General features: G+C 53.3%; 51 protein-coding genes and 1 pseudogene (1 of these 52 running past the window's edge). 16 read left to right on the forward strand and 36 right to left on the reverse strand.

Annotated features, from left to right (window positions below):
• Nucleotides 1-316: 316 nt before the first annotated feature.
• The gene (gmhB, locus tag M2374_RS10025) at nt 317-883 is read right to left on the reverse strand and encodes a D-glycero-beta-D-manno-heptose 1,7-bisphosphate 7-phosphatase (RefSeq protein ID WP_181688453.1); all 567 of its coding nucleotides are present in this window, start codon (nt 881-883) and stop codon (nt 317-319) included.
• A 189-nt stretch (nt 884-1,072) separates the two neighbouring features.
• Here gmhB and metN point away from each other — a divergent pair, with 189 nt between their 5' ends.
• The 6 genes from metN to proS all read left to right on the forward strand — a co-directional run bounded on the left by metN (nt 1,073) and on the right by proS (nt 6,665).
• The gene (gene metN, locus M2374_RS10030) at nt 1,073-2,104 is read left to right on the forward strand and encodes a methionine ABC transporter ATP-binding protein MetN (protein WP_096758214.1); all 1,032 of its coding nucleotides are present in this window, start codon (nt 1,073-1,075) and stop codon (nt 2,102-2,104) included.
• Nucleotides 2,097-2,750, forward strand: coding sequence for a methionine ABC transporter permease MetI (locus M2374_RS10035; protein WP_003018471.1), 654 nt, complete (start codon nt 2,097-2,099; stop codon nt 2,748-2,750). Before metN ends, M2374_RS10035 begins: the two co-directional genes overlap by 8 nt.
• Before the next feature lie 45 nt (nt 2,751-2,795).
• Nucleotides 2,796-3,611, forward strand: coding sequence for a methionine ABC transporter substrate-binding lipoprotein MetQ (metQ, locus tag M2374_RS10040; protein WP_096758215.1), 816 nt, complete (start codon nt 2,796-2,798; stop codon nt 3,609-3,611).
• Between the two features lie 116 nt (nt 3,612-3,727).
• Complete coding sequence (gene rcsF, locus M2374_RS10045; RefSeq protein WP_096758216.1) at nt 3,728-4,132, forward strand: Rcs stress response system protein RcsF; 405 nt, start codon at nt 3,728-3,730, stop codon at nt 4,130-4,132.
• The gene (gene tsaA / locus M2374_RS10050; protein WP_181688454.1) at nt 4,129-4,836 is read left to right on the forward strand and encodes a tRNA (N6-threonylcarbamoyladenosine(37)-N6)-methyltransferase TrmO; all 708 of its coding nucleotides are present in this window, start codon (nt 4,129-4,131) and stop codon (nt 4,834-4,836) included. The genes rcsF and tsaA overlap by 4 nt, the downstream gene beginning before the upstream one ends.
• 110 nt (nt 4,837-4,946) lie before the next feature.
• Nucleotides 4,947-6,665 (forward strand): proline--tRNA ligase, encoded by a 1,719-nt coding sequence (gene proS / locus M2374_RS10055; protein ID WP_137399687.1) that lies wholly within the window; start codon nt 4,947-4,949, stop codon nt 6,663-6,665.
• A 42-nt stretch (nt 6,666-6,707) separates the two neighbouring features.
• Here proS and nlpE read toward each other — a convergent pair whose 3' ends face one another.
• From nlpE to M2374_RS10070, 3 genes are read right to left on the reverse strand one after another with little or no spacing between them, the layout of a single operon-like run.
• Nucleotides 6,708-7,406: an envelope stress response activation lipoprotein NlpE gene (nlpE, locus tag M2374_RS10060; RefSeq protein ID WP_181625358.1), complete on the reverse strand. Its 699-nt coding sequence runs from the start codon at nt 7,404-7,406 to the stop codon at nt 6,708-6,710.
• Between the two features lie 31 nt (nt 7,407-7,437).
• Nucleotides 7,438-7,860 (reverse strand): alternative ribosome rescue aminoacyl-tRNA hydrolase ArfB, encoded by a 423-nt coding sequence (arfB, locus tag M2374_RS10065; RefSeq protein ID WP_096758220.1) that lies wholly within the window; start codon nt 7,858-7,860, stop codon nt 7,438-7,440.
• Nucleotides 7,860-8,402: a YaeQ family protein gene (locus tag M2374_RS10070; RefSeq protein WP_181688455.1), complete on the reverse strand. Its 543-nt coding sequence runs from the start codon at nt 8,400-8,402 to the stop codon at nt 7,860-7,862. Before M2374_RS10070 ends, arfB begins: the two co-directional genes overlap by 1 nt.
• A gap of 188 nt (nt 8,403-8,590) precedes the next feature.
• On the opposite strand from M2374_RS10070, the gene M2374_RS10075 reads away from it, so the two are divergent.
• Both M2374_RS10075 and rof read left to right on the forward strand, forming a co-directional pair.
• A complete protein-coding gene (locus M2374_RS10075; protein WP_096758222.1) occupies nt 8,591-8,791 on the forward strand; it encodes a YaeP family protein in 201 nt (66 codons plus the stop codon).
• Complete coding sequence (rof, locus tag M2374_RS10080) at nt 8,778-9,038, forward strand: Rho-binding antiterminator (protein ID WP_096758223.1); 261 nt, start codon at nt 8,778-8,780, stop codon at nt 9,036-9,038. Before M2374_RS10075 ends, rof begins: the two co-directional genes overlap by 14 nt.
• An 83-nt stretch (nt 9,039-9,121) precedes the next feature.
• Here the strand turns inward: rof and tilS are convergent, their stop codons facing one another.
• The 20 genes from tilS to rpsB form a co-directional block, all read right to left on the reverse strand.
• Nucleotides 9,122-10,414 carry a tRNA lysidine(34) synthetase TilS gene (tilS, locus tag M2374_RS10085; protein WP_181688456.1) on the reverse strand — a complete coding sequence of 431 codons (1,293 nt, stop codon included), beginning with the start codon at nt 10,412-10,414 and terminating at the stop codon, nt 9,122-9,124.
• Nucleotides 10,415-10,475: 61 nt separating this feature from the next.
• Nucleotides 10,476-10,865, reverse strand: a complete 390-nt coding sequence (locus M2374_RS10090) for a VOC family protein (protein WP_259154687.1) — start codon at nt 10,863-10,865, stop codon at nt 10,476-10,478.
• A gap of 53 nt (nt 10,866-10,918) precedes the next feature.
• Nucleotides 10,919-13,069 carry a lysine decarboxylase LdcC gene (gene ldcC / locus M2374_RS10095; protein ID WP_181688458.1) on the reverse strand — a complete coding sequence of 717 codons (2,151 nt, stop codon included), beginning with the start codon at nt 13,067-13,069 and terminating at the stop codon, nt 10,919-10,921.
• Between the two features lie 99 nt (nt 13,070-13,168).
• Nucleotides 13,169-14,128, reverse strand: coding sequence for an acetyl-CoA carboxylase carboxyl transferase subunit alpha (gene accA / locus M2374_RS10100; protein WP_096758227.1), 960 nt, complete (start codon nt 14,126-14,128; stop codon nt 13,169-13,171).
• A 12-nt stretch (nt 14,129-14,140) separates the two neighbouring features.
• Nucleotides 14,141-17,623, reverse strand: coding sequence for a DNA polymerase III subunit alpha (gene dnaE / locus M2374_RS10105; protein WP_096758228.1), 3,483 nt, complete (start codon nt 17,621-17,623; stop codon nt 14,141-14,143).
• A 36-nt stretch (nt 17,624-17,659) separates the two neighbouring features.
• Entirely contained in the window at nt 17,660-18,256 is a 597-nt protein-coding gene (gene rnhB, locus M2374_RS10110; RefSeq protein ID WP_115259391.1) for a ribonuclease HII, read from the reverse strand.
• Entirely contained in the window at nt 18,253-19,401 is a 1,149-nt protein-coding gene (gene lpxB, locus M2374_RS10115) for a lipid-A-disaccharide synthase (RefSeq protein ID WP_096758230.1), read from the reverse strand. The genes rnhB and lpxB overlap by 4 nt, the downstream gene beginning before the upstream one ends.
• Entirely contained in the window at nt 19,401-20,189 is a 789-nt protein-coding gene (gene lpxA, locus M2374_RS10120) for an acyl-ACP--UDP-N-acetylglucosamine O-acyltransferase (protein ID WP_096758231.1), read from the reverse strand. Before lpxA ends, lpxB begins: the two co-directional genes overlap by 1 nt.
• A gap of 3 nt (nt 20,190-20,192) precedes the next feature.
• A complete protein-coding gene (gene fabZ, locus M2374_RS10125) occupies nt 20,193-20,648 on the reverse strand; it encodes a 3-hydroxyacyl-ACP dehydratase FabZ (protein WP_000210739.1) in 456 nt (151 codons plus the stop codon).
• Between the two features lie 103 nt (nt 20,649-20,751).
• A complete protein-coding gene (gene lpxD / locus M2374_RS10130; RefSeq protein WP_115259393.1) occupies nt 20,752-21,777 on the reverse strand; it encodes a UDP-3-O-(3-hydroxymyristoyl)glucosamine N-acyltransferase in 1,026 nt (341 codons plus the stop codon).
• 3 nt (nt 21,778-21,780) lie between these two features.
• On the reverse strand, nt 21,781-22,266 hold the full coding sequence (gene skp, locus M2374_RS10135) for a molecular chaperone Skp (protein WP_115259395.1): 486 nt from the start codon (nt 22,264-22,266) through the stop codon (nt 21,781-21,783).
• Between the two features lie 122 nt (nt 22,267-22,388).
• The gene (gene bamA / locus M2374_RS10140; RefSeq protein WP_135912563.1) at nt 22,389-24,803 is read right to left on the reverse strand and encodes an outer membrane protein assembly factor BamA; all 2,415 of its coding nucleotides are present in this window, start codon (nt 24,801-24,803) and stop codon (nt 22,389-22,391) included.
• A 29-nt stretch (nt 24,804-24,832) separates the two neighbouring features.
• Nucleotides 24,833-26,185, reverse strand: a complete 1,353-nt coding sequence (rseP, locus tag M2374_RS10145) for a sigma E protease regulator RseP (RefSeq protein ID WP_115259398.1) — start codon at nt 26,183-26,185, stop codon at nt 24,833-24,835.
• A gap of 11 nt (nt 26,186-26,196) precedes the next feature.
• Nucleotides 26,197-27,054 (reverse strand): phosphatidate cytidylyltransferase, encoded by an 858-nt coding sequence (gene cdsA / locus M2374_RS10150; RefSeq protein WP_115259400.1) that lies wholly within the window; start codon nt 27,052-27,054, stop codon nt 26,197-26,199.
• A gap of 12 nt (nt 27,055-27,066) precedes the next feature.
• Nucleotides 27,067-27,825 carry a (2E,6E)-farnesyl-diphosphate-specific ditrans,polycis-undecaprenyl-diphosphate synthase gene (gene ispU, locus M2374_RS10155; RefSeq protein WP_115259402.1) on the reverse strand — a complete coding sequence of 253 codons (759 nt, stop codon included), beginning with the start codon at nt 27,823-27,825 and terminating at the stop codon, nt 27,067-27,069.
• Nucleotides 27,826-28,013: 188 nt separating this feature from the next.
• A complete protein-coding gene (ispC, locus tag M2374_RS10160) occupies nt 28,014-29,210 on the reverse strand; it encodes a 1-deoxy-D-xylulose-5-phosphate reductoisomerase (RefSeq protein ID WP_146717527.1) in 1,197 nt (398 codons plus the stop codon).
• A 108-nt stretch (nt 29,211-29,318) separates the two neighbouring features.
• Complete coding sequence (gene frr / locus M2374_RS10165) at nt 29,319-29,876, reverse strand: ribosome recycling factor (protein WP_115259405.1); 558 nt, start codon at nt 29,874-29,876, stop codon at nt 29,319-29,321.
• Between the two features lie 139 nt (nt 29,877-30,015).
• A complete protein-coding gene (gene pyrH, locus M2374_RS10170; protein ID WP_096758240.1) occupies nt 30,016-30,741 on the reverse strand; it encodes a UMP kinase in 726 nt (241 codons plus the stop codon).
• A gap of 146 nt (nt 30,742-30,887) precedes the next feature.
• Nucleotides 30,888-31,739 (reverse strand): translation elongation factor Ts, encoded by an 852-nt coding sequence (tsf, locus tag M2374_RS10175; RefSeq protein WP_096758241.1) that lies wholly within the window; start codon nt 31,737-31,739, stop codon nt 30,888-30,890.
• A 134-nt stretch (nt 31,740-31,873) separates the two neighbouring features.
• Entirely contained in the window at nt 31,874-32,599 is a 726-nt protein-coding gene (gene rpsB, locus M2374_RS10180; RefSeq protein ID WP_016151758.1) for a 30S ribosomal protein S2, read from the reverse strand.
• Between the two features lie 324 nt (nt 32,600-32,923).
• Between rpsB and map the strand changes: the two genes are divergently transcribed.
• From map to M2374_RS10200, 4 genes are all read left to right on the forward strand, one after another.
• Nucleotides 32,924-33,718 (forward strand): type I methionyl aminopeptidase, encoded by a 795-nt coding sequence (gene map / locus M2374_RS10185; RefSeq protein WP_115259406.1) that lies wholly within the window; start codon nt 32,924-32,926, stop codon nt 33,716-33,718.
• Between the two features lie 103 nt (nt 33,719-33,821).
• Nucleotides 33,822-36,494, forward strand: coding sequence for a bifunctional uridylyltransferase/uridylyl-removing protein GlnD (glnD, locus tag M2374_RS10190; RefSeq protein WP_117342285.1), 2,673 nt, complete (start codon nt 33,822-33,824; stop codon nt 36,492-36,494).
• A gap of 31 nt (nt 36,495-36,525) precedes the next feature.
• Nucleotides 36,526-37,350 carry a 2,3,4,5-tetrahydropyridine-2,6-dicarboxylate N-succinyltransferase gene (gene dapD / locus M2374_RS10195; RefSeq protein ID WP_115259408.1) on the forward strand — a complete coding sequence of 275 codons (825 nt, stop codon included), beginning with the start codon at nt 36,526-36,528 and terminating at the stop codon, nt 37,348-37,350.
• A 109-nt stretch (nt 37,351-37,459) separates the two neighbouring features.
• A complete protein-coding gene (locus M2374_RS10200) occupies nt 37,460-37,846 on the forward strand; it encodes a DUF3461 family protein (protein WP_096758245.1) in 387 nt (128 codons plus the stop codon).
• Nucleotides 37,847-37,933: 87 nt separating this feature from the next.
• Here M2374_RS10200 and cdaR read toward each other — a convergent pair whose 3' ends face one another.
• From cdaR to dgt, 3 genes are all read right to left on the reverse strand, one after another.
• Complete coding sequence (cdaR, locus tag M2374_RS10205) at nt 37,934-39,091, reverse strand: DNA-binding transcriptional regulator CdaR (RefSeq protein WP_115259409.1); 1,158 nt, start codon at nt 39,089-39,091, stop codon at nt 37,934-37,936.
• Nucleotides 39,092-39,241: 150 nt separating this feature from the next.
• Entirely contained in the window at nt 39,242-40,675 is a 1,434-nt protein-coding gene (gene degP, locus M2374_RS10210; RefSeq protein WP_115259410.1) for a serine endoprotease DegP, read from the reverse strand.
• Between the two features lie 129 nt (nt 40,676-40,804).
• A complete protein-coding gene (gene dgt / locus M2374_RS10215; protein ID WP_181688459.1) occupies nt 40,805-42,322 on the reverse strand; it encodes a dGTPase in 1,518 nt (505 codons plus the stop codon).
• 83 nt (nt 42,323-42,405) lie between these two features.
• Here dgt and mtnN point away from each other — a divergent pair, with 83 nt between their 5' ends.
• The 3 genes from mtnN to M2374_RS10230 are packed head-to-tail and all read left to right on the forward strand — an operon-like array spanning nt 42,406 to nt 44,559.
• Nucleotides 42,406-43,104, forward strand: coding sequence for a 5'-methylthioadenosine/S-adenosylhomocysteine nucleosidase (mtnN, locus tag M2374_RS10220; protein ID WP_115259412.1), 699 nt, complete (start codon nt 42,406-42,408; stop codon nt 43,102-43,104).
• Nucleotides 43,097-43,897, forward strand: coding sequence for a vitamin B12 ABC transporter substrate-binding protein BtuF (btuF, locus tag M2374_RS10225; RefSeq protein WP_117342287.1), 801 nt, complete (start codon nt 43,097-43,099; stop codon nt 43,895-43,897). The genes mtnN and btuF overlap by 8 nt, the downstream gene beginning before the upstream one ends.
• A 38-nt stretch (nt 43,898-43,935) precedes the next feature.
• On the forward strand, nt 43,936-44,559 hold the full coding sequence (locus tag M2374_RS10230) for a TRIC cation channel family protein (RefSeq protein WP_135912565.1): 624 nt from the start codon (nt 43,936-43,938) through the stop codon (nt 44,557-44,559).
• Nucleotides 44,560-44,678: 119 nt separating this feature from the next.
• Here the strand turns inward: M2374_RS10230 and erpA are convergent, their stop codons facing one another.
• The 3 genes and pseudogenes from erpA to clcA all read right to left on the reverse strand — a co-directional run bounded on the left by erpA (nt 44,679) and on the right by clcA (nt 46,526).
• Nucleotides 44,679-45,023, reverse strand: coding sequence for an iron-sulfur cluster insertion protein ErpA (erpA, locus tag M2374_RS10235; protein WP_003018581.1), 345 nt, complete (start codon nt 45,021-45,023; stop codon nt 44,679-44,681).
• Nucleotides 45,016-45,081: pseudogene (yadW, locus tag M2374_RS10240) on the reverse strand (small protein YadW). The gene erpA and the pseudogene yadW overlap by 8 nt, the downstream one beginning before the upstream one ends.
• Before the next feature lie 23 nt (nt 45,082-45,104).
• Nucleotides 45,105-46,526, reverse strand: coding sequence for a H(+)/Cl(-) exchange transporter ClcA (clcA, locus tag M2374_RS10245; protein WP_115259415.1), 1,422 nt, complete (start codon nt 46,524-46,526; stop codon nt 45,105-45,107).
• Nucleotides 46,527-46,694: 168 nt separating this feature from the next.
• On the opposite strand from clcA, the gene hemL reads away from it, so the two are divergent.
• Nucleotides 46,695-47,975, forward strand: coding sequence for a glutamate-1-semialdehyde 2,1-aminomutase (hemL, locus tag M2374_RS10250; protein WP_181688460.1), 1,281 nt, complete (start codon nt 46,695-46,697; stop codon nt 47,973-47,975).
• Nucleotides 47,976-48,111: 136 nt separating this feature from the next.
• Here hemL and fhuB read toward each other — a convergent pair whose 3' ends face one another.
• The 6 genes from fhuB to hrpB all read right to left on the reverse strand — a co-directional run.
• Nucleotides 48,112-50,151, reverse strand: coding sequence for a Fe(3+)-hydroxamate ABC transporter permease FhuB (gene fhuB / locus M2374_RS10255; RefSeq protein WP_181689143.1), 2,040 nt, complete (start codon nt 50,149-50,151; stop codon nt 48,112-48,114).
• A 14-nt stretch (nt 50,152-50,165) separates the two neighbouring features.
• Nucleotides 50,166-51,056: a Fe(3+)-hydroxamate ABC transporter substrate-binding protein FhuD gene (gene fhuD, locus M2374_RS10260; protein WP_117342290.1), complete on the reverse strand. Its 891-nt coding sequence runs from the start codon at nt 51,054-51,056 to the stop codon at nt 50,166-50,168.
• A complete protein-coding gene (fhuC, locus tag M2374_RS10265; RefSeq protein ID WP_096758256.1) occupies nt 51,056-51,853 on the reverse strand; it encodes a Fe3+-hydroxamate ABC transporter ATP-binding protein FhuC in 798 nt (265 codons plus the stop codon). The genes fhuD and fhuC overlap by 1 nt, the downstream gene beginning before the upstream one ends.
• Before the next feature lie 47 nt (nt 51,854-51,900).
• Complete coding sequence (gene fhuA, locus M2374_RS10270; protein ID WP_115259418.1) at nt 51,901-54,114, reverse strand: ferrichrome porin FhuA; 2,214 nt, start codon at nt 54,112-54,114, stop codon at nt 51,901-51,903.
• Between the two features lie 232 nt (nt 54,115-54,346).
• A complete protein-coding gene (mrcB, locus tag M2374_RS10275) occupies nt 54,347-56,878 on the reverse strand; it encodes a bifunctional glycosyl transferase/transpeptidase (protein WP_135912568.1) in 2,532 nt (843 codons plus the stop codon).
• Nucleotides 56,879-57,003: 125 nt separating this feature from the next.
• A protein-coding gene (hrpB, locus tag M2374_RS10280) for an ATP-dependent helicase HrpB (RefSeq protein WP_181517522.1) crosses the window boundary here: on the reverse strand, nt 57,004-57,671 show its final stretch. Its footprint extends 1,762 nt past the window's final position; only the last 668 of its 2,430 coding nucleotides appear in the window; the start codon falls outside the window, past its right edge; the stop codon is at nt 57,004-57,006.

Here is a 57,671-nt window from a genome sequence, read left to right on the forward strand (position 1 = left end):
AGAGACTTGGTATTCATTTTTCGTCTTGCGACGTTAAGAATCCGTATCTTCGAGTGCCCACACAGATTGTCTGATAAATTGTTAAAGAGCAGTGCAACACGGCTTTCGCTCACTGTTGCGAGGTGGCGTATATTACGCTTTCCTCTTTCAGAGTCAACCGTTTATTTTCAGGTTTTTCTCTTCAACCGAACCGGCTGTTTGTGTGAAGTGATTCACATCCGCCGTATCGATGGAGGCGCATTATAGGGAGTCGACTCAGGAAGACAAGCGGAAAAATGCATTTTTGTTTCAACCGCTCACCTTTTATCCATAACGCTTACTTTTGCTGCTTTTTTATCGCCAATGGCAGGTCAGCCAGGCTATTTATCACTAAATCAGCCGCATTTTCTGCTTCTGGCGTGACAGGCTTACCCGTGCGCACCAATACTTTGGTCCCAACGTTAGCGGCGGCTGCTGCCTGCATATCTTCTATTTTGTCGCCCACCATATAGGAAACCGCCATATCTATGTGCAGGAACTCTTGCGCAGAGAGAAGCATTCCTGGATGCGGTTTACGACAGTCGCAAACCTGGCGGTACTCTTCTACCGTTCCCTGCGGGTGGTGAGGACAATAGTAGATGCCATCCAGATCAACATCACGATCGGCCAGCGACCAGTCCATCCACTCCGTCAGCGTTTCGAACTGCGCTTCAGTAAATTTACCGCGGGCAATACCCGACTGGTTAGTCACGACGATAAGTGCATAGCCCATCTGTTTAAGTTCACGCATGGCATCAATAACGCCGTCGATAAACTCGAACTCGTCGATCTCATGTACGTAACCGTGGTCCACATTAATGGTGCCGTCACGGTCGAGAAAAATTGCAGGTACAGACTTTGCCACCTTTTATAGCTCCTGAATAAGGCATGTTGCTCTAGTATCGCATGTTTCGGCAGGCAAGAAAGTGCTCATCGTGCAAAGCCAGATTGATTTAGACGTCTGGATGCCTTAACATCCATCTTATTAACGACGTCGACCGTACCAGACAGACGAAAATGCCACGGCTAACTTAATTACGATAATAAATAACCCATGATTAAACTTTCGAATATCACCAAAGTGTTCCAGCAGGGGACGCGCACCATTCAGGCACTGAACAATGTCAGCCTGCATGTTCCTGCCGGACAGATTTATGGCGTTATTGGCGCCTCAGGTGCCGGTAAAAGTACGCTCATCCGCTGCGTTAACTTACTTGAACGCCCAACGGAGGGCAGTGTACAGGTCGGCGGTCAGGAGCTCACTACGCTTTCTGAATCCGAGCTGACCAAAGCTCGCCGTCAAATCGGCATGATTTTCCAGCACTTTAACCTGCTTTCTTCCCGCACGGTATTTGGTAACGTCGCGCTTCCACTGGAGCTGGACAACACCCCAAAAGAAGAGATCAAACGTCGCGTTACCGAGCTACTGGATTTAGTGGGCCTTGGCGATAAGCACGACAGCTATGCCGCCAACCTTTCAGGCGGCCAGAAACAGCGTGTCGCCATTGCCCGTGCGCTGGCAAGCCAACCGAAGGTATTGCTGTGCGATGAGGCCACCAGCGCACTCGATCCGGCAACGACCCGTTCGATTCTGGAATTACTGAAAGACATTAACCGCCGTCTTGGGTTAACCATCCTGCTGATTACCCATGAGATGGACGTCGTAAAACGTATTTGTGACTGCGTGGCGGTTATCAGTAACGGTGAACTGATCGAGCAGGACACGGTGAGCGAAGTGTTTTCACATCCGAAAACGCCGCTGGCGCAGAAATTCATTCAATCCACGCTGCATCTGGATATTCCAGAAGATTATCAGGAACGCTTAAAAGCAGAACCAGAAGCCGATAGCGTCCCGATGCTGCGTATGGAGTTTACCGGCCACTCTGTCGATGCCCCACTGCTTTCCGAAATTGCTCGCCGCTTTAATGTGAACAACAACATTATCAGTGCGCAGATGGATTACGCCGGTGGCGTCAAGTTCGGCATCATGCTGACTGAAATGCACGGCGCACAAGAAGATACACAAGCGGCCATCAACTGGCTGCAGGAACACCATGTAAAAGTAGAGGTACTGGGTTATGTCTGAGCCAATGATGTGGCTGCTAGTTCGCGGCGTATGGGAAACGCTGGCAATGACCTTTGTGTCCGGTTTTTTTGGCTTTGTGATTGGCCTGCCCGTCGGCGTACTACTGTACGTCACGCGCCCGGGGCAAATCATCGAGAACGCGAAGCTCTATCGTACGCTGTCAGCGCTGGTCAATATTTTCCGCTCCATCCCATTCATTATACTGCTGGTATGGATGATTCCATTTACCCGCATGATTGTCGGCACCTCGATCGGTTTACAGGCCGCTATCGTCCCGCTGACCGTGGGTGCCGCACCGTTTATTGCCCGAATGGTAGAAAACGCGCTGCTGGAAATCCCGACCGGGCTGATTGAAGCCTCAAGAGCGATGGGCGCTACGCCGTTACAGATCGTGCGTAAAGTGTTACTACCAGAAGCGTTGCCAGGCCTGGTGAATGCGGCAACGATCACGCTGATTACCTTGGTCGGTTACTCAGCAATGGGCGGGGCCGTCGGTGCGGGCGGTCTTGGGCAGATTGGCTATCAATACGGTTACATTGGATACAACGCTACCGTGATGAATACAGTACTGGTATTACTTGTCGTTCTGGTTTATTTAATTCAGTTATCCGGCGATCGCATCGTCCGGGCGGTCACGCACAAGTAACGTTACACACAACACAGAAAAACTCATTAAGAAAAGGAAATAAGCATGGCGTTCAAATTCAAAACCTTTGCGGCAGTTGGAGCCCTGATCGGTTCTCTGGCACTTGTGGGTTGCGGTCAGGATGAAAAAGATCCAAACCACATCAAAGTGGGCGTTATTGTTGGCGCAGAGCAGCAGGTTGCCGAAGTCGCACAGAAAGTGGCGAAAGAAAAATACGGTCTGGACGTTGAACTGGTCACGTTCAACGATTACGTCCTGCCTAACGAAGCGCTGAGCAAAGGCGATATCGATGCCAATGCCTTCCAGCACAAACCATACCTGGATCAGCAGATCAAAGATCGCGGTTACAAACTGGTTGCTGCAGGCAATACGTTCGTCTACCCAATTGCTGGCTATTCCAAAAAAATCAAATCACTGGATGAACTGCAGGACGGTTCTCAGGTAGCGATTCCAAACGACCCGACTAACCTCGGTCGTTCCCTGCTGCTGCTGCAGAAAGTGGGCCTGATCAAACTGAAAGACGGCGTTGGCCTGCTGCCAACCGCGCTGGATGTGGTTGAAAACCCGAAAAACCTGAAACTGGTAGAGCTGGAAGCACCACAGCTGCCGCGTTCACTGGACGACGCACAGATCGCGCTGGCGGTTATCAATACCACCTACGCCAGCCAGATCGGCCTGACCCCGGCAAAAGACGGTATCTTTGTTGAAGATAAAGACTCCCCGTACGTAAACCTGATCGTAACTCGCGAAGACAATAAAGATGCTGAGAATGTGAAGAAATTCGTTGAGGCGTATCAGTCTGACGAAGTTTACGAAGCGGCAAACAAAGTCTTCAATGGCGGCGCTGTTAAGGGCTGGTAATTTTAGGCTGTTTCCAAAATCTGTAATATCATCAGGACGGGCGCTTGCCCGTCTTGTCATTTATGCAAGCACCTGATTCAATATCTGACGTTTAGATCATTCATTGAGGAAATATTATGCGTGCTTTACCGATCTGTTTAGTAGCACTCATGTTGAGCGGCTGTTCTATGTTAAGCAGATCCCCTGTTGAACCCGTTCAAAGCACTACGACCCCGCCGAAAGTGGAGCCAGAAAAACCAAAAGCACCGCGTGCCACACCGGTAAGAATTATCACCAACGCTGAAGATCTGGTTGGTAAACCATTCCGCGATCTGGGTGAAGTCAGCGGTGAATCCTGCCAGGCATCAAACCAGGATTCTCCTCCAAGTATTCCAACCGCACGCAAACGCATGCAGATAAATGCCTCTAAAATGAAAGCGAATGCGGTATTGCTGCACAGCTGCGAAGTGACCAGCGGAACACCGGGTTGCTACCGTCAGGCGGTTTGCATTGGTTCTGCACTGAATATTTCGACGAAATGAGCCACTTTCAGTTCGAGCAAATAGGCTTTATCCGCTCTCCCTATAAAGAAAAATTCGCCGTTCCACGCCAGCCAGGTCTGGTGAAAAGTGCCAACGGCGAACTGCATTTGCTCGCACCGTATAACCAGGCCGATGCCGTTCGCGGCCTGGAAGCGTTCAGCCATTTGTGGGTGATTTTTGTTTTTCACCAGACAATGGAAGGTGGATGGCGGCCAACCGTACGCCCGCCCCGACTTGGCGGCAACGCCAGAATGGGCGTCTTTGCTACACGTTCGACCTTTCGCCCTAACCCTGTCGGCATGTCGCTGGTCGAACTAAAAGGTATTGTCTGCCAGAAAGATAACGTCGTCCTACAACTGGGCAGTCTGGATCTGGTCGACGGAACTCCGGTGGTCGATATCAAGCCCTACCTGCCGTTTGCTGAAGCACTACCCAATGCCACCGCCAGCTATGCACAGCATGCGCCAGTCGCGGAAATGGCGGTCGGTTTCACCCCTGAGGTTGAGCAACAACTTCTGATGATGGAAAAACGTTATCCGCTGCTAAAAACATTTATTGGTGAAGTGCTGGCACAGGACCCGCGTCCTGCGTATCGTAAGGGTGAAGAGACAGGCAAAACGTACGCCGTCTGGCTACACGATTTCAACGTGCGCTGGCGCGTGACGGCAGAGGGTTTCGAAGTCTTTGCGCTCGAACCCCGGTAATTTCGCACCCTTCTCTTTTGACATCCCTTTCTCGCTGGTAAACTAAACCACTTTTTTTGTGTCAGGCTCGCGTTGAGCCTGTTCGATCGTTCAACTGGAACCGTAACAACATGCGTACTAGCCAATATCTGCTCTCCACTCTGAAGGAGACACCTGCCGACGCCGAGGTTATCAGCCACCAGCTGATGCTGCGCGCCGGGATGATTCGCAAGCTGGCCTCCGGGTTATATACCTGGCTGCCGACCGGCGTGCGCGTCCTGAAAAAAGTCGAAAACATCGTGCGTGAAGAGATGAACAACGCCGGTGCTATCGAGGTGTTAATGCCGGTAGTTCAGCCTTCTGAACTGTGGGAAGAGAGCGGCCGTTGGGAACAGTACGGCCCGGAACTGCTGCGTATTGCTGACCGCGGCGATCGTCCATTCGTACTCGGCCCAACGCATGAAGAAGTGATCACCGACCTGATCCGTAACGAGCTCAGCTCCTACAAACAGCTGCCGCTGAACTTCTACCAGATCCAGACTAAATTCCGTGACGAAGTGCGTCCGCGTTTCGGCGTCATGCGCTCCCGTGAATTCCTGATGAAAGATGCGTACTCTTTCCATACGACTCAGGAATCTTTGCAAGAAACCTACGACGCAATGTATGCCGCGTACAGCAAGATCTTCAGCCGTATGGGTCTGGATTTCCGTGCGGTACAGGCTGACACCGGTTCTATCGGCGGTAGCGCTTCTCACGAATTCCAGGTTCTGGCGCAGAGCGGCGAAGATGACGTGGTGTTCTCTGACAGCTCCGACTTTGCTGCCAACATCGAATTTGCAGAAGCCGTAGCGCCAAAAGAACCGCGCGGTGCCGCCACGCAGGAAATGACGCTGGTCGATACGCCAAACGCGAAAACCATCGCTGAGCTGGTTGAGCAGTTCAATCTGCCGATCGAAAAAACCGTTAAAACGCTGCTGGTGAAAGCGGTCGAAGGCAGCAGCTACCCGCTGGTTGCGCTGCTGGTTCGTGGCGATCACGAACTGAACGAAGTCAAAGCAGAAAAACTGCCGCAGGTTGCCAGCCCACTGACCTTCGCCACCGAAGAAGAAATTCGTGCCGTAGTCAAAGCAGGTCCTGGCTCGCTCGGTCCAGTGAACATGCCGATCCCGGTAGTTATCGATCGTACCGTTGCGGTCATGAGCGACTTCGCAGCAGGTGCTAACATCGACGGTAAACACTATTTCGGTATTAACTGGGATCGTGATGTCGCCACGCCAGAAGTGGCTGACATCCGTAACGTCGTTGCCGGCGACCCGAGCCCGGACGGCAAAGGCACACTACTGATTAAACGCGGTATCGAAGTCGGTCACATCTTCCAGCTGGGTACCAAGTACTCTGAAGCAATGAAAGCTTCCGTTCAGGGCGAAGATGGTCGTAACCAGATTCTGACCATGGGCTGCTACGGTATCGGGGTGACTCGCGTTGTTGCTGCCGCTATTGAACAGAACTTTGACGATCGCGGCATTGTATGGCCAGATGCTATCGCGCCGTTCCAGGTGGCGATTCTGCCGATGAACATGCACAAATCCTACCGCGTGCAGGAACTGGCTGAGAAGCTTTACGCAGAGCTGCGTGCGCAGGGTATCGAAGTGCTGATGGACGATCGTAAAGAACGTCCAGGCGTGATGTTTGCCGATATGGAACTGATCGGTATTCCGCACACCATCGTGCTGGGCGACCGTAACCTCGATAACGATGATATCGAATACAAATACCGTCGTCACGGCGAGAAACAGCTGATTAAAACCGGCGACATCGTCGACTATCTGATTAAAGCCATTAAAGGCTAATACAGCAAAAGGCCCTGATCATCAGGGCCTTTTTTTCAGAGATTAATTACACCCTTTACCGGGTATAAACTTCGCGTCTTTATCCGCCATCAGCGTTTTCACCTTCTCGCCCGTATCCGGGTTCGCCTCCTGCGTGAAATGCCCTTCAAGGGTCAACAAGACCGATTGGCCAGTTTCCGTGCGAGCAGTTAAATAGCCGCGTTCAAGCTGGGCATTATTTGCTACCGGCATACGCTTGCCCGTCGCACAGTCGGTAAAGACAGCCGCATCCGCCATGTAGAAATACATCCCACGCATCGGCATTGGCGTGACGGGCAAACTGGCTGACACCGGCTCAAGGGTATAGTTGAACTGCGATTCGATCGGATTACCTTCACGATCGAGCATTTCCAGCGCCTCGCCTTTTGCCCGGTAGTAAGACTTCTCACCTTTGCTGTCGGTCAACACCAGCTTATCCGCCGTGCGTGCCCAGGTGCCATAGGAGGCAAAGGAAGACGGTTCATCCCGTACGCCCTGATACCGTTCGTTCATCACCCAGGTCCCGTCTTTTTCCAGGAACAGCGAGGTTTCAATCCCTTCGCAGTCGGCGCAGGGCAAGATGCCACGCCAACTTTGCTGCATCGGTTTTAATTCTGCCGCCCGCGTCGACTGCAATGCTTCGACGTCAGTACGATTATTACAGCCGATCAAGGAAAAGAGCGTGCATACAGCGACCACTGACAATATTGCTGTTTTCACTATAAAATCCTTATGATTTTTTTATTCCTGTTCGTCAGTCCTGCGAACGACGAACTTTCCCGCGCAGCGCCTTCACGGTGGATTTTTGCGCCTTCGATGACAACCGGCGCTCTTTCGAGGCGCGCGTAGGACGCGTTGCCTGGCGGCTTTTTTGCACTGCGGTTAATTCTTTAATCAACGCCACCAGCCTGGCCAGAGCCGCTTCCCGGTTGAGTTCCTGACTGCGATATTCCTGCGCCTTAATGATGATGACGCCATCGGCAGTGATCAGATGATGACTGGCCGCCAGCAAGCGTTCCTTGTAATACTCTGGCAGGCCAGAGGCCCGAATGTCAAAGCGCAAATGGATGGCCGTCGAGGTCTTATTAACGTGCTGCCCACCCGCACCCTGTGCCCGGATAGCCGTGATTTCCAGCTCATTATCAGGGATAGAGACGTTTCGGGAGAGAACGATCATCAACGCTGCTGCCACGCGGTCAGATGAATTTCCAGATTGTTCTGAGAGTCTGACAACCAGATAGCCCCATCCTGGATGGTCGCCTGCAACGTCATAGTACGCCCGGCAAAGTCGCTCAGCTGCGCCAGCTGTTCGTCATCCAGATACCAGACAGTCAAATTTTTAAACTGTGCGCACTTATTCTGGTTTTGCTGCCACCAGATTTGCGCCGCCCGACTGTTATAGGTAAACAGAGCAACTTCCCCAGACTGAGTACAGGCCTTCTTAATCCGACGCTCATCCGGCAGGCCGAGTTCAATCCATAAATCAATGCCCAGATGATCGTTACGCAGCCATGCTTCTGGCTCATCTTCTGCGCTCAAGCCCCGCGTAAACTGTAACCGCTCATTGGCATATTTAATCCATGCCAACAGGCGCAGCATCATGCGTTCCTGGGTTTCAGAAGGGTGACGCGCCAGCGTCAATACCGCGTCAAGAAACTGGTTGCGGTCAAGATCCGCCACGTTGACAACGGCTTTATAAATTGTCGCTTTAAGCGCCATGAGAGAACTCCTTTCGAATCAGGCGCACATTGTAGCGAAAACTACGCCAAAAGGCTGCTAACAGCTCTTCTATCAAGGCGCTGATATTGCTTGAATGAGTATGGTATAGTCACCTTGCTAAACAGAGTTTATCTTCGTAGGCTTAGACTTGCATCCACGGTTAAGTCAGAGTACTGACAGGAGGGCATGTGGAAAAATATTGTGAGTTAATACGCAAGCGGTACGCGGAAATCGCCAGCGGAGACTTAGGGTATGTCCCGGATGCGCTGGGTTGCGTATTGAAAGTGCTGAATGAAGTGGCGGAAGACAGCGCCCTTTCAGAGTCGGTCAGAGAAAAAGCGGCCTATGCTGCCGCGAACTTACTGGTGAGCGATTATGTCAATGAATGAAACGTATCAACCCATTAACTGTGATGATTACGACAATCTTGAGCTCGCCTGCCAGCACCATTTATTACTGACGCTGGCGCTGAAAGATGGCGAAGTGCTGCAGGCGAAAGCCAATGACCTGGTTTCACGCAAAAATGTGGAATATCTGGTTGCAGACGTCTCTGGAGAATCACGTGAGCTTCGTCTCGACAAGATTGCCAGCTTCAGCCACCCGGAAATCGGTACCGTGGTGGTTAGCGAATCCTGATTATTTTGTTGCCGGATGGCGGTGCAAGCACCTTATCCGGCCTACTTTCCATGCGATACGTAGGCCTGATAAGCGCAGCGCCATCAGGCATGCCATACCAGATTCGCGCCTTCTTCCCCTTCCGCCAGTCCTTCCCGCGTAACAAAGACACCGGCTGCCGCAATCAGCGTTTCGCCGTAAAACAGTAACGGCGTGGTATCGCGTCGCCAGGGCGGAATTCCCTGCTCCTGCCATATTTTTTTGAGCTTACGCCCACCGTTACGCCCGACAATGTGTAATAACCCGGGCGCTTTAAAGCGAATACTGACCGGTTCACCCACGTGCGGCATACGTAATTTTCCCGTTGGGAGTAACTGTACGTCTCCCAGCCCGGCAGGCAGCGTCAGCGGTGTTTGCCAGCATGACCACGGGATGACAGTTTCACTTTGCCCGGTAACGGATTTCACCCACCACAGCTGTGACTGATAGCGGCGGATTTCATATTCGCCTACGCACAAGCACGGCGCAGCATCTTCCCGCGCCAGCACCACTTCCTGCCAGATTCGCGCCAGCGCATCCCGGGATGGCATCGGTGCATTCAGCCCTGCCAGCCAGCGACGAAGCAGCGCTGCACGTCGTACATCGCTCATCATCATTAATGGCTCAACTAAAAGGGTGTCCTGCTCGGTGACACACTCCGCTAAATCATTGGCAAGTAACTCATCCAACAAACGTTCCTGCTCGGCACACAGCACCGCACTGCGGGCCGCCGCTTCAGCAAAGTGCGGCCAGCGCTGTTGCAGTTGCGGGATTATACGTAGCCGCAGAAAATTGCGATCGTAGGCATCATCCTGATTACTTTCATCTTCAATCCAGCGTAGTCCATGCTCCAACGCCCAGCGTTCAAGCGCGTCACGCGTTTGCGCCAATAGCGGGCGAATAAGCTGGGTCCCAGCAAACGGTGAACTTTCCCCCATTGCAGAAAGTCCGGCCGGGCCGCTGCCGCGTTTGAGCGCCAGCAAAAAGGTTTCACACTGGTCATCAAGATGCTGGGCGGTCATCAGCACTTCACCCGGCAGCAGCGTCCGGGCAAAAGCCTGATAGCGCGCCCGCCGGGCCTGCGCCTCTATCCCCAGCCCGTCATCCTGAAGATGCACCCGTTCAACCACCAGCGGCACCTGCCATTGTGCACAAACCGATTCGCAGTGCGTCACCCATTCGTCTGCGTGCGGACTCAATCCATGGTGGATGTGGATAGCGCGTAGAACGATGTAGGGGTGTTGTTTTCGCCACAGCACCAGTTGGTGCAACAGCACGGTCGAGTCGAGGCCACCGCTAAAGGCCACCAGAATATGGGGAGATGTCAGAAGTGAAGTGTTTAGTGTGAGTGTCGTCATGATGAGTACTTACTAGGGTATTGCCCGGCACGTTACCGGGCTACCGTTACAATGACAAGCCTTACTGCTCGTATAATTCAAGCGGTAATCCATCCGGATCGTTGAAAAAAGTAAAGCGTTTGCCGGTAAAGGGGTCGACACGTACTGCCTCACATTTCACATTATGATTTTCCAGATGGGCTATCGCCTTTTCCACATCATCCACGCTGAACGCCAGATGGCGTAACCCGCAGGCTTCCGGTCGGCTGGGACGGCAAGGTGAAAATGGAAAAGAAAAAAGCTCAATCACGTACTGCCCGTTCAGCGCCAGATCGCCTTTCCAGGAGTCACGCTCTTCCCGGTAGACCTCGCTCATCAGCGTAAAGCCCAGCACGTCGCAGTAAAATGCCTTACACACCGCGTAGTCCGTCGCAATAATGGCAATATGGTGAACCTGTTTTAATCCCAGCATAGCGTCTTAGCCTCTTTAGTTTTCTTTTCGCACGTTACTCGTCCGCGGTCGGTTCAGGCAAGCTGCGATGCCATTTTTAGGACTCTCACACGGTACACGCCGTCCTCACCCAGTTTAGCGCCATGAATATCCGTGTCGAATCCGGGATAATGATGGCCGACAGAACACAGCATCAACAGGAAATCGAGCACCGCCCGGCTGTCTTCGGTGATCATTTCCCCCGGCATCAGCAACGGTACGCCGGGAGGATAAGGCAGGATCATATTTGCAGAAATGCGCCCCACCAGTTGGTCAAGCGTCACCGTCTCCACCTCGCCTTTGATCTGCCGCTGCCAGGCCTGATGCGGCGTCATTTTCATTTCCGGTAGGGTGTCAAATGCCCGTAGCATTAGCCCGGAGAGATCGTGTTGGCGGATCAGATTGTGGATCCCCTGTGCCAGATCCTGAATACGCATATTGCGATAGAAATCCGGATCTTCAGCATACAAATCTGGCAGCATATTCTTCACACGCAAATTCAGATCGTACGAACGTTTGAACTCTGTCAGCCCGCGCAGCAACCCCATCGCCCGGGTTTTATCAATGCCAATGCTGAACAAAAATAACAGATTATACGGACCCGTTTTCTCCACCACGACACCGCGTTCGTCGAGGAATTTCGCCACCAGCGCCGCCGGGATCCCTTCGTCACTCATGTTTCCCTGTTCATCCATCCCCGGTGTCAGAATAGTCACTTTCACCGGATCGAGGAACATGTGGTCGGCGTCGGCATCGGTAAACCCATGCCAGTCTTCACCCGGCGCAACGGGCCAGCATTCCGCTTCATCCACCTTTTCCGGCTGCCAGATATCAAAGAACCAGCCGTCCGATTCTTCCCGCAGTCGCTGTACTTCTTTGCGAAAATGCAGCGCACGCTCAACGGAGCGATTGATTAAGCGCTTGCCTGAGTTGCCGCGCAGCATTGCCGCCGCCGTTTCTATTGACGCGACAATCGGGTAGCTCGGCGACGTCGAGGTATGCATCATAAAGGCTTCATTAAAGGTCTCTTCATCGTAGTCACCTTTAATGTGGATGAGAGAAGCCTGCGACAGCGCCGCCAGCATCTTATGGGTCGACTGGGTTTCAAAGATAACCTTACCAGGTACTCGTTCGCCGCTCATGCCGCTTTTCCCCTGATAGATCGGGTGAAAATGAGTGTATGGCACCCAGGCCGAGTCAAAGTGAATAGACGGCACGTCCAACGTCTGTTTGATCCAGTTGGTGTTATACAGCAGACCGTCGTAGGTAGAGTTGGTGATCACCGCATGTACTGGCCACTGGGCCTGGACGGTCTCTCCGACTTTGCGCTCAATACTCTCACGGGTAAATTCACGTTTAGGTATGCCGCCAAGGATACCCAGCGCATTACGCGTGGGCTTCAGCCAGATGGGTACCACGTCGCTCATCATCAGCAAATGCGCCAGTGATTTATGACAGTTACGATCGATCAGTAGCGTACTTCCAGTCGGGGCTGCATACATACCGACAATTTTATTCGACGTCGAGGTGCCATTCGTCACCATATAGCTCTGCTCTGCCCCAAAGGTGCGGGCGATATATTCTTCGGCCTCCAGGTGCGGGCCAGTATGGTCCAGCAGCGAACCCAATTCGGTCACGGAAATGGAGACGTCGGCCTTGAGCGTATTGCCGCCAAAAAAGTCATAGAACAGGCAGCCCACTGGACTCTTTTGGTATGCCGTCCCCGCCATGTGCCCCGGCGTACAGAAGGTATACTTCCCTTCTTTCACGTAGGTGAACAACGCCCTGGTAAACGGCGGAGTGATGTTATCGAGGTATTCATTGGTGTACTGGCGAATACGGGTGGCAATATCGTCAGACTGGCCTAGAGCATACTCGAAAAACCACAGCGCCATGCGCAGGTCGTGGGCGCTGACATCCATCGTCGAATGGGTATTGATAAAGGCGTAAAGCGGCAGGTATTCGTTAAGCTGGTTGATATCGCTACACAGCTCCAGGCTGTACTCATCCCAGTCAAAAATGACGCCGCAAATTCGCGGGTTATGCTCAATAAATTTCAGCAGGTCGACGCTATTCTGCGGCCAGATAATCTGAAATCCCTGCTGCAGTAGTGCACGTTCAAGTTCCTTGATGGGCTCATCTTTATAAAAGACGCCATGCGGTCCCATGATGGCAATGATATTCATGCGTTCCTCCTGGAAAAACCTTAGTTAATCATAGCCTGGTCAAACCGCAGGTAAAAAAAAGGGCCACAGCGTTGTGGCCCTTTTCAGAATATATGCAGTTTACGCGTAACCGTAGCTCATCAGTCGCTGGTAACGGCGATTTTTCAGCTCTTCCGTACTTAACACATCGAGATCGGCCAGATCGGCCAGCAGCTGTGCTTTCAGCGACGCAGCCATGACTTCTGGATTACGATGCGCCCCGCCCAGCGGTTCCGGTACGATAGAATCGATCAGCTTCAGCTCTTTCAGACGCGGGGCAATAATGCCCATCGCTTCTGCCGCCAACGGCGCTTTGTCTGCGCTTTTCCACAGAATGGATGCACAGCCTTCCGGGGAGATAACAGAATAGGTGCTGTATTGCAGCATATTCACTTTATCGCCCACGCCGATCGCCAGCGCGCCACCGGAGCCACCTTCGCCGATAACGGTGCAGATAACCGGTACGCTCAGACGTGACATTTCACGCAGGTTACGCGCAATCGCTTCAGACTGACCGCGTTCTTCCGCGCCCACGCCCGGATAAGCCCCAGGGGTGTCAATGAAGGTAATGATCGGCATCTTGAAACGTTCGGCCATTTCCATCAGGCGCAGCGCTTTGCGATAGCCTTCCGGTGCTGGCATGCCGAAGTTACGACGAATTTTTTCTTTAGTCTCGCGGCCTTTCTGATGACCAATGATCATCACGGGACGACCATCAAGACGCGCGATGCCGCCGACGATAGCTTTATCATCCGCATAGGCACGATCGCCCGCCAGCTCATCAAATTCATCAAACGCCAGGCGGACGTAATCCAGGGTGTACGGACGCTGTGGATGGCGAGCCAGCTGGGCTACCTGCCATGCGCCAAGATCGGCAAAGATTTTGCGCGTCAGTTCTACGCTTTTTTCACGCAGGCGATGCACTTCTTCATCGATGTTAATATCCAGTTTCTCATCCTGACGGCTCACCGCAGTCAGAGAATCGATTTTTGCTTCCAGCTCTGCAATCGGCTGTTCAAAATCAAGGAAATTCAGACTCATAGTATTCCTGTATTAGTCAAACTCCAGTTCCACCTGCTCCGAACCAATAAGGCCACGGAGATCGTTCAGTAAACGATCGCTCGGAGAGACACGCCACGTTGCGCCAAAACGCAACCGCGCACGTGCATCCGCCCTCTGATAGTAGAGATGTACTGGAATTGTCCCCGAGCGGTGGGGTTCCAGAGACTGACGGAGTCGGTTTAAAAGCTGGTCATCAATTTGCCTGTCCGTCAGCGAGATAGCAAGCCCGCGAGCGTATTTTTCCCGGGCTTCGTCAATATCCATGACTTCACGGGCCATCATTTTAAGCCCACCGCTGAAGTCATCAAAGCTGACCTGTCCGCTGACGATAAGTATGCGGTCTTTTTCCAGCAAATGCTGGTATTTATCCAGGGCATCGGTAAATAACATCACTTCCAGACGCCCGGAACGGTCATCCAGCGTGCAGATGCCGATACGATTGCCGCGCTTGGTGACCATTACCCGCGCAGCAATGACGAGCCCCGCAGCCGTGGTAACTTTACCACGTTCTGTCGGATGCATGTCTTTCAGCCTGTGGCCTCCGACATAGCGCTCAATTTCTTTTAAATACTGGTTGATGGGGTGTCCCGTCAGGTAAAGCCCTAACGTTTCACGCTCACCATCTAATACCACCTGCTCCGGCCACGGCGTACAGTTGGCATAGGATTGTTCAATTTGTTCCGGCTCTTCGGCCAGAACGCCAAACATATCGGCCTGACCGATGGCTTCGGCTTTTGCGTGCTGATCGGCGGCTTTAAGCGCGTCGTTCAGCGAATTCATCAGTGCGGCGCGATGCGGGCCAAGGCGGTCAAACGCCCCGGACATGATCAGTTTTTCCAGCACCCGGCGGTTTAGCTTTTTGATATCCGTACGGGCACAGAGATCGAACAACTCGCGGAAATAGCCACCTTTGTTACGCGCTTCAATAATAGCTTCAATGGGGCCTTCACCCACGCCTTTTATCGCGCCGATGCCATACACAATCTCGCCATCATCATTTACGTGGAAATGATACAGCCCGGAGTTGATATCCGGCGGCAGGATTTTCAGCCCCATACGCCAGCATTCATCCACCAGCCCGACCACTTTCTCAGTGTTATCCATATCGGCGGTCATTACCGCGGCCATAAACTCGGCGGGGTAATGCGTTTTCAACCATAGCGTCTGGTAAGACACCAGCGCGTAGGCTGCGGAGTGCGATTTGTTAAACCCGTACCCGGCGAATTTCTCCACCAGGTCAAAGATTTTGATCGCCAGTTCACCGTCTACGCCGCGCTTTCTCGCCCCTTCTTCAAAGGTGCCGCGCTGCTTGGCCATTTCTTCCGGCTTTTTCTTACCCATCGCACGGCGCAGCATATCCGCGCCGCCAAGAGTATAACCAGACAGCTCCTGGGCAATCTGCATGACCTGTTCCTGATACAGGATAATGCCGTACGTCGGCTCCAGAACAGGTTTCAGGCACTCATGCTGCCATTGTACATCCGGGTAGGATATCTCTTCTCGCCCGTGCTTACGGTCGATAAAGTTATCTACCATTCCCGACTGCAGTGGGCCTGGGCGGAACAACGCCACCAGGGCTATCATATCTTCGAAGCAGTCAGGCTGCAGGCGTTTGATCAGATCCTTCATGCCGCGAGATTCAAGCTGGAAGACGGCGGTTGTCTCCGAGCGCTGCAGCATATCAAAACATTTTTTATCGTCGAGCGGGATGGCGGCGATGTCAATCGGCTCCAGTCCCTGCTTTGCCCGACGCGGGTTGATCATTTTCAGCGCCCAGTCAATGATCGTCAGCGTACGCAGACCCAGGAAGTCAAACTTAACCAACCCGGCGTATTCCACGTCGTTTTTATCAAACTGAGTGACCGGATGAAGACCTTCTTCATCACAATAGAGCGGAGCAAAGTCGGTAATTTTAGTGGGCGCAATAACCACGCCGCCCGCATGCTTACCGGCATTACGCGTGACGCCTTCCAGCTTACGCGCCATGTCGATCAGCGCCCTGACCTCTTCGTCCGCTTCGTAGATTTCTGGCAGCTGCGGCTCTGCCTCAAAGGCTTTTGCCAGCGTCATCCCCGGATCGGGTGGCACCAGTTTAGAAATCCTGTCGACAAACCCGTACGGATGCCCCAGTACGCGGCCCACGTCGCGGATAACCGCTTTTGCTGCCATCGTACCGAAGGTAATAATCTGTGATACCGCGTCACGACCATACATTTCCGCCACGTGTTCAATCACCTGGTCGCGTTTCTCCATACAGAAGTCAACGTCAAAGTCAGGCATCGAGACACGTTCCGGGTTAAGGAAACGTTCGAACAGCAGGTCAAATTCCAGCGGATCGAGATCGGTAATTTTTAGCGCATAGGCCACCAGTGAGCCGGCACCGGAACCACGGCCAGGTCCGACCGGCACGCCGTTGTCTTTCGACCACTGGATAAACTCCATGACGATCAGGAAGTAGCCCGGGAACCCCATCTGGTTGATAACCTGAAGTTCAATGTCCAGGCGTTCGTCGTAAGGTGGGCGCTTCTCTTTGCGTTCGGCTTCATCCGGGAACAAAAACGCCAGACGCTCTTCCAGACCTTCTTTCGATTTTTTAACCAGATAGTCTTCGGTGGTCATATCTCCGGTCGGGAACTGCGGCAGGAAGTATTCACCCAGACGCACCGTCACGTTACAGCGCTTGGCTATCTCGACGGTATTTTGCAGCGCTTCCGGAATGTCGGAAAACAGCTCGCACATCTCTTCTTCGCTGCGCATATACTGCTGCGGCGAATAGTTGCGCGGACGTTTCGGATCATCGAGTGTGAAACCATCATGGATCGCCACGCGGATCTCATGCGCGTCAAAATCTCCGGTTTCAAGGAAGCGAACATCGTTGGTCGCCACCACCGGCAGACCCCGCGTTTCGGCCAGCGCCACTGCGGCATGCAAATAATTCTCTTCGTCCTGCCTACCGGTACGGATCAGTTCCAGAAAATAACAATCGGGGAAATGTTCTTCATAAAACGTGACGCACTCATCAACCAGCGCGCTGTTACCGCGTAGCAAGCTCCGTCCGACGTCGCCCATGCGACCACCGGAAAGTAAAATTAAGCCTTCTTTTAAATCAAGCAACCAGTCTCTGTCAATGACCGGTCCTTCGGATCCATAGCCACGTTGATAGGCTTTTGATATCAACAACGTCAGATTCTGATAGCCCGTATTATTGGCCGCCAGCACCGTTAGTTGCGTCAACTCGTCGCCAAACTGCTCGCTACGGACATGAAAATCAGCACCAACAATCGGTTTAATGCCAGCACCGTGACCCGCCCCGTAAAACTTCACCAGACCACACAGGTTGGTAAAATCGGTGATCGCCAGTGCAGGCATGCCCAACGCGGCCGCCTTTTTCACCAGCGGCCCCGTTTTTGCCAACCCATCAATCATGGAGTAGTCGCTGTGCACCCGCAGGTGGACGAAACGTGGTTCAGACATCTTCAGATTCCGGTTTACTTATTCTTGCCACAAGAATCAGGACGTGAGTCCCAGTGCGCGTTTAACAGGGCCAAAGCTGCGACGGTGGTGTTCTGTCGCGCCATGCTCTATAAGCGCCGCCAGATGAAAAGCTGTTGGGTAGCCTTTGTGTTGCGCAAAGCCGTACTGCGGGAAAACCGTATCCAGCGTCGCCATCTCCGCATCGCGGGTGACTTTCGCCAAAATAGACGCTGCGCTGATTTCCGCCACGCGACTGTCCCCTTTCACCACCGCCATCGACGGCATCGGCAATACCGGGCAACGATTACCGTCAATCAGCACGTATTCAGGCGTAATGTGCAAACCGGCCACTGCGCGCTGCATGGCCAGCATGGTGGCATGTAGAATATTCAGCTCGTCGATTTCATGCGGTTCCGCCCGTCCCAGGCTCCAGCTTAACGCTTTTTCTTTGATTTCATCGTAAAGCGCCAGACGACGCTTTTCAGAGAGTTTTTTGGAGTCGTTCAGACCGACTATCGGACGCGCTGGATCAAGAATAACAGCAGCTGTCACCACAGCCCCGACCAAAGGGCCTCGCCCTACTTCATCCACACCCGCCACTAAATGCGTATGTGGATAAACAAATTCAATCATTGTGCTAACTCCAGGACTGCATCCGCCGCCTGCTCATCGGCATTACAACGGATCTGCTGGTGCAGGTCGCGGAACGTATCGTGCATCGCATGGCTGGTTTTGCCATTCGCCAGCAACGGCTGCAGCGCTTTCGCCAACGCCTGCGGTTCGCATTCATCCTGCAACAGCTCTTTGACTAATTCTCTTCCCGCCAGCAGGTTCGGCAACGAAACATAATCGGTTTTCACCAGACGTTTCGCCAGCCAGAACGTGAAGGGTTTCATACGGTAGCCGACAACCATCGGGCACTTCGCCAGCATACACTCCAGCGCTGCCGTGCCTGAAGCCAGCAGCGCTGCATCGCTGGCAACCATCGCTTCGCGTCCCATCCCATCAAGCAGATGTACGGAAAGTTCCGGTGCTACCTCAGCTTTAATGCGCTCAAACTGTTCTCGTCGTTTGGCATTCACCAGCGGCACGACCACTTCGAGATCGGGATACTGCTGGCGTAGCAACTGTGCTGTTTTCAGAAAATCAGCGCTAAGCATCTCCACTTCAGCGCCCCGGCTTCCTGGCAATAGTGCCAGGCAGTGCGCATCATGGGGAATACCCAGCACGTCGCGAGCCGCGTTTTTATCCGGATCCAACGGCATGGCGTCCGCCATGGTGTGGCCGATAAAGCGGCACGGGACATTAAATTTGTCATAAAACGCTTTTTCGAAAGGCAGAAAGGCCAGCACCATATTGGTGGATCTGCCTATTTTGAAAACACGTTTCTGTCGCCATGCCCACACGGAAGGGCTGACGTAATGAATGGTTTTAATGCCCTGTTTTTTCAAGTTCCCTTCAAGGGTAATATTAAAATCAGGTGCATCAATGCCAACGAAAACGTCCGGCTTGAGATCGGTAAAACGACGAGTCAGATCGGCGCGAATATGCAGTAAACGGCGCAGGCGTCCGAGCACTTCAACAATGCCCATCACCGCCAACTCTTCCATTTCGTACCAGGCTTCACAGCCTTCGGCCTGCATCAGCGGACCTGCCACGCCAACAAAACGGGCATTGGGTACACGCGCCTTGAGTGCGCGAATTAATCCTGCACCAAGAATATCGCCGGAGGTTTCTCCGGCGACGAGGGCAATCGTTAATGGACGCTGCTCAGTCATTAACGAATCAGGCCACGCGTTGAGCGTTCAAAGAAATCACTGAAAGCCTGAACATCCGGGTACTGCTTCGCCAGCTCGGCGATTTCCGGCTTCACTTCTTCCAGAGTTTTACCACTGCGATACAACGCTTTATAGGCGTTACGGATCGCGGTAATCGCTTCACGGGTGAACCCGCGACGCTTCAGACCTTCGATGTTGACGCCAAATGGCGTGGCATGATTACCTTGGGCGATAACGTACGGCGGAACGTCCTGAGCAACACCAGAACAACCACCAACCATCACATGTGCGCCGATGATGCAGAACTGATGCACCGCCGTCATCCCGCCGATGATAACGAAATCATCCAACGAAACGTGTCCGGCAAGCGTGGCGTTATTCGCCAGAATACAGCGATTACCAATCGTACAATCATGCGCAACGTGCGCGTTGATCATCAGTAAGTTATCGCTGCCCACCTTCGTCAACCCACCGCCTTGCACTGTGCCACGATGAATGGTGACGCTTTCGCGGATGCGGTTGCGATCGCCAATTTCCACGCGGGTCGGTTCGCCAGCATACTTCAGATCCTGGTTTACTTCGCCGATGGAGGCAAACTGATAGATCTCGTTATCGCGACCAATTTTAGTATGGCCATTCACGACAACGTGAGACTTCAGTACGGTACCCTCACCAATTTCAACGTGGGGTCCAACAATACAAAAAGGTCCAATGTGGGCATTGGCACCAATACTGGCGCCCTCTTCCACAATGGCGGTCGGGTGAATAAAGGCGGATTTATCAATCACGTATTAGGCCTCCCGGCTACGGGCACACATCATCGTTGCTTCGCACACAACTTTACCGTCAACCAGTGCAACCCCTTTAAAACGGGTCAGGCCACGGCGCGTTTTCTCGAAAGTGACTTCCATGATCATCTGATCGCCAGGTACGACAGGACGCTTGAAGCGTGCTTCATCGATACCAGCGAAATAATACAGCTCGCCTGGCTCCAGTTTTCCTACGCTTTTAAACGCCAGAATACCCGTTGCCTGGGCCATTGCTTCCAGAATCAGCACGCCAGGGAAAATCGGTTTACCCGGGAAGTGGCCCTGGAAGAAAGGCTCGTTAACGGATACATTTTTCACTGCGCGCAGAAAACGACCTTCTTCAAAATCCAGCACACGATCAACCAGCAAAAACGGAAAACGGTGCGGCAGAAGTTCTAAAATCTCTTCAATTTGCAGAGTATGAGTGTTAGTAGTCAAAATACTCTTCCTGTCAAAATATACTAAAAGGCAATAATAACACGGCCTGTCGCAATCGTATGAATGGGACAGGCCGAAAAGTCAGACGTGCAAAAAAGGTGCTTTAGTCTTGTTGATTAACCTTGCGCTCAATTGCTTTGAGGCGCTTGCTCATATCATCAATATTCATCACCAGTGCAGCTGTTTTACGCCATACCTTGTTGGGCTGTAGCGGAATGCCTGAGGAATAGACGCCTGGTTCGGTGATAGGACGCATCACCATACCCATACCAGTGACCGTGACTTTGTCGCATATTTCCATATGCCCATTGATCACACTGGCGCCGCCAATCATGCAGTAACGGCCAATCTTCAGGCTGCCCGCCATAATGACGCCACCGGCTACCGCCGTATTGTCGCCAATCACAACGTTATGCGCAATCTGGCACTGGTTATCAATGATAACACCATTGCCGATCACGGTATCGTCTAGAGCGCCACGATCGATGGTCGTGCAAGCGCCGATCTCGACACGATCGCCAATAATTACGCGACCAAGCTGTGGGATCTTCACCCAATTACCACGATCGTTCGCATAGCCAAAGCCGTCAGATCCGACAACGGTGCTGGACTGGATCAGGCAATGTTCACCGATCTGGATATCGTGATAAATCGTCACATTCGCCCACAAGCGTGAACCTGCGCCGATTTTTGTGTTTTTTCCGACGAAACAGCCTGCACCGATAACCACGTTATCGCCCAGTTCTACGCCAGACTCGATGACCGCATTTGCGCCAACAGAGACATTGCTACCCAGCTTTGCCGTCGCATCAATCACTGCACTGGGTGCAATGTTCTGTGCCGGCTGAGGCGTGGTATCTAAAATTTGCGCCATTCGCGCATAGGTCAGGTAGGGGTTCTTCACTACCAGCGCAGCACTCTTAGCAAAAGGAAGATCGTCCTGCGTCATCACAACGGCAGAAGCCTGGCACAGGCTTAAATGCTCACGGTACTTAGGATTCACCATGAACGTAATATTGCCAGTTTGCGCAGATTGCATGGACGCTACGCCGGTGATGACGATATCGCCATCACCGTGTAATTCTGCATCCAACTGCTCTGCTAAATCAGCCAGTCGAATTGAAGGCATTACTTATTTAACCTGTTTCAGTACGTCAGCGGTGATGTCTTTAACATCGCTGCTGTTGTAAGCAACGGTGTTTGCGTCAACGACCAGATCGATGCTCTGGCTGCTAGCGACAGATTTCACGGCTGTCTGGATACGCGTAACCAGTTTGCCACGTTCTTCGTTGGAACGACGTGCACGATCCTGCTCAAAAGCTTGCGCTTTCTGAGAGAAAGTCTGGCGCTGAGCCATAACGTCTTTTTCCAGCTTAGTACGATCGCTACCTGCTTTCATGGATTGCAGACGCTGCATTTTAGATTGCAGATCGGATTCCATGCGCTGCAGTTCGCTGGCGCGGCCTTTGAACTCGTTTTCCAGCGTATTAGAAACACCAGTCTTCTGTGCAACCTGTTGGAACAGGCTACCCATATTGACGATTGCAATTTTGTCAGCAGCCTGTGCGGACGTTGCCATCGCTAAACCGAGACCTGCAGCTAATAACCACTTTTTCACAATAAACTCCTTACCATCCCATTTGCACCCGAAGGTACAGTTCTTTGCGTGGCCAGGCGACCCCATTCAGGATCGCCTAAAGTCATCGCTACACTACCACTACATTCCTTTGCGCAGAACAATTACCAGGTTTTACCAATGTTAAACTGGAACTGTTCTGATTTGTCTCCATCGTACTTTTTGAACGGCTGGGCGTAGGAGAAGACCAACGGCCCTAATGGGGACATCCATTGTAACGCGATACCCGCAGACATACGGATATTGTTCGGATCGCTGTAGTCTGGATAGCCAGAATACTTCGCAGAATCCCAGTTGGTATCCCAGACGGTACCCATATCCCAGAAGAAGGAGGTACGGACCGAGTTAGCATACTTGTCGCTAATAAACGGCGTTGGGGTAATAAACTCCAGGCTGGCGACAGCCATGGCGTTACCGCCCACTGCATCGTCTGATTTACACGGTGACGTATTGGTGGTGTCACATTCGTTGTCATAATCGTCATCATCATTATAACGATTTGCTGGTAAATAGACGGCTTTTGGACCAATGGTGTTGGACTGGAAGCCACGCACGGTGCTGGAACCACCGGCATAGAAGTTCTCATAGAACGGCATTTCTTTGCCGCTTAATCCATCACCATAACCCCACTTAGTACGACCCAGAACAACCCATTTATGGTCGTCATCGATCGGTACGTAGGTCGCGGTATCCAACGTCGCTTTGTAGTATTCGTTATCAGAACCCGGAACGGTGACTTTACCGTTCAGGTTGATACGCGTACCTTCCGTTGGGAAATAGCCACGGTCCAGTTTGTTGTATGTCCAACCGTAGTTGAAGGTGAAATCGTCTGATTTGAAGCTATCCGCATCAGGGCTCTCACCCATGGAAACCAGATAACGTTGCATTGCAACCTGTGGATCCATGTTAGACAAGGAGTTATGCACGTAACCCAGACCCGCACGCAACGTGTTGTATTCGTTGATCGGGAAGCCCAGCGTGACGTCTGTACCATAACTTTTGTTGGTGTAGTCAGACAGGTCTGCGTCATCCGCTTCAAAGTCGTTATAGAAGACGCGGCCACCAAGGCTCACACCATCCACGGTGAAGTACGGGTTGGTCACAGACAATTCAGTATAGGTCTGGTAATCGTTTTTGGTGCCGTTAATGCCGACAGAATACCCGGTACCTAACCAGTTATCCTGCTGAACGCCCGCCTGGAAGCTCACGCCGCTTTCAGTACCGTACCCGACGCCGAAGTTAAAGCTACCGGTGTTACGTTCTTTCACCTTGTAGACCACATCAACCTGATCCGGACTGCCCGGAATACGCTGAGTATCGGTGTCGACTGTTTCGAAATAGCCCAGACGATTCAGACGCTCTTTACCCTGATCGACCAGATCGCTACCCAGCCAGGCACCTTCCATCTGGCGCATTTCACGACGCAGGACGGAGTCTTTAGAGGTATCGTTACCTTCAAAGCGGATCTTACGCACATAGAAACGGTTACCCGCATCCACGTTTACGCGCAATTTAACCGTCTTATCGGCATCGTTGATTTCAGGCTGCGACTGTACGCGCGGGTAGGCATAACCGTAGCGACCCAGAAGCTTCTTGATATCATCTTCCATTTTGGTCACTTTGGTGCCGTTATAGAGTTCACCCGGTTCGATTTTCGTCAGGCTCTCAATTTCGGCAGAGTGTCCAGCCAGGTTACCGCTCACCTGTACCCCAGAAAGCTTGTACTGCTCGCCTTCTGTAATGTTGACGGTGATGTAGATACCTTTCTTATCCGGCGTCAGGCTGACCTGCGTGGAGTCGATATTGAAACGAGCATAGCCGCGATCCAGATAGTAACTACGCAGGGTTTCAAGGTCGCCCGCCAGTTTCTGTTTCTGGTATTTACGATCGCCCACCACGTTCCACCACGGCACTTCATCGCGCAGTTGGAAGTGAGAGATCAATTCGTCGGTTGTAAAGGCATGGTTACCGACGATATTGATCTGTTGGATCTTCGCCGAGACACCTTCCTGGAACACCAGTTTGAGGTCAACGCGGTTACGCGGCAACGGCGTCACCACCGCTTTCACACTGGCGCTGTACTTACCGACGCTATAGTAAAAATCTTCCAGGCCTTTTTCGATATCGGCAAGCGTGGTGCGATCGAGAGACTCGCCAACACGCACACCAGACGCCTCGAGGTTTTGCTTCAGCATGTCATCTTTAACCGATTTGTTACCGGAGAAAGTGATGCTGGCAATCGTCGGGCGTTCTTTTACCTGAACCAGAAGGGTATCACCATCGCGCAGGACGCGGACATCCTCAAAGTTACCGGTGGCGAACAGAGCACGAATGGTATTACTGATATCTTCATCATTAACCGTGTCGCCTGTGCGCACCGGCATACTGAGGAGAGCCGCACCAACGGCGACTCGCTGTAGGCCTTCGAAATGAATGTCCTTCACGACGAACCCTTCAGCACCGTATACGGTGGCGCTGCTAAACAGCAGCGACGCTATGAGCAACTTTTTCATCGCCATCGTTATTATGCGTTCTTCCTAACACTCTCTTACAACCGAGAGAAATCATTGAAAAGTGCAAGCCCCATTAACAACACCAGCAAAATCGAGCCAATGCGATAACTAAAGTCTTGAACCCGCTCGGATACCGGACCGCCCTTCAGCTTTTCAATCGCCAGGAACAGCAGATGCCCCCCGTCAAGAACGGGCAACGGAAACAGGTTAATTATCCCTAAGTTCACGCTGATAAGCGCAAGGAACATCAGGTAATAAATCCCCCCGAACTCCGCTGACATCCCAGCCCCCTGGGCGATAGAAATCGGCCCACTGAGGTTGTTCAGTTTCACATCACCGGTAATCAATTTTCCCAGCATACTGACCGTCAACTTCATCAACTGCCACGTTTTATCCGAGGCTTCGAGGATGGCGCCGAATGGTCCATACTGGCGTACAGTCTTATACTCATCAGGCAGAGGAATAATTTTAGGCACGACACCCGCAAATCCCTCTTCCTGACCGTTACCCGGTTTTGAGTCCGGAGTTAACGTCAAAGACAAGGAACTCCCCTGCCTTTCAATTTCTAGCGCTAACGGCTTATTCGGATTATCACGCACCAGCGTCACGAACGTCATCCATTGCGTGAGCGGCTGACCATTGACTTTAACGATCCTGTCGCCAGCTTGCAAACCCGCCTTACTTGCTGCGGAGTTAATCTGTACTTCTGACAGCACCGGTTCAATCTGCGGACCGCGTGGACGAATCCCTAAACTCGTAACGGGATCCTGTTTGTCTGGCTCAAATGCCCATTGGCGCAAATCCAGCGTTTTGTCCTGTCGCTGGTTGCTGCCAAACGGCGCCACGCTAAGAATGGTCTGCTCATCGCCAATTTTAGCGACCAGCTGCAATCTCACGGTATCCCAATCAGGGGTTTCGATACCATCAACCGCTTTTAGTTCCGTACCTGGCTGAATTTGCGCCTGTGCGGCAATCGAGTTGGGTGTTATTTCACCCACAACCGGACGAACACCAGGGACGCCGATGATAAACACCAGCCAGTAAGCAAAAATAGCGAAAAGGAAGTTTGCAATCGGACCTGCGGCAATAATGGCCGCACGCTGCCCAACCGTTTTGTTGTTGAACGCGTGGTGGCGCAGTTCCGGCACCACCGGTTCTGCACGCTCATCCAGCATTTTGACGTAGCCGCCGAGAGGGATCAGGGCGATGACGTATTCGGTACCCAATCTATCAGTGCGCCGCCACAGCGCCTTTCCAAAACCAATGGAAAAACGCTCAACGCGAACACCACAGCGCCGGGCAACCCAGAAATGACCAAATTCATGCACGGTGATAAGCACACCGAGTGCGACGATGAATGCAGCCAGATTCCAGAGAATACTCAGCATAAGACCATCCGTTAAAGCGTCCTGAAAACCAGTAACAGCAAGCAAGCAAAGACCGGTACCGCAGCCGTCAGACTATCAATACGATCCAGAATGCCGCCGTGCCCTGGGATTAAGTGACCACTGTCCTTAATACCTGCTTCACGCTTAAACATACTCTCAGTCAAGTCACCCAGCACCGAGGCCAGGACCGCAACAATAGAGCAAATGAGCAAGGTGACAGGCGCGACATCAAGATTCGCCCACATACCATAACCCCATGAGATCACAGCCGCAGTGGCGAGTCCGCCAATAAAACCTTGCCAGGTTTTACCCGGAGAAACCTTCGGCGCCAGTTTATGTTTACCAAATAACTTGCCAAACATATACGCACCGGAATCCGCTCCCCAGACGAGGATCATGACATACAGCAGCCATACTGCGCCACTATAATGATTCTCATCATAATGCCAGGCACGTAGCGCCAGCATTCCCCAAAAGAAAGGGATAATGGTTAAGATGCCGAAAATGATGCGTAATATCTTTGAATTACGCCAGACAGTCGCCGAACCTGGGTAAAATAACACCAGCAATAGTGCAACGCCCCACCAGCCCAACGACGCCCAAAGCGACACTTCGACCAACGGTTGATGAATATTATGATGATATTCAGGCAGTAAAAACAGCATCAGTGCCAGCAAAAGCCCGCACAGAACCGCCAGCCAGACTCGCTGTGTGCGAGTGGTGAAACCGCTTAACTGTCCCCACTCCCACGCGGCCAACATACATACGACCAGCGTAACAATGGCGAACCCCACCGGCGGCAATAAAAACAGCGCCGCGATGACAACGGGTATTAAAACAAAAGCAGAAATCAGGCGATACTTCAGCAAAAGCGACCCCCATCAGGCTTTTTCATCACCGGGTTCGGTCCCGCCGAAACGACGCTCTCGATTAGCAAAGGCATGCAGCGCACCTTCAAAGTCTTGTTCATCGAAATCGGGCCAGAGAACATCCGTAAAGTAAAGTTCAGCATAGGCAATTTGCCACAGCAAAAAATTACTGATGCGATGCTCTCCCCCAGTCCTTATCACTAAATCCACAGGAGCCAGTTCATTCATACAAACTTGCTGACCAAGCATTTCTTCGTCAATTTGCTCAGGGCGCAGCAGACCGTCTTGCACCTGTTGCGCCAGTTGCCTGACTCCCTGGACAATGTCCCAACGTCCGCCGTAATTCGCAGCAATATTCAGCGTTAACCCCGTATTCTGGGCTGTAAGCGCTTCCGACTTGCGAATCCGTTCTTGCAAACGTGAGTTAAATCGACTGATATCCCCGATAATACGCAGACGAACGTTATGGCGATGCAGGTTTTTCACTTCACTATCAAGTGCCCACACGAATAATTCCATTAACGCGCTCACTTCCTGCGCAGGTCGGTTCCAGTTCTCACTGCTAAAGGCATACAGCGTTAACGCATCAATACCGTTATTGGCAGCAAAAGAGACAGCCCGGCGGACGGATTTTGCTCCGGCCTTATGCCCAAAGGCGCGAATCTTCCCTTGCTTTTTCGCCCAGCGGCCATTGCCATCCATAATAATGGCTACATGGCGACAGCCATGTGCTGGCAAATTTTCGCTTAATGGTTGAGTTGCAGACAACATAACGCGTTTTTAGTCCCTGAAAGGATTTAACGGTACTCAGGAATACTGAAGCCTCTACACAAAAAAGCCGTGTCAAACCACGGCTTACCCGACCGAAAAAATGCCAATACCTGCGATCGGGTGGCGCAGACTATATCACTGAAGCCCAACGCTAACAAATAGCACGAATCTCTGTAGAGGGATTATCATCAGCTTGAGAGTCGCATCACTTGTTTTCTGGCGACGTCCCGCGCAACGGCATCAACCCTCAACACGTCATCAACGTTCTGGGGTTCCTGCAAATCCATCTTATCCAGTACGGATAAATTGAGCTCGGCAATATCGGTAAATCGAATTTGTTGCGCCAGAAATGCGGCAACGGTAATTTCATTCGCAGCGTTCAGCGCGGTAGTCGCCGCTTGCCCTTGCTCAAACGCATCCATCGCCAGTTTCAGGCACGGATAGCGTTGGTAATCCGGCGCGGAAAACGTCAACGCGCTCAGTTTGCAAAAGTCGACAGGCTTCACGCCAGATGTGACGCGTTTCGGCCATGCCATAGTATGGGCAATAGGCGTGCGCATATCAGGCTCACCCAGTTGTGCCAGAACGCTACCATCCTGATACCGAACCATCGAATGAATCACCGACTGTGGATGAATCAGCACTTCCATCTGGCTTGCACTGGCATTAAACAACCAGCGCGCTTCAATGTATTCCAGACCTTTATTCATCATAGTGGCAGAGTCGACGGAGATTTTTCGTCCCATCGACCAGTTCGGGTGACGACATGCTTGATCGGGGGTCATTGACACCAGATCGTGCAATGGCGTTTCACGGAAAGGGCCACCAGACCCGGTAAGCAGAATGGACATGACGCCATTTTGCTCAAGGTCAGCGTATCCCAGATTGTGCTGAATAGGTTGGGGTAAACTCTGAAAAATCGCGTTATGTTCGCTATCTACCGGCAAAAGCTGCGCTTTGTGGCGCTTCACGTCATCCATAAACAAACGACCGCAGGTCACCAGCGACTCTTTATTCGCCAGTAAAATGCTTTTGCCTGCACGGATTGCCGCCAGCGTAGGCAGCAGCCCCGCCGCGCCGACAATCGCGGCCATCACCTGATCGACATCATCCAGCGCAGCCATATCACAGGCCGCCTGTTGTCCGCTCATCACCTCGGTACGACTTCCCTGCTCCAGCAGAGCCGCTTTCACCTGCGCAGCGCTTGTTTCATCATCCATTACTGCATAGCGGGGAGAGAACTCCAGGCACTGCTCGACCATACGGGCAACATTTTTACCCGCGACCAGCGCAGTAACACGAAACGTTTCCGGGTTATGGCGTACGACATCCAGCGTACTGCAACCAATAGAGCCGGTTGAGCCGAGAATGGTTAATTGCTTCATCAGACATCCTGAAGAATTTTACCCTTTAGGGGATAGACAGAAAAAAGCAAAACGCCGCCATCCAGCCTTTGCAGACCTTCTGAGCGGCGTTTTAAGCGTACAGGCGAATCAGAACTGCATCAGTTCCGCTTCTTTCTCTGCCAGCGCCGCATCCACTTTCTTGATAGCGGCGTCAGTCATTTTCTGCACGTCGTCCTGAGAACGGCGATCGTCATCTTCGCTGATCTCTTTATCTTTCAACAGCGCTTTCACTTTGTCGTTAGCATCACGACGAACGTTACGCACGGCAACACGCGCGCCTTCTGCTTCGCCACGCACGATCTTGGTCAGATCTTTACGACGTTCTTCGGTCAGCGGCGGCAGCGGAACGCGGATGTCAGAACCCGCAGAGCTTGGGTTCAAACCGAGGTCAGAAGCCATAATCGCTTTCTCAACGGCCGGGCCCATAGAACGGTCAAACACGTTGATTTTCAGAGTACGGGAATCTTCAACCGTTACGCTTGCCAGCTGACGCAGCGGAGTTGGCGTGCCGTAATATTCCACGATAATGCCATCCAGCAGGCTGGGAGAAGCACGACCCGTGCGAATTTTGCTGATTTGATTTTTGAATGCTTCGACGCATTTGTCCATGCGTACTTCAGCATCTTTTCTGATTTCGTTGATCACGTTACGAATCCTTGAAAGCTTGTTTCAGTCAGACCATATCCACCACGCAAGATGCGACAAGTATAGTCTTGATTAATTTTGAGGGACGTATCCCGCGACATTAAAGCAGAATATTACCTGCATTTAGCCGCAACGGGAATTATTCCGTGATTAACGTCCCTTCTTTTTCACCCATCACCACACGGCGCAGCGCACCCGGTTTGTTCATGTTGAAGACACGAATAGGCAATTTGTGGTCACGAGCCAGCGTGAACGCCGCCAGATCCATCACTTTCAGTTCTTTATCCAGAACTTCAGTATAGGTCAGTTGTTCGTACATGGTCGCGGTTGGATCTTGCGCCGGATCTGCGGTAAATACGCCGTCAACTTTGGTGGCTTTCAGCACTACATCAGCTTCAATTTCAATACCGCGCAGGCAGGCTGCAGAGTCTGTCGTGAAGAACGGGTTGCCGGTACCGGCCGCCAGGATAACAACACGGTTGTTGCGCAGCAGGCTGATAGCCTCCGCCCAGCTGTAGTTATCGCACACACCGTTCAAAGGAATTGCGGACATCAGGCGAGCGTTCACATAGGCGCGGTGAAGCGCATCGCGCATTGCCAGACCGTTCATTACGGTGGCCAACATGCCCATGTGGTCGCCCACAACGCGGTTCATTCCCGCTTTCGCCAGACCAGCACCACGGAACAGGTTACCGCCACCAATCACTACGCCAACCTGAATACCCAGCTCAACCAGTTCTTTGATTTCCTGAGCCATACGGTCAAGTATGCTTGCATCAATACCGAAGCCTTCTGAACCTTGCAGCGCTTCGCCACTTAACTTAAGCAGAATACGTTTGTAGACGGGTTTTGCATTGGTAGCCATGTTTCTTTCCTGAGACTGTCAACGAATGAGATGAGTTAATACCAGCGACATTGTATGTCGCTTTTCAACGTAGCCACTATAGCGGTTCGCTGAATTTACAAGCCAGACACAAAAAGAAGCCGCCCTCAGGCGGCTCCTTTAAAAAATTAAGACTGCTTGGACATCGCAGCAACTTCTGCTGCAAAGTCAGTCTCAACTTTCTCGATGCCTTCACCCACTTCAAAGCGGATGAAACCTGTTACGTCAGCGTTGTGCTCTTTCAGCAGCTGAGCAACAGATTTGCTCGGATCCATAACGAAAGGCTGACCCGTCAGAGAAACTTCGCCGGTGAATTTCTTCATGCGGCCTTCAACCATTTTCTCTGCGATTTCTTTCGGCTTACCAGACTGCATCGCGATATCCAGCTGAACCTGGTATTCTTTCTCTACCACTTCAGCAGATACGTCTTCTGGCTTAACGAATTCAGGCTTGCTTGCAGCAATGTGCATTGCCAGCTGTTTAACCAGCTCTTCGTCTGCGCCTTTAGCCGCAACCAGAACACCGATACGCGCACCGTGCTGGTATGAACCCAGTACGTCGCCTTCGATGGAAGCAACACGACGGATGTTGATGTTCTCACCGATTTTAGCAACCAGCGCAACACGTTCTTCTTCGAACTGTGCTTTCAGAACGTCAACGTCAGTGATTTTGCCCGCGATTGCAGCATCCAGAACTTTGTCTGCAAATGCCTGGAAACCACCATCTTTAGCAACGAAGTCAGTCTGGCAGTTAACTTCCAGAATGATGCCGTAGTTGCCGTCGATTTTGGTTTTGATCACGCCGTCAGCAGCAACGTTGCCTGCTTTTTTCGCCGCTTTGATCGCACCAGATTTACGCATGTTTTCGATTGCCAGCTCGATGTCGCCATTAGCTTCAGTCAGTGCTTTTTTGCAATCCATCATGCCTGCGCCGGTACGCTCACGCAGCTCTTTTACCAGGGATGCGGTAATTTCAGCCATTCTAAAATCCTCGGAAGATTTGATCTGCCCGGCGTCAAACCGCACAGATTTAAAAGTGAAAAAGGGGCCTAAAGGGCCCCTAACCAAACGTGATACAACCTGGTTTATAAGGGGGCTCTAACGAGCGTGCCTTATTATTCAGCTTCTACGAAGCTTTCTTCCGCCTGGGAAGCCAGATCCTGAGAACGGCCTTCACGAACGGTAGTAGCTACAGCGCCCAGGTACAGGGTCACAGCACGGATTGCGTCGTCGTTACCCGGGATAACGAAGTCAACACCGTCCGGATCAGAGTTGGTATCAACGATTGCAAATACCGGGATACCCAGGTTGTTTGCTTCTTTGATAGCAATGTGCTCGTGGTCAGCATCGATTACGAACAGAGCGTCCGGCAGACCGCCCATGTCTTTGATACCGCCCAGGCTGTTTTCCAGTTTCTCAAGCTCACGGGTGCGCATCAGCGCTTCTTTCTTGGTCAGCTTTTCGAAAGTACCGTCCTGAGACTGAGTTTCCAGATCTTTCAGACGTTTGATGGACTGACGAACGGTTTTCCAGTTAGTCAGCATGCCGCCCAACCAGCGATGGTTCACGAAGAACTGGTCGCAGTTGTTAGCAGCTTCTTTCACCGCTTCGCTTGCAGCGCGTTTAGTACCAACGAAAAGGATTTTACCTTTACGAGCAGAGATCTTGTTCAGTTCAGCCAGAGCTTCGTTGAACATCGGTACAGTTTTCTCAAGGTTGATGATGTGAACTTTGTTACGCGCACCGAAGATGAAAGGCTTCATTTTCGGGTTCCAGTAACGGGTCTGGTGACCGAAGTGAACACCAGCCTTGAGCATGTCGCGCATGGAAACAGTTGCCATGATTAAAACCTCTATATATAAAAGTTGGGGTTAAGCCTCCACGCATCCCATATTACCGACCCCAAAGGGCACCCCGGAATATGTGTCGATACGTGTGTGTTGTTACACAAAGTGAGATTTGTCGCTCCCGTCCATCGTGTGTAGTCTTCGAATGGATCGGAAGTCCGGCGCGCTTTATACCACAAATACGCCATAGACACCAATAATAGTTGGCGGTCTGTGCTGTTAATGATTCTCAATTTGGCAGGGTACACCCCTGACTGATACCATTAGCAGCACTTACACAATTATTGTCGAAATCATCGACACTGATGGACAGAATTTATGGCTATCTCAATCAAGACCCCTGAAGAAATCGAAAAAATGCGCGTCGCTGGTCGTCTGGCCGCCGAAGTGCTGGAAATGATCGAACCGTTTATCAAACCGGGCGTCAGCACCGGCGAATTGGATCGTATCTGCAATGACTACATCGTGAACGAGCAGCAGGCGATCTCCGCGTGCCTGGGTTATCACGGTTATCCGAAATCCGTCTGCATCTCCATCAATGAAGTGGTATGCCACGGGATCCCGGACGACGCCAAGCACCTGAAAGACGGCGATATCGTCAACATCGACGTTACCGTGATTAAAGACGAGTTCCACGGTGACACCTCCAAAATGTTTATCGTCGGCAAGCCGACGATTCTGGGCGAGCGTCTGTGCCGCGTCACGCAGGAAAGCCTGTATCTGGCGCTGCGTATGATAAAACCGGGTATTCGTCTGCGCACGCTGGGCGCAGCCATTCAGAAATATGCGGAAGGCGAAGGCTTCTCTGTGGTACGCGAATACTGCGGCCACGGCATCGGTCGCGGCTTCCATGAAGAACCTCAGGTTCTGCACTACGATGCAGACGATGGCGGCGTAGTGCTGCAACCGGGCATGACCTTCACCGTTGAACCGATGCTCAACGCCGGTGATTATCGTATCCGCACCATGAAAGACGGCTGGACGGTAAAAACCAAAGACCGTAGCTTGTCTGCACAGTACGAGCATACTATTGTGGTGACGGAAAACGGTTGTGAAATTCTGACGTTACGCAAGGATGACACTATCCCGGCGGTCATCACACACGACGAATAATGTTTTGCCTGATGGCGCTGTCGCTTATCAGGCCTACAAATGGCACTCTCCCGTAGGCCGGATAAGCGTAAGCGTCATCCGGCTTTTTTATGGGTGGCGCACAATGAATACTCTTCCTGAACAACACGCAAATACTGCCCTCCCCACCCTGCCGGGCCAACCGCAAAACCCGGGAACCTGGCCTCAGCACGATCTCAACTGTAGCGGCATTAAAACGCATATCGACTCGTTTCAGAACTGGTTAGGTGAAGCCTTTGACAGTGGTATTTCCGCAGAGCAGTTGATCGAAGCGCGCACCGAGTTTATTGACCAACTGCTGCAACGCCTGTGGATTGAAGCCGGTTTCGGTCAAATTGCCGATCTGGCGCTGGTCGCCGTCGGCGGCTATGGGCGTGGCGAACTGCACCCGCTTTCCGATATCGACCTGCTGATTCTGAGTCGTAAAAAACTGCCTGATGCGCAGGCCGAGAAGGTCGGCGAACTGCTAACGCTGTTGTGGGATGTGAGACTGGAGGTGGGGCACAGCGTGCGTACGCTGGAAGAGTGTCTGCTGGAAGGCCTGTCCGATTTAACCGTCGCCACTAACCTGATTGAAACACGCCTGCTGATTGGCGACGTGGCGCTGTTTCTTGAGCTACAAAAACATATTTTTAGCGAAGGCTTCTGGCCCTCCGATAAATTTTACGCCGCCAAAGTGGAAGAGCAGAACCTGCGCCACCAGCGCTATCACGGCACCAGCTACAATCTGGAACCGGATATCAAAAGTAGCCCCGGCGGCCTGCGCGATATCCACACCCTCCAGTGGGTAGCCCGCCGCCACTTTGGCGCCACGTCGCTGGATGAGATGGTTGGATTCGGCTTCTTGACGCTGGCGGAACGTGCTGAACTGAATGAGTGTCTGCACATCCTCTGGCGCATTCGCTTCGCACTGCATCTGGAAGTCACGCGTTACGATAACCGTCTACTGTTTGACCGTCAGCTTAGCGTCGCGCAACGGCTACACTACGGCGGTGAAGGCAACGAGCCTATCGAACGGATGATGAAAGACTATTTTCGCGTCACGCGCAGGGTCAGTGAGCTGAACCACATGCTGCTACAGCTGTTTGATGAGGCCATCCTCGCTCTATCCGCAGATGAAAAGCCGCGCCCGATCGATGACGACTTTCAGCTACGCGGCACGTTAATTGATTTGCGTAACGACGATCTGTTTATCCGCGAACCGGAAGCCATTCTGCGGATGTTTTACACCATGGTGCGCAATAGCGCGATCACCGGGATTTACTCCACTACGCTGCGCCATTTGCGCCATGCCCGCCGCCATCTGACACAACCGCTGTGCTACATCCCGGAGGCGCGTTCGCTGTTTCTCAGCATGTTACGCCATCCGGGGGCGGTGAGCCGTGGCCTGCTGCCGATGCATCGTCACAGTGTGCTGTGGGCCTATATGCCGCAGTGGTCGCACATTGTCGGCCAAATGCAGTTTGACCTGTTTCATGCCTATACGGTGGATGAACACACGATTCGCGTGATGCTAAAGCTGGAAAGCTTTGCCAAAGAAGAGACCCGTCAGCGTCACCCGCTGTGTGTCGATCTCTGGCCGCGTCTGCGCCAGCCGGAGCTGATTCTGATTGCCGCGCTGTTCCACGATATCGCCAAAGGTCGCGGCGGCGACCACTCGGTTCTCGGTGCTCAGGATGTCCTCAAGTTTGCCGAACTGCACGGGCTGAATTCCCGCGAAACACAGTTGGTCGCCTGGCTGGTGCGCCAGCATCTGCTGATGTCGGTTACCGCCCAGCGCCGCGATATTCAGGACCCCGAAGTCATCAAGCAGTTCGCCGAAGAAGTGCAAACGGAACACCGCCTGCGCTTCCTGGTGTGCCTGACGGTGGCGGACATTTGCGCCACCAACGAAACGCTGTGGAACAGCTGGAAACAAAGCCTGTTGCGCGAGCTGTACTTCGCTACCGAAAAACAGCTACGTCGCGGCATGCAAAACACGCCGGATATGCGCGAACGCGTGCGTCATCACCAGCTGCAGGCGCTGGCGCTGCTGCGCATGGACAACATTGATGAAGAAGCGCTGCACCATATCTGGTCGCGCTGCCGCGCCAACTATTTCGTGCGCCACAGCCCAAACCAGCTGGCCTGGCATGCGCGCCATCTACTGCAGCACGACATGAGCAAGCCGCTGATCTTACTCAGCCCACAGGCCACGCGCGGCGGAACGGAGATTTTCATCTGGAGTCCGGACCGTCCCTATCTGTTTGCCGCGGTTTGTGCTGAACTGGATCGGCGAAATCTTAGCGTCCACGATGCGCAAATTTTCACCACTCGCGATAACATGGCGATGGATACATTTATCGTGCTGGAGCCGGACGGCAGTCCGCTGTCGTCAGACCGCCACGACGCCATCCGTTCAGGGCTGGAGCAGGCGATCACCCAACGCAGTTGGCAGCCACCACAACCGCGCCGCCAACCAGCAAAACTACGTCACTTTACCGTCGAGACCGAGGTGACTTTTCTACCGACCCATACCGACCGAAAATCATTCCTCGAGCTTATCGCGCTCGACCAGCCCGGCCTGCTGGCGCGGGTCGGACAGATTTTTGCCGATCTGGGAATTTCGCTGCATGGCGCCCGAATTACAACCATTGGCGAGCGAGTAGAAGATTTATTCATAATCGCCACGGCCGACCGGCGCGCCCTTAATAATGCGCTGCAGCAGGAAGTACATCAACGGTTGACAGAGGCCCTCAATCCAAACGATAAAGGGTGATGTGTTTATTTATTATGGAAAGAGTTTAACAATGCAGCAGTTACAGAACGTTATTGAGTCCGCTTTCGAGCGCCGCGCCGAAATTACTCCGGCAAATGTAGATACCGTAACCCGTGAAGCGGTAAATCAGGTTATTTCTCTGCTGGATTCCGGTGCGCTGCGTGTTGCAGAAAAGATTGAGGGTCAGTGGGTCACACATCAGTGGCTGAAGAAAGCGGTACTGCTCTCTTTTCGTATTAACGACAACCAGGTTATCGATGGCGCAGAAAGCCGCTATTTCGATAAAGTCCCGATGAAATTCGCCAACTACGACGAAGCTCGCTTCCAGAAAGAAGGCTTCCGCGTAGTTCCCCCTGCTGCCGTGCGCCAGGGTGCCTATATCGCACGTAACACCGTCCTGATGCCGTCTTACGTCAACATCGGTGCATACGTTGATGAAGGTTCCATGGTGGATACCTGGGCAACCGTCGGCTCATGTGCGCAAATCGGTAAAAACGTTCACCTGTCCGGTGGCGTTGGCATCGGTGGCGTGCTGGAACCGTTACAGGCGAACCCAACCATCATCGAAGACAACTGCTTCATTGGTGCGCGTTCTGAAGTGGTAGAAGGCGTGATCGTCGAAGAAGGCTCCGTTATCTCCATGGGCGTATACCTGGGCCAGAGCACCAAAATCTACGACCGCGAAACCGGCGAAGTTTTCTATGGCCGCGTTCCGGCGGGTTCGGTTGTGGTATCGGGAAATCTGCCGTCGAAAGACGGTAAGTACAGCCTGTACTGCGCGGTAATCGTCAAGAAAGTCGACGCCAAAACGCGTGGCAAAGTCGGAATTAACGAGCTATTGCGTACCATCGACTAACGGCAATTTGAAAAAGCGGGCTTAGCCCGCTTTTTTTACATCTGCGAGTGGCATAAACAAGGCTTTTCGTTAATTATTCAATGGTTATAGTGAGCTTAAGGGTACCGCTATGTATGACAATCTGAAAAGTCTGGGCATTACCAATCCTGAAGAGATCGATCGTTACAGCCTGCGGCAAGAAGCCAACAACGATATCCTGAAAATCTATTTCCAGAAGGATAAAGGCGAGTTTTTTGCCAAGAGCGTTAAGTTTAAGTATCCCCGTCAGCGTAAAACCGTGGTTGCCGATGGTATCGGCCAGGGTTACAAAGAGGTGCAGGAGATCAGCCCGAACCTGCGCTATGTGATTGATGAACTGGATCAGATCTGCCAGCGCGATCGCAGTGAAGTCGATCTCAAACGCAAGATCCTCGATGACTTACGACATCTGGAAAGCGTCGTCACCAACAAGATCAGCGAAATTGAATCCGATCTGGAAAAACTGACGCGTAAATAACCGTGGGTGGATGTATTCGTAGGCCGGGTAAGGCGAAACCGCCACCCGGCATTTTGCCTGATAAGCGTAGCGCCATCAGGCAATCAATCAATGCTGTTCATCCAGCTGTAACGCCACATACAGCAATAACCTGTCGTCGAAATTTCCCAAATCCAACCCGGTAAGCTCAGAGATACGATTCAGACGATATTCCAGCGTATTGCGGTGGATAAACAACGCTTTTGACGTCGCCAGCGGCTGCACGTTATGGCGAAACCATGCCGCTAACGTCCGACGTAGTAACCCATTGTTATCCATTGCTTTTAGCCGTACCAGCGGACGCGCCAGCTCGTTGGCCTGCCAGCCGCCGCGCAGGCTGTCCAGTAACACCGGCAGCATCAAATCCTGATAGAAATAGCTGCGGTTTTCCGGCATACGCTGCTTACCGACCATCATCGTCGTCCGCGCCGTGCGGTAAGAACGGGCAATGCTGCCTGGTCCAGTAAAGAAGTTACCCAGCGACACGCGAAAACGCAGCTGTCCGTTCTCTTTCATGCGAGCGATAAGCTGCTCTACGCGCTTGCGGTGATCTTCCGCGTCCCAACGGCCAAACTGATTAAGAGCGGGTTTCAGCACCACCATCTCGGTCAGTGACACAATCGCAATCAGGTTGTTACGCTCTGGCGTGGTCAATGCATTCTGTAGCTGCTGCAGTTCTGCCATCGCGCTGTCAACGCCCAGTTGGCCGCTATCGACTTCCAGCACCGCTACCACGCGCGGCTGATTCAAATCAATGCCTAAACGCTGTGCCCATTCCATCAGCGCGGGCGTATTTTCCTCCGCCTGAATCAGGTTCATGACCAGCTCTTCACGCAGACGGCTGTCCTGCGCCAGCAGGTGCATCAGACGCGACTGCTCCAGCATCATTTCGGCGGTCATACACACCAGCTCGCCGTATTTGCGCAGATGCTCCGGCTCGCCGGTTAAGCCAATGACGCCAACAATTTCACCTTCGAGTCGTAGCGGCAGGTTTATCCCCTGTCGTACACCGTGCAAATGCTTCGCGACTGCATCGTCAATGTCTACCACCCGGCCCTGTGAAAGCACCAGCAGTGCACCTTCGTGCAATTCACCAATACGCTCGCGATCGCCGCTACCAATGATCCGCCCACGGGCATCCATTACGTTGATATTGGTATCGATGATGCGCATCGTGCGCGCCACAATATCCTGCGCCATTTTGGTATCAAGATGCCAGCCAGCCATAAACCCCTCCTGTGAGCAATGCTCAGCATAAGGAAGATAATAATCGGCAGCATTGTGCAGATGCACAAACTGAAGGAGAGAAGTATGGAGTTGTGGGAGGGTTCACAAAAAGAAACCCCTCCCCGCTGCCGGGAAGGGGTTTAGAGAGGCTTACTGCATCAACAGATAGATGGAGCTGTCACCACGCTGAATATTCAGCGCCAGAACAGCCGGTTTGCTGTCGAGGATTTTGCGCAGTTCGGCAATGTTTTTCACCGGCTGCTGGTTAGCTCCGATAATTACATCCCCTTTCTTCAGGCCAATCATCGCTGCCGGCGTTTTTGGTTTTACATCGCTGACCACGACACCTTTGTCCTGGCCTTTGTTGCTCATATCCGCCCCTTCAATACCTTTGAAGATGGAGCTGGAATCAACCTGAGTCTGGCTGCTCTGCTGCAGTTCCAGATTCACCGTCACAGGTTTACCGTCACGCAGCAGGCCAAGGCTGATTTTGCTGCCTACCGGCATCGTACCCACCTGCGCACGCAGCGCGGCGAAGCTGCTGATCGGCTTACCGTTCAGCGAGGTAATCACGTCACCGGCTTTAATACCCGCCTTCGCAGCGGAAGAGTTCGGCATCACCTGGCTGACGAATGCCCCACGCTGGGCATCCACTTTCATCGCTTTCGCCAGCTCAGAGCTCAGCTCTGTCCCCATAATTCCCAGCTCACCGCGTTTCACCTGACCGAACTCAACCATCTGCGAGGTCAGGTTTTTCACCATGTTGCTTGGGATAGCAAAACCGATACCGATATTGCCACCGTCCGGCGCGAGGATCGCGGTGTTAATACCGATCAGTTCACCGTTCAGGTTGACCAGTGCGCCACCGGAGTTACCACGGTTGATCGCCGCATCGGTCTGGATAAAGTTTTCATAGTTTTCTGCGTTCAGGCCGCTACGACCCAGTGCAGAAACAATACCGGAGGTCACCGTTTCACCGAGTCCAAACGGGTTACCAATCGCCACGGTATAATCCCCCACGCGCAGCGCATCGGAGTCTGCCAACTTGATTGCAGTCAGGTTCTTCGGATCCTGAATCTGAATCAGCGCAATGTCAGAACGCGGGTCTTTGCCGACCATCTTCGCGTCAAATTTACGTCCGTCGCTCAGTTGGACTTTAATCACTGTGGCGTTATCCACCACGTGGTTATTAGTCACAACATAACCTTTTGCAGCATCGATAATCACGCCGGAACCCAGCGCCATAAATTTCTGCTGCTGACCGCCGCCATTACCCGCGCCCGGTGCGCCTTCCTGACAGAATGGGGAACTCTGGAACGGAGAACCGTCCTGGCAGAACGGGGAGTTATCCCCAAAGAACTGCTGGAAATTACGCGGCATTCGCGGCGTATTCACCGTCGTGCTCCCCTCGACATTAATACTCACCACCGATGGCATCACTTTTTCGAGCATCGGGGCCAGACTTGGCATCTGTTGAGCCGTGGTTGCTGAAGACGCAGTCTCAGCCGCCGTTGCAGACAGAGGGGACAACGCCAAACCTAAACTCAGAGCCAGTGCACTCATTGCTAATGTGGTTTTTTTCATGTGTTTCATTCTCGATTAACTGATAACGCAAAATTGCTGTATACGTCAGAGTCGTTTTATCGCGCTAAGTTCCAGAATAAACTTTAAGGAAAAAGTAAAATTTTATTGTCCGTCTTTACAAATGGATATTTATTGTTCTACCGCCATCAACCGTCGATATTCATCCCAGGCATACAAATCGGTCATCCCGCTGATATAATCCTGGATCAGGCGGCAGCGATAATAATATTCCAGTACCGGGTACTCGGCAGACGTCGGAGATATTTTACTGACCACTTCGACATAAGCAAGTCGATGGCGCGTAGAGAGCTTTTGAAATAATCGTGACTCAATGGGGAACTGTTTTAATCTTTCGTTTTGAACAAGTGTAGAAAAATCGGCAAGCGCCATCTTTAATAACGGCTGATAAATCTCCAGCAGGCCACTGATCACCCGATACCCCTGTAATTCCAGTTGCTCGACATCAGGATGGCTAAATACATGTTTCATCGCCACATTTTTATAGACTCCCAGCAATTGGCTGAAGCTGCTGGCGTCTTCTAACAGGGCGTGATTAAAGCTACCCTCAAAAATCTGCGGTAAATTATCAATAAAACGCTGCGCGGCGTAGGGCACAAGTTTATTTAGCGTGTTGACCCGCAAATACATAAAGAACTGATCTTCTGTACTACGACTTAATGTATTTGAGCGCGATTTTTCCCACGCGTTCTCCACGACCTGACTAAACAGGGAGCCTTTTTCATGTTGTCCCCAGACCTCATACAGATGATGATACAGTTGCTCGACACTGAAGATTCTTTTCTCCACGGCATCTTCAAGATCGGCCACGCAATAAGAGATATCGTCAGCGGCTTCCATAATCCAGGTTAATGGAAAACGACTGTAAGGTGCTAATGATAACTCTTTACGTAACCGCTCAATATACGGTTCCTCGGAAAGGTAATAGCCCGGTTTCTTCATTAAATAGTTATGCGTTGCTGGCGTCTCTCCACGCCACCACGCCGGACGAGTATATTTTAAAATACCGCCGACCTGCGCCCACGTCAGATTCATTCGCATCAAAGTGTGCACAAGACGAATACCCTGCGCATTTCCTTCAAATTGGCACAGATCCTGACGCACCTTGCGGCGAATGTCATTGAGCGACTCTTCACCTTCACGCAAACGTAGCGCCGCGATCAGGCAGCGATCGTCGCTGAGAGGCTGGCTTTCCGCATCGGCGGGGAAAAGGCGCTGGCGAAACCAGTCGTTAATCGCCGCTTCACCAAAGTGACCAAACGGTGGATTACCGATGTCATGCATCAGGCAGGACATTTCGACCACGCTTTCAAAAGGACCGGTTAATTCATCCAGGCCGTACTGCTCTAACAGTTTTAGCTCTTTCAGTCGGCTGAGGATCTCTTTGGCGATGTAGCGCCCTACCTGCTGAACTTCCATCGAGTGCGTCAGACGTGTCCGCACTGCGGCGTTGCGCTCCAGCGGAAAGACCTGGGTTTTTTGCTGCAGTCGGCGGATAGCCGGAGAATTGATAATACGTCCACGATCGCTTTCGAAAATTCGCAGGATCTCATGCTCAGATTTTGCGCCCTGCGGCGAACGGTAACGACGATGCCAGTTTATTTTTTTTCGAAAATCGATCTGTGCCATGTCCTCTCCCGCCTGAGAAATGCGCTACCCCTTAAGCGCATGATAGACTATGCCCTCAAATCTGGCTTATCGCGAGTAAATCTATGAAAATCGGCATCATTGGTGCAATGGAAGAAGAAGTTACGCTGCTGCGTGACAAAATCGAAAACCGTCAGACTATCACCCTTGGCGGTTGTGAAATTTACACCGGCCAACTGAACGGGACTGAGGTTGCGCTACTGAAATCGGGCATCGGTAAAGTGGCTGCGGCGCTGGGCGCCACGCTGCTGCTGGAACGCTGCAAACCGGATGCCATCATTAATACGGGTTCTGCGGGCGGCCTGGCTTCTACGCTGAAAGTCGGCGATATCGTGGTCTCTGACGAAGCGCGTTATCACGACGCTGACGTCACTGCATTTGGCTATGAATTCGGTCAGTTACCGGGCTGCCCGGCAGGTTTTAAAGCCGACCCTGCGCTTATCGCCGCAGCGGAATCCTGCATTGCAGAACTGAACCTTAACGCCGTTCGTGGTCTTATCGTTAGCGGCGACGCCTTCATTAACGGCTCTGTTGGCCTGGCAAAAATTCAGCATAACTTCCCGCAGGCGATTGCCGTAGAAATGGAAGCCACCGCGATTGCGCATGTTTGCCATAACTTTAACGTTCCGTTCGTGGTGGTTCGTGCCATCTCCGACGTTGCCGATCAGCAGTCCCACCTGAGCTTTGACGAATTCCTGGTGGTTGCCGCGAAGCAGTCAAGCCTGATGGTCGAAGCGCTGGTACAGAAACTGGCGCATGGCTAAATTCATCTCCAGGGCGCTGGTCGCCCTGCTTTTTACGCTTCCGGCGTGGCTTTATGCCGCTCCGCGTGTGGTTTCCCTCTCCCCTGCTAACACCGAACTTGCCTTTGCCGCCGGCATTACGCCCGTTGGCGTCAGCAGCTACTCAAATTATCCGCCCGAGGCCGAAAATATTGAAGAGGTCTCCACCTGGCAAGGCATGAATCTGGAACGCATCGTGGCGCTCAAACCGGATCTGGTCATCGCCTGGCGCGGAGGCAATGCCGAGCGGCAGGTGAATCAGCTAACCGCATTGGGGATTAAGGTTATCTGGGTGGATGCCGTCACCATCGAGCAGGTTGCCGACGCACTGCGCCAGTTGGCACCGTGGAGCCCCAAGCCTGAGCAAGCAAAACAGGCCGCGCAAACATTGCTTGATGAGTATGCTTTACTAAAATCTCAGTATGCCAATAAACCGAAAAAACGGGTGTTTCTCCAGTTTGGTGCAAATCCTCTGTTTACCAGTGGAAAAGGCTCCCTTCAACACCAGGTTCTTGAGGTATGCGGGGGAGAAAACATCTTTGCTGGCAGCCGGGTTCCCTGGCCACAGGTCAGCCGTGAACAAGTACTGGCAAGAGCCCCCCAGGCAATCGTCGCCACCGGTGGTTCGGGCGAAAATCTTAAAATTGAGCAATACTGGGGAGAACAGTTAAAAATCCCGGTTATTATCCTTAATAGTGACTGGTTTGAACGCGCGAGCCCGCGTATTATCCTCGCCGCAAAACAACTCTGTAATGCGCTTTCACAGATAAATTAGCGTCGGCCCCCCACCAGGTGTGTTGTGAGGATTTAAGCATGCTCGTCTATTGGCTGGATATTGTCGGTACCGCGGTATTTGCTATCTCTGGCGTATTACTGGCCGGGAAATTACGTATGGATCCGTTCGGCGTGCTGGTCCTCGGGGTGGTTACCGCAGTCGGTGGCGGCACGATCCGCGATATGGCCCTGGATCATGGGCCGGTATTCTGGGTTAAAGATCCTACCGATCTGGTGGTTGCCATGATCACCAGTATGCTAACGATCGTATTGGTACGCCAGCCCAGACGTTTGCCTAAATGGATCCTTCCGGTGCTGGACGCCGTGGGTCTGGCGGTGTTCGTCGGCATTGGCGTCAATAAGGCGTTTCTCGCCGGAACCGGTCCGCTAGTGGCGATTTGTATGGGGGTCATTACCGGCGTCGGCGGTGGGATCATACGCGACGTGTTGGCCCGTGAAGTGCCGATGATATTACGTACAGAAATCTATGCTACGGCCTGCATTATCGGCGGCATTGTTCACGCAACCGCGTTTTATACTTTCGCAATACCGCTGGAAAACGCCAGTATGATGGGGATGGTTGTCACGCTGGTTATTCGACTGGCCGCTATTCGCTGGCACTTAAAGCTACCGACATTTGCGCTGGATGATAACGGACGTTGATGTAACGATGCAGAACATGTAGGCCGGATAAGGCGTTTACGCCGCCATCCGGCACATTGCCCGGTGGCGCTACGCTTACCGGGCCTACACCATCAGACCATCGGTATTGCAGACAGCAATCAGATGCTGAAAGAAGAACCACACCCGCAGGTGCTTTTAGCGTTAGGGTTAGTCACCACGAAGCGGGAACCTTCCAGACCTTCGGTATAGTCAACCGCGCCGCCCACCAGATACTGCAGGCTCATCGGGTCAACCACCAGGCCAACGCCCTGTTTCTCTATAGTCATATCGCCATCATTCACCTGATCATCAAAGGTGAAACCATACTGGAAACCGCTGCAACCACCGCCGGTGATATATACGCGCAGTTTCAGATTCGGGTTATCTTCGTCAGCGATCAGGCTTTTTACTTTATTGGCTGCTGCTTCAGTAAATTGCAGTGGCAGCGCTACATCATCACTCATATTTTGCTCCAAACGACATTGGCAATTGGGCAAATTATAACCCAATAGTTAAGGCCATTATCTAATACCCTGGTATTTCGTTCAAGTATTCTCGCCAGCGGCTGTACTCTGGCTTTTCGCCGCCTGCTCCGCTTCCTGTTTTGCCAGCGTACGGGCAAGGATAGTCGAGTATAGCGGCTTTCCGCCCATAAATTGGGCTAATAGTGTTGCGCCAAGACAGGTAATAATCATTGGCAAAATGAGCTGATAGTTATCGGTCATCTCCAGCACCAGCACGATGCCGGTGAGTGGCGCACGTACCGACGCCGCCAACAACGCCCCCATTCCGGCAATGGCAAACGTCCCAGCCTCCAGATGATACTGCGGAAATGAGGCCGCGGCCGCCATGCCGAACGCGGTACCGAGCAGTGTCCCCAGCGCCAGCATCGGGGCAAAAATCCCGCCCGGCGCACCGGATGAGAAGCACAGCAGCGTGGTGATAACCCGGGCAATAAAAATAAACAGCAGGATACCGACGCTGAAATTGCCCGCGGCGGCGATAGGAATCAGGTTGAACCCACCGCCTGCGGCTTCCGGTTTAATTAAGCCCAGGATCCCACACAGGCCGCCAATCGCCCCGCCCATCAGCACCCATTTTTTAATGTCACCACCGTGAAACCGCTGAAACATATCCTGGGTGCGTAACACCAGGGTATTGAACAACGGTCCGACACAGCCAAAAATAATCCCAAGGATCAGATACAGCCACAGGGTATTCACCGGCGCATTGGAGAGCTTCCCAACTTCAATAATCGGGGCCTCGCCGTTGAAAATACGAAACACAATGCTCGACATGATCACACCGGTAAACACGGCTTTGATCGATACAAGGTTATAGCGAAACTGCGGACGCATCTCTTCCAGAATGAACAGGATGCCGGCCAGCGGCGCATTAAACGCCGCCGAAAGACCGGCAGCCGCACCGGTTGCCAGCAGGGTATGCCGAGCTTCGGCGCTGCGCATACGAAAGACATCCAGCACCATGCGCCCGATGTTACCGCCAATTTGCACCGTCGGCCCTTCACGACCGAGCACCATACCGGCCCCCAACGTCCCCATGCCGCCGACAAATTTTACCGGCAATACGCGCCACCAACGCACCGGGCGCAGTTCTTCCAGCGCACCTTCAATTTCAGGGATCCCCGAACCACCAGCCTCGGGTGCGAATTTACGCACCAGAAAATAGCCCACCATGGCCAGCAGCGCCGAGAGAATAAAGGCCAGCGGCCATACCAGAATGGCATGATCGGCAACCTGTACCAGTGCGCCAATGCGCAGGTTCTGTACCCAGGTGACAGATTTCTCAAACGCCACGCCCACCAGCCCGGTCACGGTGCCAACCACGGCCGCCATAAAGAGGATCGCCAGCGGTGTCTTGTCCCGATCAAGGAGTCGACGGATCTGATCCCTGCGCCGTAAACGCACAATTTGCTGTGCTTCAAAAGAGGGAGAGTCTGTTTTCATCAGATGATCATTAATTGGTAATACAAATACGGAGTCGGCATTCTACTCGCTCATTTTGTGAAAATCCCCTGCAAATCGTATTGTTTCCAATGCACAAAACTTTCATAACCTTCACTGAATAACTAGAATAGCCCGCATTCACTTTTTCTACGAACCAGGACCCCATCCATGAGTAAGTCTGAGAACCTCTACAGCGCAGCACGCGAACTGATCCCCGGCGGCGTTAACTCCCCTGTTCGCGCCTTTACCGGCGTGGGTGGTACTCCGCTGTTTATCGAAAAAGCAGACGGCGCGTATCTGTATGACGTCGATGGTAAAGCCTACATCGATTACGTCGGATCCTGGGGCCCGATGGTGCTGGGTCATAACCACCCGGCGATCCGCAATGCGGTGATCGAAGCCGCCGAGCGCGGTCTGAGCTTTGGTGCACCGACCGAGATGGAAGTCAAAATGGCAGCGCTGGTTACCGAGCTTGTACCCAGCATGGACATGGTGCGCATGGTCAACTCCGGTACCGAAGCAACGATGAGCGCCATCCGTCTGGCGCGTGGCTTCACCGGGCGCGATAAAATCATCAAATTTGAAGGCTGCTATCACGGTCATGCCGACTGCTTGCTGGTAAAAGCAGGTTCCGGTGCGCTGACGCTGGGCCAGCCGAACTCACCGGGCGTTCCGGCAGATTTTGCCAAGCACACCCTGACCTGTACCTATAACGATCTCTCCTCGGTACGGGCAGCATTCGAGCAGTATCCGCAGGACATTGCCTGCATCATCGTCGAGCCGGTCGCGGGCAACATGAACTGCATCCCGCCGCTGCCGGAATTCCTGCCTGGCCTGCGCGCACTGTGCGACGAGTTCGGTGCGCTGTTTATCATCGACGAAGTGATGACCGGTTTCCGCGTCGCGCTGGCTGGCGCGCAGGATTACTACGGCGTAGTGCCTGACCTGACCTGTCTGGGCAAAATCATCGGTGGTGGCATGCCTGTTGGCGCATTCGGCGGTCGTCGTGATGTGATGGACGCACTGGCACCTACCGGCCCGGTTTACCAGGCGGGAACGCTGTCCGGTAACCCGATAGCCATGGCAGCAGGATTCGCCTGTCTGAACGAAGTTGCTCAGCCGGGAATTCATGAGACCTTAGATGACCTCACCACGCGTCTGGCAGAAGGTCTGCTGGAAGCCGCTCAGGAAGCCAATATTCCGCTGGTGGTGAACCATGTGGGCGGGATGTTCGGGATTTTCTTCACCGATGCCGAAACCGTGACCTGCTATCAGGACGTGATGGCATGTGACGTTGAGCGCTTCAAGCGCTTCTTCCACATGATGCTGGATGAAGGTGTTTATCTGGCACCGTCCGCGTTTGAAGCGGGCTTTATGTCCGTGGCGCACAGCATGGAAGATATCAATAACACAGTCGACGCCGCGCGCCGGGTGTTTGCGAAGCTGTAAAAGAGAACGTCCAGAAACAACGTAGGCCGGGTAAGGCGAAGCCGCCACCCGGCTTTTTTATTGCCGGATGGCGACGCAAAGCGTCTTATCCGGCCTACATGAAAGGGGTCCGTCCATAGGCCGCCATCCGGCAAACTCAGCGACTCTGCTTTCTCAACAAATAGATAAAGTACGGCGCACCAATAAACGTCGACAGTAATCCCGCCGGGATCTGATACGGAAACAGCACCATTCGCCCGCACCAGTCGGCAAACACCAGCAACACGCCTCCTGCCAGCGCCGAGATGACCATATGCGGCATCGTGCGCCGGAAACCTAACATCCGCGCAATATGCGGCGCCATAAGCCCAACAAAGCTCAGCGGCCCGATGGTCATGGTGGCTGTCGCCGTCAGACCCGCAGCCAACATCAGTAACGCCACGCGCGATGGCGTCAATGCGATACCCACCGCCCGCGCAGTTTCTCCGCCCAGCGGTAAAATCGTTAACCAGCGACGGCACAGCGGCGTAACCGCCAGCAGAATCACCATCACGATCCCGGTCCGTAGCACCTGTTCGCCAGTGGCGTTGTAGGTCGAGCCGGAGATCCAGGTCAGCACGCTTGCCATCCGCGGATCGCCGCTGGCCTGCAACATCATCAGCAGCATCGTGAACGCGGTGCTGAGCGCCATCCCCGCCAGCAGCATGCGTTGCGGCGAGAAGCCGCAACGCCCGGCGGCAATCATAATAATCAGCAGCGTTACCGCCGCCCCGAGACTTCCGGCGGGCAGCAGCCAGCCAAACGCATCACCCGGTACGAGGAACAGCATCAACACCACGCCAAACGCGGCACCGGAGCTAATCCCAAGGACTTCCGGACTGGCCATCGGGTTACCGGTCAGGCGCTGAATAATACAGCCCGCCACCGCCAGCATCACCCCGGCAATCATCGCCGCCAGAATACGCGGCCAGCGCCAGGGCATCAGTTCATCCAGCATTGCGCCGCTGGCCCAGGTCCAACCGTGGGCATCACGACCAAACGAGAGCGCCACGACGGCAGTCAGTAGCAATATCGCCCCACCCGCCAGCGCGAACATCAGCACGTTCTGACGTTCTGCTGCCACGTGGTTATTGGCATTCATATCCGGCGCGCTCATGCTGCGCAGGCGCGGCAGCAGCCACAGCAGTAGCGGCGCACCAATCAACGCGGTCACCGAACCAGTGGAGACTTCCATCCACACGCGGGTCAACCACAGAATAATTTGATCAGAAAGCCAGAGGATCAGGGCCCCAATCAGCGGGGCCAGCATCAGGCGCGCCAGCAAACGCCGTGCGCCGAGCATTTTCGCCAGCAGCGGGGCAAACAGGCCGATAAAGCCGATAATCCCCACCGCGTTAACCAGCAAGGCACTGAGCACAATCGCCAGCGTTAACGCCGCCAAACGCGCCAGCGACAGCGCCAGCCCGAGATTACGCGCTACCCCGTCATCCAGCCCCATCAGCGTCATTGGACGCAGTAACAGCAGGGTCAGCATCACGCCACCCAGCAGCTGTGGCCACAGACGCTGCACGCCGTTCCAGTCGGTTTGGGTGAGCGTTCCGCTGCTCCACATAAACATGCTTTGCAGCTGATCGTGGTGGAAGAGGACCATCAGCTGGTTAATCGCACCGCAGTACAGGCTGACCACCAGACCAGCAAGGATCAGCGTCACAGGTGACAAACGCTTGCCCCAGGCAACGCCAAACACCAGCGCCCCGACGATACACGCCCCGGCCAGCGCTGCGAATTGCGTGGTCAACGCGCCGGGAATGGCCCACAGCGTGGTGACCGTAATGCCCAGTTGCGCACCGGTTGCCACACCCAGCGTGGTCGGCTCCGCCAGCGGGTTACGTAACACCTGCTGAAACAGCACGCCAACCAGGCCCAATCCGGCACCGACCAGTAACGCAATCGCCAGTCGTGGCAGCAGGCTGTAATGGAAAACCATCTGTTCGATGGCGTCGATATTCGGTGACCAGATAGCCTGCTGCCACTGGTCACGCGGCAGGGCAATGGAGAAGTTAAACCAGGTCAGCCAGATCGCAACAATAAACAGCGCCACCAGCAGCAACGCCGGATGGCGGCTTCGTCTTATCCAGCCAACAACGCGCCCGAACCGTAGGCCGGATAAGGCGCTTTTAGCGTCGCCATCCGGCATTTCAAGTTTCCTGCTCACGCTTTGCCTCCCAGAGCAGTGTCCAGAATGCGGGCAAAATGCATCGCCGACAGCGTGGCGCCATAAAACCAGACCGCGGGTACCCGCTGAAAGCGACCGGCGCGAACAAACGGCATCGCCTGCCACAGCGGCGTGGACATCAGCGCGTCCATTTCTTTATCGTTACCATGATCGAAGCACAGCACATCAACATCTTTATACGCGGCAAGCCGGTCAATCCCCACGGCAGTGCTGCCCCAGAAGTTGGTTTCTCCCTGCCAGGCGTTAGGGATCCCGTATTCGTCCAGCACGTCCTGGAACAAACTGTTCGGGCCAAATACCAGCATATGCCGCGAATCAAGCAGGGATGCCAGGAGCACGGGACGCGCGCCGCGGTGAATAAAGCGCGGTTTCAGGCTGGCAATCACGGTATCGTATTGCGCCAGATGACGTTCAGCAGCCGTTTGCAGATTCAGCAGTTGCGCCATCTCCTGCAACGACTGGCGAGCGACCGCCAGCGGTTTTTTGCCGTCGCTGAAGCTAAATCCGCGACCCGGCGCAATGCGCGCCAGTTTTTCTGGCGCGGGGCCATAGCCTGCCGACCAGACCATAAACGAGGGTTTCATTTCGGTCAGCAGTTCGAGATTGGGTTCTGTGCGTAACCCGACGTCAATCACCGAGTCCGGCAACGGGGGTTGATTGACCCACAGCCTGTAGTTAGGAACATCGGCGACGCCATAGGGAGTGATTCCCAGCGCCAGCAACAGTTCTACCGGCAACCATTCCAGTGCCACAATACGTTTTGGATCAACCGCCGCCGCATGCGCCGAATTCATCTGCCAGAGCAGCGGTGACAACGCCATCGCCGTTAATAAACGTCGACGGGTGATATGATGTAATCCGACCATTAATAGACAAAACTCACGGGTGCGGCACCGCCCGGATGCGGCAAAATGCCCATCGGGATGCCATAAATCAGTTCCAGGGTTTCACTGCGCATCAGCTCCGCGGGCGTTCCCTGAGCAATCATTTCGCCACCGCGTAGCGCCACCAGATAATCGCAGTAACGGGCCGCCATATTGATATCATGCAGTACGGCGATCACCGTCAGTCCGCGCTGCTGGCTTAAGCGGTGCACCAGCGCCAGTACATCAACCTGATGCGCGATATCCAGCGCCGAAGTCGGTTCGTCAAGCAGCAGGCAGCGACTGTCCTGCGCCACCAGCATGGCGATCCACGCGCGCTGACGCTCGCCGCCTGACAGGCTATCAACCAGTCGATGCGCCAGCGGCTTTAACCCCACAAGCGTGATCGCCTCTTCCACTTTTTCTCTGTCAGCCACGCCAAAGCGTCCCAACGCGCCGTGCCACGGATAGCGACCAATCGCCACCAGTTCACGCACCGTCATCCCTTCCGCCTGCGGCAACTGTTGCGGCAAATAGGCGACCTTACGGGCAAATGCTTTACTGTTCCAGCTCTCCAGCGGCTGCTCGTCGAGCAGGATTTCGCCGTCTGACGGCGGCTGATGACGTCCGAGCATTTTCAATAAGGTTGATTTACCGGAGCCGTTATGACCGATAAGACCGGTCACTTTTCCCACGGGAAACGTTAACGAGAGGGGATGTAAAAGCGTGCGGCCAGGCACACGAAAGGAGACGTTACTTAACGCAAAAGTGGTGTCGGGATGGGATCTGTTTTCCTGCATAGCGGCCAACTTGTAAAACGGGCACGCAAAGCGTGCCCAAAGAGAAATTAGAAACGGAAGGTTGCAGTTGCAACGACCTGACGTTCCGCGCCCCAGTAGCACGCGTATTCGCTATAGCAACTGGAAACGTATTCACGATTAAACAGGTTATTGACGTTAACCGCAACGCTGGACCCCGCCATGCCGAAACGGGCCAGATCGTATTTGACCATGGCATCAGCAACGGTATAACCACCGACGTTAAACGCGTCATTTTTCTTCGCAGCGTCGTTTTTATAGTAGCTCACCGTTGAACCGGTGTAACGCACACCTGCGCCAACGGTCAGACCGCTCAGGGCAGTGTCATAGAACGTGTAGTCGGTCCACAACGATGCCTGATTACGCGGAACTTCTGCCGGGCGTTTACCTTTGAAGATAGTGTCCTCAGTATATTCCGCATCCGTGTAGCTATATGCCGCCGTGACGTTGATATTGGCATTGACTGCTGCTTTGGCTTCCAGCTCAATACCGCGTGAGCGAATTTCACCACTCTGAACGCTATACAACCCGGTTGGATCGTTCGGGTCTGATGTCAGGTTTTTATTTTTCGTCAGTTGATACACCGCTGCCGTCAGCACGACCGGCATATCCTTCGGTACATACTTCACACCGGCTTCGTACTGCTTACCGCGTGAAGGATCGAACGGTTTCCCTTCTTTCGTTGCACCGGAGGTCGGCTCGAAAGATTCGCTGTAACTGAAATACGGTGAAATACCGTTGTCAAACAGGTAGTTAATGCCACCACGCCAAGTAAACTGCTGATCGTTCACTTCTGCCAGAGAATTGCTGGAGCGGGTCAACGTAGAGGTTTTCGCAAAATCGTAGCGACCACCGAGCGTCAGCACCCACTTATCCCATTCCATCTGGTCCTGGGCATAAAGTCCGGTCTGCTCCATGCGGTTGAGCACAGCGTATTTCGCATACGGCCCACTCACATCGATATTCGGATTGCCATACTGCGGATCCTGCATATCCAGCGGATCGGCAGAACCATACAGAGCATTCACATCGTTACGCATACGTGAGTAATCAACGCCTGTCAGCAGGGTATGATCAACATCACCGGTCGCAAAAGCAGACTGCAATTGGGTATCAACGGTGAACGCGTTGAGATCTTCGTCAGAACGCACGTATTGGCGGTTAATCTTGCCCGGTGCACTGTAACCGTAGCCATAAACAGAACGATAAAGCGTTTTCACCTGGTCATAACGCAGATTCTGGCGCACGGTGAAGGTATCGTTGAACGCATGCGAGAAGTTATAGCCCACCATCTGCTGGCGGCGCGCCATCTTGTTATCTTCTTCACCTTCGTTGAAATCGGTCGGCAGTTTGTGCGGATTGCCATTCGCGTCGTAATACGGAACGAGTGTACCTTCACGCGGCAGCCAGCCATAGTATCCTGCGTACGGATCGTTCTGGAAGTTGCTCAGGAAAGTGAAATCGGTTTTGTCATCAGGACGCCAGCTAAACGCAGGTGCAATCGCGTAACGCGTTGATTTTGACATCTCTTGCTGAGAGTCCTGACTATTCCCTAACCCCGTCAGGCGGTATGACCACACGCCGTCATCATCGATAGCATCGCTAAAGTCGAACCCGGTTTGCCAGAGGTTGTTAGTCCCCATCTTAAACTGAACTTCTTTCAGTGGCTCCGTGGTCGGACGCTTGCTCACCATGCTGACAATACCGCCAGGGTTGCTATTGCCGTACAGCACTGATGTTGGCCCGCGCATCACTTCTACGCGTTCCAGGAAATATGGGTCCATCGACACTTCAGAATAGTTATTGCCCTGAAGTTTCATACCATCCAGATATTGGTTGGTATTGACGGTGGTAGGCGCGGTGAAACCACGAATCGTCACCACATCATAGGTGGTGGAACTACCACGCGTAGCAAAAACGCCGGGGGTGTAAGCAATCGCTTGTTTCACGGAAGCCGGCTGTTTGGTATCCATCTCTTCACGCGTCACGACCGAAACAGACTGTGGGGTCTTTTCGATAGGCGTATCAGTCTTGGTTGCCGTGGCGGAACGCTTGGCAGCGATGGTTGGAGCAGGTCCCCATGCGCTTTCTTGTGCGGCGGGTGCTGCGGTGACAGTGATGGTTTCTTCTTTTGGTTCAACCGCCGCCTGTGCATAGACAGACATGCCGCTAACCGCTGTGGCTACCAGCACTGCCATTTTACGCAGCGAGGAATTTGGCTGAGCAGTTTTATAACGCGCCATTGGTATATCTCTGATGAAAGTGAATGATAACGTAAACGAGAATTATTATTATAACGGCAGCATAATATTCGAAACGCTGGCGAGATAGCAAGCGATACACATCCCTACTAAAACTGAGGGGTCAAGAAATAACCAGATGAAAAGAAAGGGTTAATGAATTACGCTGAAATGTTGTTTGGTCGGAGTCTGAGATGAGAAAAGAAAAACCCGCCGAAGCGGGTTTTGGGAGAGATTAGTTACTGCCAAACATATCTTTGATCCAGCCTGCGACACCGTCGCCGTCTTTCTTTTCTTGCTGCGGCGGTTGTTGCTGCTGTTGAGGCTGCTGCGGCGGCGTTGACTGATCAAACGGATTGCCAGACTGTTGCAGCATCTCACCTTGCTGACACAGCGAATCCGGATCGCTGGTCCACACCGGGAGCGTACGCATCCCGCCGCTGCACACGAAGTTGCCGTCGTAATCCACGCCCATGTCGACAATATCTTCCGGCGGCGTCAGCGTTAACGGCGTTGGCGTCTGGTTTGCCAGATAGCGCTGGTAAATCGACATCGCCCCGCTCGCACCGTACAACTTGGTAGGCTGGTTGTTATCGCGACCCACCCAGGTAATGGTCACCTGACTGCCGTCAATACCGGCGAACCAGGTATCAACGTTGTTGTTGGTGGTCCCGGTTTTCCCCGCCAGATGCAGCCCCGGATACTTCGCGCCAAGCTGACGGCCGGTACCGCGTTGCACCACCTGCTGCATGGTCCACAGCGTCATGTACGCGGCCTGTGCTGGCACAGCGCGTTCGGCCTGCGGGAAGCTTTGATACAACACCGTACCGTCTTCGGCAATTACCGAGCGCAACGCTGATAACGGCGCGCGGTTACCGCCGCTGGCGATGGTCTGGAACGCCTGCGCCACTTCAATTGGCGTCAGGTTCAATGCCCCCAGCAGCATAGCTGGCACCGGGTGCAGCTGATCTTTCGGCGCGCCCAGTTTTTCCCAGGTCTCGGTGACCGCTGGCAGCCCCAGCGCCATGCCCAGATTGACGGTCGGCACGTTCATGGAACGGGTTAACGCATCCACTAGCATCACTTTACCGCTTTCGCTGTAGCGACGGTCATCGTTCTGCGGGGACCACACCTGACCGTTTGGCTGACGCAGCGCAATCGGCGCATCGGCAATCCAGGTATTGAGGCGGTACAGCTTCGGCTGGCTCAGGGCGGTCAGATAGGTCGCGGGCTTCGCCAGAGAACCAATTGAACGACGCGCCTGCATAGCACGGTTGTAGCCTGCGAACTGCGGCTCCGACCCACCGACCATGGCGCGAACCTCACCACTAAAGCGGTCCACTACCACAATCGCCGTTTCCAGATCGCTCAGCTTACGCTGTTTCTTCAGCACCGGAATGCCTTCCACCGCCGCTTTTTCTGCGGCGTCCTGCGCCACGGAATCAAAGGTGGTGAAAATCTTCACGCCGGAAAGATCTTTAACTTTGTCGCCCAGCTTCGCCTGTAGCTCCTGACGCACCATCTGCATAAACGCGGGCTGTGGAGAGATCACCCCACCGCGCGGCTGCACGCCTAGCGGACGTGCGCTCAGCATTTCATACAGTTCCTGGTCGATAATCTGCTGCTGTTGCAGAAGACGCAGCACTAGGTTACGTCGCTCCAGCGCCAGTTTCGGGTTACGCCACGGGTTGTAGATCGACGCCCCTTTCACCATCCCCACCAACAGCGCCTGCTGATCGAGGCTCAACTCTTCAACCGGACGGCCAAAGTAATACAGGCTCGCCAGCGGGAAGCCGCGGATCTCGTTGTCGCCGCTCTGGCCGAGATAGACTTCGTTCATGTACAGCTCAAGGATCCTGTCCTTGCTGTAACGGGCATCCATCAACACGGCCATGTACGCTTCGTTGGCTTTACGCCAGTAAGAACGTTCGCTGGAGAGGAACAGGTTTTTCACCAGCTGCTGGGTCAGCGTACTGGCGCCCTGCACCGTGCGACCTGCCGTCAGGTTCGCCAGCACCGCACGACCAATGGAATACAGGCTGATGCCGTCATGCTCGTAGAAATGACGGTCTTCGGTTGCCAGCAGCGTGTCCACCAGCAGATCCGGGAAACCGCTACGCGCCACGAACAGACGCTGCTCGCCATTTGCCGAAGAGAGCATGGTGATCAGGCGTGGATCGAGACGGAAGAAACCGAACTGACGGTTGTTATCCAGATTCTCGATGGTGTCCAGATGATCGCCGTCAAAGGTCAGACGCGCACGCACCTGCCCTTCTTTACTGTCCGGGAAGTCAAACGGACGACGGATCATCTCAATGCTGTTCGCCTGCACGGTAAACTCACCGGGCCGCGTCATCTTCGAGACCTGACGATACTGCGTAGCCTCCAGCAGCTTCACCATCTCTTTTTTGCCGATGGGCATTTCTGGCTCGAGGTTAACCATCCGGCCATACACGGCCGCAGGCAGCTGCCAGACTTTGCCATCAATACGGCTACGGATTTTTTGATCCAGATAGACGCCGTAAATGGCAATCAGCACCAAAAAGACAATCGACAGTTTTACCAGCAGCCAGAACCAGCCGCGTTTACCACGAGGCTTACGCCCTTTGCCTTTACCTTTACGCGGCATCGGTTCTTCATCCTCATAGTCATCATCATAATCGTCGTCATACTCATCATCTCTGAGCTGACGACGGCTCACCTTTTGTTTCGCCGGACGCGTCGGTTTCCCTTTACGTCCAATTGGCTCGCGGTCATTCCCCGCCATGCTTTTTCTCCGCAACATTCAGGCGCAAAGACCTGATTCTCTGTTCTTCCGTCAAGCGACAGAAGAAGAAATCTCTCAATTTTTTTGCCTGATGGCGCTTCGCTTATCAGGCCTACCACTACAACTCATGAATACTTTTTGGTGCGCCGCGTCGGCGCGGTATTCGCCGGGTCGTCTGGCCAGACATGTTTGGGATAACGCCCTTTCATCTCTTTTTGCACCTCACGGTACGCCCCCTGCCAGAACGCGCTCAAATCACGGGTGATTTGCAGCGGTCGCTGCGCCGGGGAGAGCAGTTCCAGCACCAGCGGGACGCGCCCCTGTGCGAGGGTCGGCGTATTGGCCTCGCCAAACATTTCCTGCATCCTGACCGCCAGCGCCGGTGGGTTATCCTCGTGATAGCGAATGGCTATCCGGCTTCCCGTCGGCACAGTGTAATGTGTGGGCAATTCACTATCCAGACGTTGCAGCATTGACCAGTCCAGTAATCCGCGCAATGCCTGGCCCACATTTACTGCTTTAAGCGCGCGTAAAGCGTGCACACCGCTCATATGCGGCAGCAGCCAACTCTCCAGCGTCGCCAGCAACGACGCGTCGTCCATGGCAGGCCAGTCGTATTCCGGTAGCCATTTTGCCGCACATTGCAGACGCAGTCGGAACTGCTCTGCTTCCGGCGTCCAGTTGAGCACACTTAGCCCTTTATCGCGAATACCATTCAGCATCGCCTGATGCAGTTCCTCTTCCGAGGGTTTGGCCAGCGGCTGCACTTTTAGCGTCAACTGACCTACCTGCG

The sequence above is a fragment of the Citrobacter sp. JUb117 genome (genome assembly GCF_024809055.1).
Taxonomy (GTDB): Bacteria; Pseudomonadota; Gammaproteobacteria; order Enterobacterales; family Enterobacteriaceae; genus Citrobacter; species Citrobacter gillenii.

What these genes read in the sequence shown, in the direction of transcription:
- clcA (WP_115259415.1), bottom strand. Translation starts at nt 46,526, where the DNA reads ATGAAAACAGACTCTCCCTCTTTTGAAGCACAGCAAATTGTGCGTTTA.
- tilS (WP_181688456.1), bottom strand. Translation starts at nt 10,414, where the DNA reads ATGACGACACTCACACTAAACACTTCACTTCTGACATCTCCCCATATT.
- erpA (WP_003018581.1), bottom strand. Translation starts at nt 45,023, where the DNA reads ATGAGTGATGATGTAGCGCTGCCACTGCAATTTACTGAAGCAGCAGCC.
- btuF (WP_117342287.1), top strand. Translation starts at nt 43,097, where the DNA reads ATGGCTAAATTCATCTCCAGGGCGCTGGTCGCCCTGCTTTTTACGCTT.
- ispC (WP_146717527.1), bottom strand. Translation starts at nt 29,210, where the DNA reads ATGAAGCAATTAACCATTCTCGGCTCAACCGGCTCTATTGGTTGCAGT.
- lpxD (WP_115259393.1), bottom strand. Translation starts at nt 21,777, where the DNA reads ATGCCTTCAATTCGACTGGCTGATTTAGCAGAGCAGTTGGATGCAGAA.
- fhuA (WP_115259418.1), bottom strand. Translation starts at nt 54,114, where the DNA reads ATGGCGCGTTATAAAACTGCTCAGCCAAATTCCTCGCTGCGTAAAATG.
- rpsB (WP_016151758.1), bottom strand. Translation starts at nt 32,599, where the DNA reads ATGGCAACTGTTTCCATGCGCGACATGCTCAAGGCTGGTGTTCACTTC.
- dnaE (WP_096758228.1), bottom strand. Translation starts at nt 17,623, where the DNA reads ATGTCTGAACCACGTTTCGTCCACCTGCGGGTGCACAGCGACTACTCC.
- mtnN (WP_115259412.1), top strand. Translation starts at nt 42,406, where the DNA reads ATGAAAATCGGCATCATTGGTGCAATGGAAGAAGAAGTTACGCTGCTG.
- mrcB (WP_135912568.1), bottom strand. Translation starts at nt 56,878, where the DNA reads ATGGCGGGGAATGACCGCGAGCCAATTGGACGTAAAGGGAAACCGACG.
- rcsF (WP_096758216.1), top strand. Translation starts at nt 3,728, where the DNA reads ATGCGTGCTTTACCGATCTGTTTAGTAGCACTCATGTTGAGCGGCTGT.
- accA (WP_096758227.1), bottom strand. Translation starts at nt 14,128, where the DNA reads ATGAGTCTGAATTTCCTTGATTTTGAACAGCCGATTGCAGAGCTGGAA.
- M2374_RS10230 (WP_135912565.1), top strand. Translation starts at nt 43,936, where the DNA reads ATGCTCGTCTATTGGCTGGATATTGTCGGTACCGCGGTATTTGCTATC.
- ispU (WP_115259402.1), bottom strand. Translation starts at nt 27,825, where the DNA reads ATGTTGTCTGCAACTCAACCATTAAGCGAAAATTTGCCAGCACATGGC.
- ldcC (WP_181688458.1), bottom strand. Translation starts at nt 13,069, where the DNA reads ATGAATATCATTGCCATCATGGGACCGCATGGCGTCTTTTATAAAGAT.
- metN (WP_096758214.1), top strand. Translation starts at nt 1,073, where the DNA reads ATGATTAAACTTTCGAATATCACCAAAGTGTTCCAGCAGGGGACGCGC.
- tsf (WP_096758241.1), bottom strand. Translation starts at nt 31,739, where the DNA reads ATGGCTGAAATTACCGCATCCCTGGTAAAAGAGCTGCGTGAGCGTACC.
- rnhB (WP_115259391.1), bottom strand. Translation starts at nt 18,256, where the DNA reads ATGATTGAATTTGTTTATCCACATACGCATTTAGTGGCGGGTGTGGAT.
- metQ (WP_096758215.1), top strand. Translation starts at nt 2,796, where the DNA reads ATGGCGTTCAAATTCAAAACCTTTGCGGCAGTTGGAGCCCTGATCGGT.
- degP (WP_115259410.1), bottom strand. Translation starts at nt 40,675, where the DNA reads ATGAAAAAAACCACATTAGCAATGAGTGCACTGGCTCTGAGTTTAGGT.
- M2374_RS10200 (WP_096758245.1), top strand. Translation starts at nt 37,460, where the DNA reads ATGTATGACAATCTGAAAAGTCTGGGCATTACCAATCCTGAAGAGATC.
- M2374_RS10090 (WP_259154687.1), bottom strand. Translation starts at nt 10,865, where the DNA reads ATGCTGGGATTAAAACAGGTTCACCATATTGCCATTATTGCGACGGAC.
- glnD (WP_117342285.1), top strand. Translation starts at nt 33,822, where the DNA reads ATGAATACTCTTCCTGAACAACACGCAAATACTGCCCTCCCCACCCTG.
- M2374_RS10035 (WP_003018471.1), top strand. Translation starts at nt 2,097, where the DNA reads ATGTCTGAGCCAATGATGTGGCTGCTAGTTCGCGGCGTATGGGAAACG.
- cdaR (WP_115259409.1), bottom strand. Translation starts at nt 39,091, where the DNA reads ATGGCTGGCTGGCATCTTGATACCAAAATGGCGCAGGATATTGTGGCG.
- proS (WP_137399687.1), top strand. Translation starts at nt 4,947, where the DNA reads ATGCGTACTAGCCAATATCTGCTCTCCACTCTGAAGGAGACACCTGCC.
- tsaA (WP_181688454.1), top strand. Translation starts at nt 4,129, where the DNA reads ATGAGCCACTTTCAGTTCGAGCAAATAGGCTTTATCCGCTCTCCCTAT.
- lpxB (WP_096758230.1), bottom strand. Translation starts at nt 19,401, where the DNA reads ATGACTGAGCAGCGTCCATTAACGATTGCCCTCGTCGCCGGAGAAACC.
- arfB (WP_096758220.1), bottom strand. Translation starts at nt 7,860, where the DNA reads ATGATCGTTCTCTCCCGAAACGTCTCTATCCCTGATAATGAGCTGGAA.
- fhuC (WP_096758256.1), bottom strand. Translation starts at nt 51,853, where the DNA reads ATGCAGGAAAACAGATCCCATCCCGACACCACTTTTGCGTTAAGTAAC.
- pyrH (WP_096758240.1), bottom strand. Translation starts at nt 30,741, where the DNA reads ATGGCTACCAATGCAAAACCCGTCTACAAACGTATTCTGCTTAAGTTA.
- hemL (WP_181688460.1), top strand. Translation starts at nt 46,695, where the DNA reads ATGAGTAAGTCTGAGAACCTCTACAGCGCAGCACGCGAACTGATCCCC.
- bamA (WP_135912563.1), bottom strand. Translation starts at nt 24,803, where the DNA reads ATGGCGATGAAAAAGTTGCTCATAGCGTCGCTGCTGTTTAGCAGCGCC.
- fhuB (WP_181689143.1), bottom strand. Translation starts at nt 50,151, where the DNA reads ATGCCGGATGGCGACGCTAAAAGCGCCTTATCCGGCCTACGGTTCGGG.
- M2374_RS10070 (WP_181688455.1), bottom strand. Translation starts at nt 8,402, where the DNA reads ATGGCGCTTAAAGCGACAATTTATAAAGCCGTTGTCAACGTGGCGGAT.
- map (WP_115259406.1), top strand. Translation starts at nt 32,924, where the DNA reads ATGGCTATCTCAATCAAGACCCCTGAAGAAATCGAAAAAATGCGCGTC.
- fhuD (WP_117342290.1), bottom strand. Translation starts at nt 51,056, where the DNA reads ATGGTCGGATTACATCATATCACCCGTCGACGTTTATTAACGGCGATG.
- dapD (WP_115259408.1), top strand. Translation starts at nt 36,526, where the DNA reads ATGCAGCAGTTACAGAACGTTATTGAGTCCGCTTTCGAGCGCCGCGCC.
- dgt (WP_181688459.1), bottom strand. Translation starts at nt 42,322, where the DNA reads ATGGCACAGATCGATTTTCGAAAAAAAATAAACTGGCATCGTCGTTAC.
- rseP (WP_115259398.1), bottom strand. Translation starts at nt 26,185, where the DNA reads ATGCTGAGTATTCTCTGGAATCTGGCTGCATTCATCGTCGCACTCGGT.
- rof (WP_096758223.1), top strand. Translation starts at nt 8,778, where the DNA reads ATGTCAATGAATGAAACGTATCAACCCATTAACTGTGATGATTACGAC.